This window comes from Agrobacterium sp. 22-221-1 (assembly GCF_053522445.1).
This window is the reverse complement of sequence record NZ_JBNWCL010000001.1, coordinates 505,003-547,764: the sequence shown is the minus strand read 5'-3', so window position 1 is coordinate 547,764 and position 42,762 is coordinate 505,003. Positions and strand designations below refer to the sequence as shown.

The 42,762-nt window shown below is 60.0% G+C and carries 44 protein-coding genes and 2 tRNA genes (1 of these 46 only partly in view); 24 read left to right on the top strand and 22 right to left on the bottom strand.

Features of this window, described 5'->3' with window-relative positions:
* Nucleotides 1-508 precede the first annotated feature (508 nt).
* From ACQZ5N_RS02750 to ACQZ5N_RS02730, 5 genes are all read right to left on the bottom strand, one after another.
* Nucleotides 509-583, bottom strand: a tRNA-Glu gene (locus ACQZ5N_RS02750).
* Nucleotides 584-886: 303 nt separating this feature from the next.
* A complete protein-coding gene (locus tag ACQZ5N_RS02745) occupies nucleotides 887-1,660 on the bottom strand; it encodes an amino acid ABC transporter ATP-binding protein (protein ID WP_003524857.1) in 774 nt (257 codons plus the stop codon).
* Between the two features lie 11 nt (nucleotides 1,661-1,671).
* The gene (locus tag ACQZ5N_RS02740; RefSeq protein ID WP_003524858.1) at nucleotides 1,672-2,829 is read right to left on the bottom strand and encodes an amino acid ABC transporter permease; all 1,158 of its coding nucleotides are present in this window, start codon (nucleotides 2,827-2,829) and stop codon (nucleotides 1,672-1,674) included.
* 2 nt (nucleotides 2,830-2,831) lie between these two features.
* Complete coding sequence (locus ACQZ5N_RS02735; protein WP_003524861.1) at nucleotides 2,832-4,028, bottom strand: amino acid ABC transporter permease; 1,197 nt, start codon at nucleotides 4,026-4,028, stop codon at nucleotides 2,832-2,834.
* 106 nt (nucleotides 4,029-4,134) lie between these two features.
* Nucleotides 4,135-5,157 (bottom strand): amino acid ABC transporter substrate-binding protein, encoded by a 1,023-nt coding sequence (locus tag ACQZ5N_RS02730; protein ID WP_003524863.1) that lies wholly within the window; start codon nucleotides 5,155-5,157, stop codon nucleotides 4,135-4,137.
* Nucleotides 5,158-5,533: 376 nt separating this feature from the next.
* On the opposite strand from ACQZ5N_RS02730, the gene ACQZ5N_RS02725 reads away from it, so the two are divergent.
* Nucleotides 5,534-6,721 (top strand): cystathionine beta-lyase, encoded by a 1,188-nt coding sequence (locus ACQZ5N_RS02725; protein WP_448731991.1) that lies wholly within the window; start codon nucleotides 5,534-5,536, stop codon nucleotides 6,719-6,721.
* Nucleotides 6,722-6,723: 2 nt separating this feature from the next.
* On the opposite strand, the gene ACQZ5N_RS02720 is transcribed toward ACQZ5N_RS02725, so the two are convergent.
* Both ACQZ5N_RS02720 and ACQZ5N_RS02715 read right to left on the bottom strand, forming a co-directional pair.
* Complete coding sequence (locus ACQZ5N_RS02720) at nucleotides 6,724-7,905, bottom strand: FAD-dependent monooxygenase (RefSeq protein ID WP_448731990.1); 1,182 nt, start codon at nucleotides 7,903-7,905, stop codon at nucleotides 6,724-6,726.
* A gap of 30 nt (nucleotides 7,906-7,935) precedes the next feature.
* Nucleotides 7,936-8,181 (bottom strand): zinc-finger domain-containing protein, encoded by a 246-nt coding sequence (locus ACQZ5N_RS02715; protein ID WP_035261222.1) that lies wholly within the window; start codon nucleotides 8,179-8,181, stop codon nucleotides 7,936-7,938.
* A gap of 170 nt (nucleotides 8,182-8,351) precedes the next feature.
* Between ACQZ5N_RS02715 and ACQZ5N_RS02710 the strand changes: the two genes are divergently transcribed.
* The 3 genes from ACQZ5N_RS02710 (at nucleotide 8,352) to ACQZ5N_RS02700 (ending at nucleotide 10,498) form a co-directional block, all read left to right on the top strand.
* The gene (locus ACQZ5N_RS02710) at nucleotides 8,352-9,128 is read left to right on the top strand and encodes an alpha/beta fold hydrolase (protein WP_035261230.1); all 777 of its coding nucleotides are present in this window, start codon (nucleotides 8,352-8,354) and stop codon (nucleotides 9,126-9,128) included.
* Between the two features lie 200 nt (nucleotides 9,129-9,328).
* A complete protein-coding gene (gene cysE, locus ACQZ5N_RS02705; protein ID WP_035261225.1) occupies nucleotides 9,329-10,153 on the top strand; it encodes a serine O-acetyltransferase in 825 nt (274 codons plus the stop codon).
* Nucleotides 10,154-10,294: 141 nt separating this feature from the next.
* Nucleotides 10,295-10,498, top strand: a complete 204-nt coding sequence (locus ACQZ5N_RS02700) for a DUF3126 family protein (RefSeq protein ID WP_003524869.1) — start codon at nucleotides 10,295-10,297, stop codon at nucleotides 10,496-10,498.
* Between the two features lie 55 nt (nucleotides 10,499-10,553).
* On the opposite strand, the gene ACQZ5N_RS02695 is transcribed toward ACQZ5N_RS02700, so the two are convergent.
* Nucleotides 10,554-11,948, bottom strand: coding sequence for a cytochrome P450 (locus tag ACQZ5N_RS02695; protein ID WP_448731989.1), 1,395 nt, complete (start codon nucleotides 11,946-11,948; stop codon nucleotides 10,554-10,556).
* A 109-nt stretch (nucleotides 11,949-12,057) separates the two neighbouring features.
* On the opposite strand from ACQZ5N_RS02695, the gene ACQZ5N_RS02690 reads away from it, so the two are divergent.
* Nucleotides 12,058-12,717, top strand: coding sequence for a TetR/AcrR family transcriptional regulator (locus ACQZ5N_RS02690; RefSeq protein WP_127755985.1), 660 nt, complete (start codon nucleotides 12,058-12,060; stop codon nucleotides 12,715-12,717).
* A gap of 97 nt (nucleotides 12,718-12,814) precedes the next feature.
* Here the strand turns inward: ACQZ5N_RS02690 and fdhA are convergent, their stop codons facing one another.
* Both fdhA and ACQZ5N_RS02680 read right to left on the bottom strand, forming a co-directional pair.
* The gene (fdhA, locus tag ACQZ5N_RS02685; RefSeq protein WP_003524961.1) at nucleotides 12,815-14,005 is read right to left on the bottom strand and encodes a formaldehyde dehydrogenase, glutathione-independent; all 1,191 of its coding nucleotides are present in this window, start codon (nucleotides 14,003-14,005) and stop codon (nucleotides 12,815-12,817) included.
* Between the two features lie 161 nt (nucleotides 14,006-14,166).
* Complete coding sequence (locus ACQZ5N_RS02680; protein WP_448731988.1) at nucleotides 14,167-15,039, bottom strand: ATP-binding protein; 873 nt, start codon at nucleotides 15,037-15,039, stop codon at nucleotides 14,167-14,169.
* A 206-nt stretch (nucleotides 15,040-15,245) separates the two neighbouring features.
* Here ACQZ5N_RS02680 and yajC point away from each other — a divergent pair, with 206 nt between their 5' ends.
* The 5 genes from yajC (at nucleotide 15,246) to ACQZ5N_RS02655 (ending at nucleotide 20,112) form a co-directional block, all read left to right on the top strand.
* Nucleotides 15,246-15,593: a preprotein translocase subunit YajC gene (gene yajC, locus ACQZ5N_RS02675; protein WP_003524964.1), complete on the top strand. Its 348-nt coding sequence runs from the start codon at nucleotides 15,246-15,248 to the stop codon at nucleotides 15,591-15,593.
* A gap of 80 nt (nucleotides 15,594-15,673) precedes the next feature.
* On the top strand, nucleotides 15,674-18,247 hold the full coding sequence (secDF, locus tag ACQZ5N_RS02670) for a protein translocase subunit SecDF (RefSeq protein ID WP_003524965.1): 2,574 nt from the start codon (nucleotides 15,674-15,676) through the stop codon (nucleotides 18,245-18,247).
* Nucleotides 18,247-18,639 carry an Mth938-like domain-containing protein gene (locus ACQZ5N_RS02665; protein ID WP_003524967.1) on the top strand — a complete coding sequence of 131 codons (393 nt, stop codon included), beginning with the start codon at nucleotides 18,247-18,249 and terminating at the stop codon, nucleotides 18,637-18,639. The genes secDF and ACQZ5N_RS02665 overlap by 1 nt, the downstream gene beginning before the upstream one ends.
* A gap of 23 nt (nucleotides 18,640-18,662) precedes the next feature.
* On the top strand, nucleotides 18,663-19,508 hold the full coding sequence (locus ACQZ5N_RS02660; protein WP_448731987.1) for a phytoene/squalene synthase family protein: 846 nt from the start codon (nucleotides 18,663-18,665) through the stop codon (nucleotides 19,506-19,508).
* Nucleotides 19,509-19,653: 145 nt separating this feature from the next.
* Entirely contained in the window at nucleotides 19,654-20,112 is a 459-nt protein-coding gene (locus tag ACQZ5N_RS02655; RefSeq protein ID WP_059753108.1) for a hypothetical protein, read from the top strand.
* Between the two features lie 20 nt (nucleotides 20,113-20,132).
* On the opposite strand, the gene ACQZ5N_RS02650 is transcribed toward ACQZ5N_RS02655, so the two are convergent.
* The 3 genes from ACQZ5N_RS02650 to lipB form a co-directional block, all read right to left on the bottom strand.
* Nucleotides 20,133-21,068, bottom strand: a complete 936-nt coding sequence (locus ACQZ5N_RS02650) for a DMT family transporter (protein ID WP_448732101.1) — start codon at nucleotides 21,066-21,068, stop codon at nucleotides 20,133-20,135.
* 87 nt (nucleotides 21,069-21,155) lie between these two features.
* Nucleotides 21,156-22,223, bottom strand: coding sequence for an NAD(P)-dependent alcohol dehydrogenase (locus tag ACQZ5N_RS02645; protein WP_448731986.1), 1,068 nt, complete (start codon nucleotides 22,221-22,223; stop codon nucleotides 21,156-21,158).
* Nucleotides 22,224-22,289: 66 nt separating this feature from the next.
* Entirely contained in the window at nucleotides 22,290-23,021 is a 732-nt protein-coding gene (gene lipB / locus ACQZ5N_RS02640) for a lipoyl(octanoyl) transferase LipB (protein ID WP_121490406.1), read from the bottom strand.
* A gap of 189 nt (nucleotides 23,022-23,210) precedes the next feature.
* Between lipB and ACQZ5N_RS02635 the strand changes: the two genes are divergently transcribed.
* Nucleotides 23,211-23,295, top strand: a tRNA-Leu gene (locus ACQZ5N_RS02635).
* 197 nt (nucleotides 23,296-23,492) lie between these two features.
* Here ACQZ5N_RS02635 and ACQZ5N_RS02630 read toward each other — a convergent pair.
* Entirely contained in the window at nucleotides 23,493-23,654 is a 162-nt protein-coding gene (locus ACQZ5N_RS02630; protein WP_078053104.1) for a hypothetical protein, read from the bottom strand.
* Nucleotides 23,655-23,955: 301 nt separating this feature from the next.
* Here ACQZ5N_RS02630 and ACQZ5N_RS02625 point away from each other — a divergent pair, with 301 nt between their 5' ends.
* Nucleotides 23,956-24,381, top strand: coding sequence for a PAS domain-containing protein (locus tag ACQZ5N_RS02625; protein ID WP_020813199.1), 426 nt, complete (start codon nucleotides 23,956-23,958; stop codon nucleotides 24,379-24,381).
* A gap of 76 nt (nucleotides 24,382-24,457) precedes the next feature.
* Here ACQZ5N_RS02625 and ACQZ5N_RS02620 read toward each other — a convergent pair whose 3' ends face one another.
* A complete protein-coding gene (locus ACQZ5N_RS02620; protein ID WP_003502827.1) occupies nucleotides 24,458-24,625 on the bottom strand; it encodes a Thivi_2564 family membrane protein in 168 nt (55 codons plus the stop codon).
* Nucleotides 24,626-24,736: 111 nt separating this feature from the next.
* On the opposite strand from ACQZ5N_RS02620, the gene ACQZ5N_RS02615 reads away from it, so the two are divergent.
* The gene (locus ACQZ5N_RS02615; RefSeq protein WP_448731985.1) at nucleotides 24,737-25,162 is read left to right on the top strand and encodes an OsmC family protein; all 426 of its coding nucleotides are present in this window, start codon (nucleotides 24,737-24,739) and stop codon (nucleotides 25,160-25,162) included.
* 3 nt (nucleotides 25,163-25,165) lie between these two features.
* On the opposite strand, the gene ACQZ5N_RS02610 is transcribed toward ACQZ5N_RS02615, so the two are convergent.
* From ACQZ5N_RS02610 to ACQZ5N_RS02600, 3 genes are read right to left on the bottom strand one after another with little or no spacing between them, the layout of a single operon-like run.
* Nucleotides 25,166-25,660: a peptide deformylase gene (locus ACQZ5N_RS02610; RefSeq protein ID WP_448731984.1), complete on the bottom strand. Its 495-nt coding sequence runs from the start codon at nucleotides 25,658-25,660 to the stop codon at nucleotides 25,166-25,168.
* Between the two features lie 17 nt (nucleotides 25,661-25,677).
* On the bottom strand, nucleotides 25,678-25,980 hold the full coding sequence (locus ACQZ5N_RS02605) for a hypothetical protein (RefSeq protein WP_448731983.1): 303 nt from the start codon (nucleotides 25,978-25,980) through the stop codon (nucleotides 25,678-25,680).
* Complete coding sequence (locus ACQZ5N_RS02600) at nucleotides 25,980-28,280, bottom strand: FdhF/YdeP family oxidoreductase (RefSeq protein ID WP_448731982.1); 2,301 nt, start codon at nucleotides 28,278-28,280, stop codon at nucleotides 25,980-25,982. The genes ACQZ5N_RS02605 and ACQZ5N_RS02600 overlap by 1 nt, the downstream gene beginning before the upstream one ends.
* 393 nt (nucleotides 28,281-28,673) lie before the next feature.
* On the opposite strand from ACQZ5N_RS02600, the gene mgtE reads away from it, so the two are divergent.
* Both mgtE and ACQZ5N_RS02590 read left to right on the top strand, forming a co-directional pair.
* On the top strand, nucleotides 28,674-30,101 hold the full coding sequence (gene mgtE, locus ACQZ5N_RS02595) for a magnesium transporter (protein WP_080851985.1): 1,428 nt from the start codon (nucleotides 28,674-28,676) through the stop codon (nucleotides 30,099-30,101).
* 72 nt (nucleotides 30,102-30,173) lie between these two features.
* Nucleotides 30,174-30,560 carry a MerR family transcriptional regulator gene (locus ACQZ5N_RS02590; protein ID WP_003524989.1) on the top strand — a complete coding sequence of 129 codons (387 nt, stop codon included), beginning with the start codon at nucleotides 30,174-30,176 and terminating at the stop codon, nucleotides 30,558-30,560.
* Nucleotides 30,561-30,758: 198 nt separating this feature from the next.
* Here the strand turns inward: ACQZ5N_RS02590 and ACQZ5N_RS02585 are convergent, their stop codons facing one another.
* Together ACQZ5N_RS02585 and ACQZ5N_RS02580 are read right to left on the bottom strand one after the other, a co-directional pair.
* Nucleotides 30,759-31,724 (bottom strand): DUF1624 domain-containing protein, encoded by a 966-nt coding sequence (locus ACQZ5N_RS02585; RefSeq protein WP_448731981.1) that lies wholly within the window; start codon nucleotides 31,722-31,724, stop codon nucleotides 30,759-30,761.
* 69 nt (nucleotides 31,725-31,793) lie between these two features.
* Nucleotides 31,794-32,486: a DUF599 domain-containing protein gene (locus ACQZ5N_RS02580; protein WP_003524993.1), complete on the bottom strand. Its 693-nt coding sequence runs from the start codon at nucleotides 32,484-32,486 to the stop codon at nucleotides 31,794-31,796.
* A 504-nt stretch (nucleotides 32,487-32,990) separates the two neighbouring features.
* Between ACQZ5N_RS02580 and cobU the strand changes: the two genes are divergently transcribed.
* From cobU to ccoP, 5 genes are all read left to right on the top strand, one after another.
* Entirely contained in the window at nucleotides 32,991-33,512 is a 522-nt protein-coding gene (gene cobU, locus ACQZ5N_RS02575; protein ID WP_448731980.1) for a bifunctional adenosylcobinamide kinase/adenosylcobinamide-phosphate guanylyltransferase, read from the top strand.
* A gap of 239 nt (nucleotides 33,513-33,751) precedes the next feature.
* Complete coding sequence (ccoN, locus tag ACQZ5N_RS02570; RefSeq protein WP_142779226.1) at nucleotides 33,752-35,374, top strand: cytochrome-c oxidase, cbb3-type subunit I; 1,623 nt, start codon at nucleotides 33,752-33,754, stop codon at nucleotides 35,372-35,374.
* An 11-nt stretch (nucleotides 35,375-35,385) separates the two neighbouring features.
* Nucleotides 35,386-36,117 carry a cytochrome-c oxidase, cbb3-type subunit II gene (gene ccoO, locus ACQZ5N_RS02565; protein ID WP_080851993.1) on the top strand — a complete coding sequence of 244 codons (732 nt, stop codon included), beginning with the start codon at nucleotides 35,386-35,388 and terminating at the stop codon, nucleotides 36,115-36,117.
* A gap of 13 nt (nucleotides 36,118-36,130) precedes the next feature.
* Nucleotides 36,131-36,283 carry a CcoQ/FixQ family Cbb3-type cytochrome c oxidase assembly chaperone gene (locus tag ACQZ5N_RS02560; RefSeq protein ID WP_003525003.1) on the top strand — a complete coding sequence of 51 codons (153 nt, stop codon included), beginning with the start codon at nucleotides 36,131-36,133 and terminating at the stop codon, nucleotides 36,281-36,283.
* 3 nt (nucleotides 36,284-36,286) lie between these two features.
* Nucleotides 36,287-37,150: a cytochrome-c oxidase, cbb3-type subunit III gene (gene ccoP, locus ACQZ5N_RS02555; RefSeq protein WP_425647339.1), complete on the top strand. Its 864-nt coding sequence runs from the start codon at nucleotides 36,287-36,289 to the stop codon at nucleotides 37,148-37,150.
* Between the two features lie 221 nt (nucleotides 37,151-37,371).
* On the opposite strand, the gene ACQZ5N_RS02550 is transcribed toward ccoP, so the two are convergent.
* Together ACQZ5N_RS02550 and ACQZ5N_RS02545 are read right to left on the bottom strand one after the other, a co-directional pair.
* Nucleotides 37,372-37,728, bottom strand: a complete 357-nt coding sequence (locus tag ACQZ5N_RS02550; RefSeq protein WP_059753069.1) for a VOC family protein — start codon at nucleotides 37,726-37,728, stop codon at nucleotides 37,372-37,374.
* A 10-nt stretch (nucleotides 37,729-37,738) separates the two neighbouring features.
* Complete coding sequence (locus tag ACQZ5N_RS02545; RefSeq protein WP_448731979.1) at nucleotides 37,739-38,143, bottom strand: SRPBCC family protein; 405 nt, start codon at nucleotides 38,141-38,143, stop codon at nucleotides 37,739-37,741.
* Nucleotides 38,144-38,261: 118 nt separating this feature from the next.
* On the opposite strand from ACQZ5N_RS02545, the gene ccoG reads away from it, so the two are divergent.
* The 4 genes in view from ccoG to ccoS are tightly spaced (each overlapping or abutting the next) and all read left to right on the top strand, a layout consistent with a single transcriptional unit that may run on beyond the window.
* Nucleotides 38,262-39,845 (top strand): cytochrome c oxidase accessory protein CcoG, encoded by a 1,584-nt coding sequence (gene ccoG, locus ACQZ5N_RS02540; protein WP_448731978.1) that lies wholly within the window; start codon nucleotides 38,262-38,264, stop codon nucleotides 39,843-39,845.
* Nucleotides 39,842-40,342: a FixH family protein gene (locus tag ACQZ5N_RS02535; protein ID WP_142845515.1), complete on the top strand. Its 501-nt coding sequence runs from the start codon at nucleotides 39,842-39,844 to the stop codon at nucleotides 40,340-40,342. The genes ccoG and ACQZ5N_RS02535 overlap by 4 nt, the downstream gene beginning before the upstream one ends.
* Nucleotides 40,339-42,630 (top strand): cation-translocating P-type ATPase, encoded by a 2,292-nt coding sequence (locus ACQZ5N_RS02530; protein WP_448731977.1) that lies wholly within the window; start codon nucleotides 40,339-40,341, stop codon nucleotides 42,628-42,630. The genes ACQZ5N_RS02535 and ACQZ5N_RS02530 overlap by 4 nt, the downstream gene beginning before the upstream one ends.
* On the top strand, nucleotides 42,627-42,762 hold the 5' portion of the coding sequence (gene ccoS, locus ACQZ5N_RS02525) for a cbb3-type cytochrome oxidase assembly protein CcoS (protein ID WP_448731976.1). 23 nt of this gene lie beyond the right edge of the window; 136 of the gene's 159 nt are visible here — the first part of the coding sequence; it begins with the start codon at nucleotides 42,627-42,629; the stop codon falls past the right edge of the window. The genes ACQZ5N_RS02530 and ccoS overlap by 4 nt, the downstream gene beginning before the upstream one ends.

Below are 42,762 nucleotides of genomic sequence, written 5' to 3'. Positions count from 1 at the left end.
GAGTCGAACCCCTCTTTTCAGAATGAAAATCTGACGTCCTAACCGATAGACGAAGGGCGCGTGCGCTTGTGGTGTGGCGCCCTTATAGTCAGGCTCCCGTTGGTCCGCAAGCGGAAAAATTGATTTTTCTCGCTTCGTGACGAGTTTTTTTATAGAGGCCGGAAGGGCTGTGGAAAACTGCGCCAGAACTGGCCAAGGCCTTGAAATATCGCCCCTATCGCTGCGCGTCAGTAATGCCCCCATGCCTTGCGGGAGGCCGGGGACACAGTTTTCCAACCCTTAGCTGGCATAGGCTGCGGCTGGATGAAACGGATGCTGTGGTCGGCTGAAGGGGAAAGGCAAGCCGGTCGATTTGCCTGTTGGCGTTTCGTCCGGCTTGCCTTCCATCGGGGGGACAGCATTCTAACGTGCCCGGCGGGAATCGGTTCCGGCGCATTGGTCGCGCGTAGCGATTTTGCGAGCTAATGCGATGTGGTCGTATTTTGAAGGGGAAGAACACGAAGGCAAGTGGCACGCCCTAGGGGAGTCGAACCCCTCTTTTCAGAATGAAAATCTGACGTCCTAACCGATAGACGAAGGGCGCGTGCGCTTGTGGTGTGGCGCCCTTATAGTCAGGCTCCCGAAGGTCTGCAAGCGGAAAAATGCATGATTTGACAAAAAAATGACATGGGCCGCCAGAAGCCCTGAAAAACAAGGATTCTTGTTTCGTAACAAATGGTTAAACTGCGACGACACGCCCATTTTTGTGCTCTTTGCGCTTCGAGAGCGGTGGAATCACGGAATCGAAATCGTCGCGCTCGTGCATGGAGAGAAAGATTTCAGCAGGTCTCCAGAAACGAAAACGGGGCCGAAACGGCCCCGCTCGATATATATGTCGATCGCAGTCTCAGTGCAGAATCTGGCTGAGGAACAGCCGGGTGCGCTCGTGCTGCGGATTGTCGAAGAATTCGGCGGGCGAGTTCTGTTCGACGATCTGGCCCTGGTCCATGAAGATGACGCGGTTTGCCACCTGGCGGGCGAAGCCCATTTCGTGGGTGACGCACAGCATCGTCATGCCATCTTCGGCAAGGCTGACCATGGTGTCGAGCACTTCCTTGACCATTTCCGGGTCGAGCGCCGAGGTCGGCTCGTCGAACAGCATGATCTTCGGCTTCATGCAGAGCGAGCGGGCAATCGCCACGCGCTGCTGCTGGCCGCCGGAGAGCTGGCCGGGATACTTGTTCGCCTGCTCGGGGATCTTGACGCGCTTCAGATAGTGCATCGCCACTTCTTCGGCTTCCTTCTTGGGCATCTTGCGAACCCAGATCGGCGCAAGCGTGCAGTTTTCGAGGATCGTCAGATGCGGGAAGAGGTTGAAGTGCTGGAACACCATGCCGACTTCACGACGCACCTCATCAATCTTCTTCAGGTCGTTGGTGAGCTCGATGCCATCGACATTGATCGTGCCCGACTGATGTTCTTCAAGCCGGTTGATGCAGCGGATCATGGTCGATTTGCCCGACCCGGAAGGGCCGGCGATGACGATGCGCTCGCCTTTCATGACCTTCAGGTTGATATCGCGCAGCACGTGGAAGTCGCCATACCACTTGTTCATGCCGATGAGTTCGATCGCCACGTCCGTTGTCGAGACGGTCAGTTTTTTTGCTTGGGTTTCTGCCATTTGAGCGTCCCTTATCGTTTATGCCCGGTGTCGAGGTGCCGTTCCATGAACAGCGAATAACGCGACATGCCGAAGCAGAATATCCAGAATACGAAGCCTGCGAAAATATAGCCAGTCATCGCGGTGACGGGTGTGGCCCAGTTCGCATCCGATTGGTTGAGTGTGACAATGCCGAGCAGGTCGAACATGCCGATGATCGAGACCAGCGACGTGTCCTTGAACAGCCCGATGAAGGTGTTGACGATGCCCGGAATGACGAGCTTCAGCGCCTGCGGCAGCACGATCAGTCTCGTCTTCTGCCAGTAGTTCAGGCCGAGCGAATCCGCACCTTCATATTGTCCCTTCGGAATGGCCTGCAGGCCGCCGCGGATTACCTCCGCCATATAGGCCGAGGAGAACAGCGACACGCCGACGAGCGCGCGCAGGAATTTGTCGAAGGTCCAGCCGTCGGGCAGGAACAGCGGCAGCATGATGCTGGCGAAGAACAGGACGGTGATCAGCGGAATGCCTCTGATGACTTCGATGAATAGCACGCAGAGCATCTTGATCACCGGCAGGTTCGACCGTCGGCCGAGTGCCAGAAGAATGCCGAAGGGGAGCGACACCGTGATCCCGAAGAACGACAGGATGAGGGTCACCATCAGGCCGCCCCAGAGCTGCGTTTCCACCTTCGGCAGGCCGAAGACGCCGCCGATAAGCAGGAAAAACGCAATGAAGGGCAGGATGATGAAAAGCGCCAGCGCATTCAGTCGCTTGAACGGCGCTTTTGGAATCAGCATCGGTATCAGCAGGATGGCGAACGCCACCATCACCAGGATGGGACGCCAGCGTTCGTCGATCGGATAGCGGCCGAAGACGAATTGGCCGAGCTTCGCCGAAACGAAGGCCCAGCACGCACCGGACTGGCCGTCCGGCAGCGCGCCGCCCTGCGAAGCGGTCAGGCAGGCGATACGATCGCTGCCGGTCCATACCGCGTCGATGAACAGCCACTTGATGATCGGCGGCACCAGATAGGCGAGCAGGGCAAGGGCGATAACCGTCAGGACGGTGTCCTTCGGCGTGGCGAAAAGTTTGGTGCGCAGCCAGTGACCGAAGCCGACGGCGCTCGAGGGCGCGGGTTTGGCGTCCTCGATGGTCTGTCGCACGAATGCGTGATTGCTGATCGTCATCGTTATCGCTCCACCAGGGCCATTTTCGCATTGAACCAGTTCATGACCACGGCCGTGAGCAGGGACAGCGAGAGATAGATGACCAGCCAGATTGCAACGACTTCGACCGCCTGTCCCGTCTGGTTCAGGATCGTGCCGCCGACCGAGACGATGTCGGCGAAGCCGACAGCGACCGCAAGCGAGGAGTTCTTGGTCAGGTTGAGATACTGGCTCGTCAGCGGCGGAATGATGATGCGCATCGCCTGCGGAACGACGATCAGGCGCGTCGTGGTGCTGGAGCGAAGTCCCAGTGCATCCGCAGCTTCCGTCTGACCCTTCGCCACAGCCTTGATGCCGCCGCGAACGATTTCGGCGATAAAGGAGGCGGTGTAGAAGGAAAGCGCCAGGAACAGCGACATGAATTCAGGTGCGACGACCGCGCCGCCCGAGAGATTGAACCGCCCGGCAATCGGATAGTCGAATGTCAGCGGCGCCCCGAGCGCCAGAAATGTCGCCAGCGGCAGGCCGATGATGAGAAGCGTCGCCGTAATTCCGGTGCGGAACTGCTGTCCGGTTCTTTCCTGTCTGGCCTTCGCCCAGCGGTAAACGAAGACGCTGAGAACGATGGCGACGAGGAAAGCGAGCGGCACGAGCCAGGTGCCTTCTCCCCACAGCGGCTTGGGAAAGAAAAAGCCGCGATTGTTGAGGTAGGTTCCAAGCGGAAGCTCGAGCGACTCGCGCGCCTGCGGCAGAACCGAGATGACGCCCTTGTACCAGAAAAAGATGACGAGCAGCGGCGGGATGTTGCGGAAGATTTCCACATAGGCCTGCGCGAGTTTCGAAATCAGCCAGTTGTTGGACAGTCGGGCGATGCCGACGATGAAACCGATGATCGAGGCGGCGATGATGCCGAAAAACGCAACCTGGATCGTGTTGAGAATGCCAACGAGCAATGCCCGGCCATAGGTCGCATCGCTGGTATAAGCGATCAGCGACTGGCCGATATCGAAACCGGCTCTTCCGTTGAGGAAGCCGAAGCCGGACGAAATGTTTGACCGTTGAAGATTGGTGATCGTATTCGTCACGATGATCCAGACGAAGGCGGCCAGGACGACGACTGTCAGGACCTGATAAAAAATGCCGCGTATGCGTGGATCGTAGATAAGTGACGACGCGCTTTGCGCGCGCGATCGTTGCGAACTGACCGCGTTGCCTGCCATAGGCACCTTTCCCTTTTATGTGCTCTTTGCGAGCTTATTTATATAATTTGAAGCGGAGGCCGGGCGTTGCCCAGCCTCCTTATGATCTAGCCGGTAATGGGGCCGATCAACGGACCGGCGGTGCGTATTGCAGGCCGCCCTTGGTCCACAGCGCGTTCTGGCCACGCTCGATCTTCAGCGGAGAGCCAGCGCCGACGTTGCGGTCGAAGACTTCGCCGTAGTTACCCACCAGCTTGATGATGTTGTAGGCCCAGTCGTTGGTCACGCCGAGATCGGTACCGATCTTGGTGCCTTCTTCCGTGCCGAGCAGGCGCTTCACGTCCGGATTGGCGCTGTTCTTCTGCTCATCGACATTCTTGGAGGTGACGCCAAGCTCTTCGGCGTTGACCATCGCATAGTGAACCCAGGTCACGATGTCGAACCACTGATCGTCACCCTGGCGAACGGCCGGGCCAAGCGGCTCCTTGGAGATGACTTCCGGCAGAACGACGTTTTCGTCCGGGTTCTTCAGCTTCAGACGGATTGCATAAAGACCCGACTGGTCGGTGGTGTAAACGTCGCAACGGCCCGAATCATAGGCGGAGGTTGCGTCGGATTCCTTTTCGAAAACGACCGGGTTGTACTGCAGATTGTTGGTCTTGAAGTAGTCGGCCAGGTTGAGCTCGGTGGTCGTGCCGGTCTGAACGCAGACGGCGGCGCCGGAGAGCTCGAGAGCCGACTTCACGTTGAGGCTCTTCTTGGCGATGAAGCCCTGGCCGTCATAATAGTTGACGGTGCGGAAGTTGAAGCCGAGCGACGTGTCGCGGCTGATCGTCCAGGTGGTGTTACGGGTCAGAACATCGACTTCACCGGACTGGAGAGCCGGGAAGCGGTCCTTGCTCGAAAGGGCGACGAACTTGGCTTTCGAAGGATCACCGAAAACCGCGGTGGCAATACCACGGCAATAGTCCACGTCGATACCGGACCATTCGCCCTTGTCATCGGGATTGGAAAATCCCGGAATGCCCGCGCTGACGCCGCAGGTGACGAAACCTTTTCCCTTCACATCCTGAAGCGTCGCAGCCGAAGCGACCGAGGCTCCTCCCAAAACTGCTGCGCCGATGGCGGCTGACAGAATTGCCTTTTTCATTTTTCCCAACCTTTGTTTGTTATCGTCACTTGGAAGGGGACCGGCATGTTTGTCTTCCCCAGCTCCCCCTTCAGCGAGATCTTTTTCGATCCGCTTTTTCTATCACAATCACAATTGGCAGCGGGGTCAAGACGTGCGGGCAATAATTGTGCCTATAAAACGGAATTTTCCAAATTTTGGTCGGGAAGTGTGCAAAGGGTGAAAATATAAGCATATTTTTGCGGAAATTTGCACTTGCACAGTATTTGTATACTTATTGTATTCTGGCTGGCGATGGATCAATCCGACCCGCTCGGACGTCCCTGCGGGACTTGACCTTGCGTTGCGCTCTTAGCATTGTCGCACGCGTCAATGTTCCTTCGAAAGCTGATCTGAAATGACCAAGACAAATGACCTGCTTTCCGCCGCAGGTGTGAATACGCGCCTGACCCATGGCGGCAACGATCCCGCGGACTGTTTCGGTTTCGTCAATCCGCCCATCGTGCGCGGTTCGACCGTGCTTTTTCCCGACGCGGAGACGCTTTCGACCGAAAACCAGAAATATACCTATGGCACCCACGGCACGCCGACGACGGATGCCCTGTGCAATCTCGTCAACGAGCTGGAAGGGTCGGTCGGAACCATTCTCGTGCCCTCGGGCCTTGCGGCCATCACCGTGCCGTTCCTTGCCTATCTCGGCGCCGGCGACCATGCGCTGATCGTCGATTCAGTCTATTTTCCGACGCGCCGTTTCTGCAATACGATGCTGAAGAAGCTCGGTGTCGAGGTGGAATATTACGACCCGGCAATCGGGGAGGGCATTGAGGCTCTCATCCGGCCGAACACCAAGCTGGTGCATCTGGAAGCGCCGGGCTCCAACACCTTCGAGATTCAGGATGTAAGGCTGATCACCGATATCGCTCACCGGCATGATTGCGTGGTGACGATGGACAATACCTGGGCGACGCCGCTTTATTTCAAGCCGCTCGATTTCGGCGTCGATGTCTCCATTCACGCCGCCACCAAATATCCTTCGGGTCATTCGGATGTGCTGATGGGTTTCGTCTCGGCCAATGAAAAGCACTGGAAGGCGCTTTATCAGGCCAATACCAATCTCGGCATCTGCGTCACCTCCGACGATGCCTACCAGATCCTGCGCGGCATGCGCACCATGGGAATAAGGCTGGAGCACCACCAGAAAAGCGCGCTCGATATCGCCACATGGCTGGAGAGCCGTGACGACGTCGTCCGTGTGCTGCATCCGGCGCTGCCGAGCTTTGCCGGGCACGAACTCTGGAAACGCGATTTCAAGGGCGCAAGCGGTGTCTTCTCCTTCGTGCTGAAGGCGGAAGAAGGCAAATACAAGCAGGCGGCGGCCGCCTTCCTGAATGCGCTGACCTTCTTCGGGCTCGGCTATTCCTGGGGCGGATACGAATCGCTTGCCGTTTCGGTCTCGCTTGTCGACAGAACCATTGCCAAGGGCCCGTCGGAAGGGCCGGTCATCCGCCTGCAGATCGGGCTCGAGGATATCGCCGATCTCAAGAAGGACCTCGAGGCCGGGTTTGCGGCAGCGGCCGGAGTTTGACCTCAGCCTTTGGCGCGATAGCCGTAGAGCCAGTCGAAGTCCTTCAGGAAGGCGTCGGTGGGGCGCGTGGAAAACACGAAGTCCCGCGCAATACGCACCGGGCCAGTGGCGTGATAGGCAAAACGATTGAGAGAGGCCCGCTTGCGGGCCTTTTCTATGCGCGGCAGGCGCAGGGCCTCAAAGCTGGCAAGGGCCTGCGGCAAGGGCAGGGGCTTTTCGGCATTGCCGCCTGCCGTCGCTCCCGCAAGTTCGAAAGCATCCTCTATCGCCATGGCCGCGCCCTGTGCGGCGAAGGGCATCATGGCATGCGCCGCATCGCCGATCAGCACCGTGTCGCGACCATTGTGCCAGCGGCCCGGGCCGGCCTGATAGAGCGGCCAGAAGGTCGGATTCTCTGACGAATCGAGCAATCGGACGATATCCGGGCTGAAACCGCGAAACTGTTCCAGCAGCATGGCTTTCTGCCGCCCGCTCGATTCCGCCCGCCAGGTTGCGCCGGGATCGGCACCGAGCGCGATGGCGACAATGTTGAAGCCGCCAACTTCCTTCAGCGGATAGGCGACGATATGGCCGCCGGAACCGAGATAGGCGGTCACGGCGCTTTTGTTGATGGCTGACGGCACATCGTTTGCGGCAACGGTGAAGCGCCAGGCAATATTGCCGGAGAAGGTGGCTGTGGGGGCGGAAGGGACCGCGAAGCGGGCCGCCGACCAGACACCATCCGCGCCGACGATCAGATCATGGTCACGGAAGGTGGTTGCGGCAATCACGTCCACCGTCGCGTTTTCGATGCGCTTGCCGAGATGCAGGCGGCAGAGCGGGTTGCGTGTCACCGCCTGGAGAAGCGCATTCTGCAGCGTCGAGCGGTGCAGCACGCCATAGGGTGCGTCCCAGCGTGTGCGCGCCACCGCGCCCATCGGCAGGGAGAGCAGCGTGGCGAGCGATTTTCCGGAAGTGAGTTCGACGCTGACCGGTTCGGTCCAGCGCGCTTCGATTTCCGGCAGCACGCCGAGTTCGGCGAGAATGCGGGCGGCATTGGGCGAGAGTTGCAGGCCTGCGCCCACTTCCGTCAGCTCACCGGCCTGCTCGATGATGTCACAGTCGATACCGTACCGGGCAAAGGAAAGGGCAGCGGTGAGACCGGCGATGCCGGCACCGACAATGGCTACGGATTTGATGGGCATTGGTGCGCCCCGATCAGGAAAAGTGGAAGGTCAGGCGGCCTTCACATGGAAGACGCAGCCCGGAGGATTGGTCTGCTCGGCCTTCAGCGACGGATTGTAGCGGTAAAGGGTGGAGCAGTAGGAACAGACCTTCTCGTTGTCGTCGCCCATATCGATGAAGATATGCGGATGATCGTAAGGAACGGAAGCGCCGGTGCACATGAATTCCTTGACGCCGATCTCGATCATGCGGTGTCCGCCATCGTTCTGGAAGTGGGGAATGGAATGCCCGGCCATGTTCGTCTCCAAATGCAATATCGTTATCGAGCCGCAATCCGTCTTCGCGTGCCGGCTCGTCGTTGCGGATATGTAGCCTCAAACGCATTGCATCTCCATAAAAATCGTCAGCAAAACATGTTCAACATTGCTAATTCCTGCCATATGGTCCGGCAAAAAGGATGTCCTTGATGAATCTCAACACGCCGCAGTTTTCCGATTTTTCCCATGACGGCCTTCGCCTTGCCTATTTCGACGAGGGCGATCCGGCGGGCGAACCGGTTCTGCTGATCCACGGCTTCGCCTCCAGCGCCAATGTCAACTGGGTGCATCCCGGCTGGTTGAAGACGCTGGGCGAAGCGGGCTACCGGGTGATCGCCATCGACAATCGCGGCCACGGCGCAAGCGACAAGCCGCACGATTCCGAAGCCTATTATCCGCCCGTCATGGCCGGGGATGCGGTGGCGCTGCTCAACCATCTCGGCATCGCCGAAGCGCATGTGATGGGCTATTCCATGGGCGCGCGCATTTCCGCCTTCCTTGCCATGGCGCATCCGGAGCGCGTGCGTTCGCTGGTCTTCGGCGGGCTCGGCATCGGCATGGTCGAAGGCGTCGGCGACTGGGATCCGATTGCCGAGGCGCTTCTCGCACCTTCGCTCGATGTCGTCACCCATGAGCGCGGCCGCATGTTCCGCGCCTTCGCCGACCAGACGAAAAGCGACCGGCTGGCGCTGGCCGCCTGTATCGAGACGTCGCGGGTTCTTGTCACGCGTGAACAGGCTGAGAAAATCGATGCGCCGACGCTGATCGCGGTCGGAACGAAGGACGATATCGCCGGTTCCGGCGCGGAGCTTGCCGCGATCATGCCGCATGCGCGGGCCATCGACATTCCCGGCCGGGACCACATGCTGGCCGTCGGCGACCGGGTGTTCAAGGCGGCGGTGCTGGAATTTTACCGCTCGCTTTGACCCGGAGCATTTCCGGGAAAAGCGGAGCCCGGTTTTCCGTCCGGAAATGCGGCAACGCTGAGGACGGCAAGAAACGGTTTTTCATGCTGCATGAAGAAAAACTGAAGCCTTGCCGCCTTTAAAGTCGTCATTCGAATCCCATTTCTAATGCACGTCTTTTTCTGTATAAAGAACGACCACTGCAAACGAGGAGACCATTCATGGTCGCACGTACCGAGGCCCGTCAGCCCGAACAGCTGGCGATCGTCGATCCCATCTGGGGCAGCCTGCTCAATGAAGCCCGTAGCGCCGCGGCGCAGGACCCGCTGCTTTCGGCCTTCCTTTATTCGACGATCCTCAATCACCGGTCTCTCGAAGAATGTGTGATCTACCGCATCTGCGAACTCCTCGATCATCCCGACATGCAGGCCGTGCTTCTGCGCCAGACCTTCCAGGACATGCTGGATGACTGGCCGGAATGGGGAAGCGTGCTGCGCGTCGACATTCAGGCCGTTTACGACCGCGATCCCGCCTGCACGCGCTTTATGGAGCCGCTCCTCTATTTCAAGGGGTTCCAGGCCATCCAGACCCACAGGCTCGCCCACTGGCTGCTGCAGAAGGGCCGCAAGGACTTCGCGTTTTATCTGCAGAGCCGCTCCTCGAGCATCTTCCAGACGGATATCAATCCGGCCGCGCGCATCGGTAAGGGCATCTTCCTCGATCATGCCACCGGGCTTGTCGTCGGTGAAACGGCGGTGATCGGCGACAACGTCTCCATCCTTCACGGCGTCACGCTCGGCGGCACCGGCAAGGAAGGGGCGGACCGCCATCCGAAGATCGGAAACGGCGTGATGATCGGGGCCGGCGCGAAAATCCTCGGCAATATCGAGATCGGCAGCTGCTCGCGCATCGCCGCCGGTTCGGTGGTGCTGAAGCCGGTTCCGCCCAAGACGACCGTTGCCGGCGTGCCGGCGCGTGTGGTGGGAGAAGCAGGGTGTTCCGAACCCTCGCGCCTGATGGACCAGCTTATCGGGGCCGATATCTGACCGGCCCTATCGCGCTCCGATGGGGCCGGCATTTTCACGGTCGTCCGTGTGGAAGACACGGATGACTTGCCGCTTTCACTTTACTTTGGCCTTTGTCCCATGCCAAAAGCGGGCCAACGCGAACCGCACAGGAGAATAGTGGTGAAAGCCGACGAAATCAAAAAACTCGACGCCTATTTCAAGCGCACCTTCAACCCGACGATGGTGGTCAAGGCGCGTCCGCGCAAGGACGATTCCGCCGAAGTGTATCTTGGCGAAGAGTTTCTCGGCGTCGTTTATATCGATGACGAAGACGGCGACCGCTCCTACAACTTCTCCATGGCGATCCTCGACGTCGATCTGTGATCGTCACCATCCGGTGACGGATGGAGTTTCGCACTGAACCAGTCGCCCGTGGCGGTTACGCCTCGGGCGATTTGTTTTTTCGGCTGCTGACCTGCATCATCAGGCGGTTTTCCGGCCGCAAGGTGACCCGCATCAGCGGCTCGGTATTTGCCGGGCTTTTGTTCCTGAGGTGGTCGTTCTGCAAAAGCACGGCAAGGATTGCGACAGCCTCCATCATGGCAAAGGCATTGCCGATGCAGACGCGCGGGCCAGCGCCGAAGGGCATATAGGCATAGCGGTGGCGCGCCTTGACCCTTTCGGGCTCGAAGCGTGACGGGTCGAAGCGGTCGGGTTCTTCCCATAGTGCTGTGTGCCGATGGACGGCGTAGATCGGCACATAAAGAACGGTGCCGGCCGGGATATCGTGTTCGCCGAGCCTGAAGTCCTGCAATGCCGTGCGTGTCACGACAGGGGCGGGCGGGTAAAGCCGCATCGCTTCCGAAAATACCTGTCTGGTATAGGTCAGGCGGGCGATATGTTCAGCCACCACCGGTTCACCGGCGGTAACGGTTTCGATCTCGTCGATGACCTTGCGCTCCACGTCGCTGTTTTGCGAGAGCAGATGGAAGGTCCAGGCAAGGCCGAGGGCCGTGGTTTCATGCCCGGCGGTAATGAAGGTCAGGAGATTGTCGATGATTTCCGTGTCGCTCATCATGCGTCCGGTTTCCGGATCTTTCGCTTCGAGCAGCATGGAAACCAGATCGTTCCTCTCGATCGGATTTTGTCGCCTTTCGGAAATGACGGTTGCAAGGCTGGAGCGAAGATAATCCACCGCCACGCGCGCCTTGCGCCTGCCCGGATGCGGAAGCCATTCCGGTGCGCCCAGCATGGCGAGTGCGAAGGTCCAGCCCGTGGGTTTCAGATAATCGGTGATGCTTTGCTCGACGCGGGCTATATCGATCCCATGGCCGCCGGACATCATGGTTTCGACGATGATGTCGAAGGTCGTCCGCATCATCTCATGGCCAATATCGATGTCGCCGGCAGGCGATGCGTGCCAGCGCTCTTGCGTGCGGCGCGCGGCGTCGATCATGACCGGCAGCAGTTCCAGCAGCTTCTCGTGCCGGAACGCTGCGGCGACGGATTGTCTTTGCCACTTCCAGTGATCGCCATCGGCCGTCAGAAGCCCCTGGCCGAGCGCGGGGCCGAGGGCGCGGCGCACATCTTCGCCCTTGCCGAGCAGATGGGCGTTCTTGACCAGCGCCTCATGGATAAGCGCGGGATCGGCAAGATGAACCCGCATGACGCCGCCGAGACGGGTAAAGACCGCCGGCTCGCTGAAAATCTCCGGTGGCAGAGCCTTCAGCGGATTGCGGATGAGCGACAGCGCGACGCGGGCTGTTGCGAATTTGGAGACGGGTGCGATTCCGGGCGTATCCGGGGAGGCGGTGCGAAGGTCGGTTCCGGTCATTTACAGGTCCTTTGTCCGCGTTGACACTTACATTTCCTGTTAAGGTGTATACCTTATTGTGAGTATTTAAGGTGCGTACCTTAGATTTCAATGGTCGGGTTCGAAATCAATGAAGAAAAGCAGTACCGGGCGGACGGCGGCACGCCCCACGCGCCAGAGAATTCTCGACGCCGCACTCACTCTGTTTAACGAGCGCGGGCCCGACCACGTGACGACCGCCGAAATCGCAAGGGCGGTAGAGATCAATGAGGGCAATCTCTATTATCACTTCCGCACCAAGGAAGCGCTGGTTCTGGCGCTGTTTGCCCGGTTCGAAGCCGATGCGCTGGCAATTGTCGGAAAGATTGACGGGGCCGATGAGGGAGCGGCGGCAACCTATGCCGGTTTTCTGCGGCTCTGGTTTTCGCTGGTGTGGGACTATCGTTTCCTGTTTCGCGATCTGGTCGGTCTTGTCTCTTCCGCCCCGGCGCTGGTGGAGCCCGTGCGAACCATAAGCGCCGCGATGCGCCTTGCCGTCGGCGATATCGTCGCGCGCATGGAGAAAGCGGGCCTCGCCGCGATACCCGAGGAAGAGCGGCCTGCCGTTCTGACGAACCTCTGGATCGTCTCCACCTATTGGGCGTCCTATCTCAACCTTCAGGAAGGCATCACCGAGTTCGGTCCGCCGCAGCTGGACTGGGGATTGAAGCAGGTCTCAAGCCTGTTCAGACCCTATCTCTCCCCGGAAGCAAAAGCCGAGCTGGAAGCGCTGCTGGTAGGGGAGCCGTAAGTTTCACCGGACGGTGACAGGGCCGGAAAACAGGGACGCCCGCGACGATATCCGTCGCGGGCGCTTTTACGATTATCAGCCATATGCCGCTGAAGTATCAGGCAGCCTTCAGCAGATCGCCATGCGGATCGAGGACGAACTTGGTGGCCGCGCCCTGATCGAAGCTTTCATAGCCCTGCACCGCATCGTCGAGCGCGATGATCTTGGCGTTGACGATATCGGCAATCGGCAGGCGGTCGTGCAGGATCGCCTGCATGAGCTGGCGGTTATATTTCAGCACCGGCGTCTGGCCGGTGTGGAAGGATTGCGCCTTGGCCCAGCCAAGGCCGAAGCGTAGCGACAGGCTGCCCTGTTTCGCCGCCGCATCGACTGCGCCGGGGTCTTCGGTGACATAGAGGCCCGGAATGCCGATGGAGCCGGCGGCGCGGGTGATTTCCATCATCTGGTTGAGAACGATGGCCGGCTGTTCGCCGCCCGCATGGCCGCGCGCTTCGAAGCCGACGGCGTCGATGGCGCTATCCACCTCGTTGGTGCCGACGATTTCGGCGATCATGTCGCCCAGCCGGTCGCCCTTGGAGAGATCGACGGGTTCAAAACCGACTTTTGCCGCGTGCGCAAGGCGATCCTTGTTGAAATCGCCGATCATGACGACCGCAGCACCCAGAATGCGGGCGGATGCGGCGGCGGCGAGGCCTACCGGGCCGGCGCCCGCAACATAGACCGTGGAGCCGACGCCGACGCCCGCCTTGACGGCGCCGTGGAAGCCGGTCGGCAGAATGTCGGACAGCATGGTGAGGTCGCGGATTTTCGACATCGCCTTGTCGCGGTCCGGGAACTTCAGCAGGTTGAAATCGGCATAGGGGATGGTGACATAACGGGCCTGTCCACCGATCCAGCCGCCCATATCGACATAACCATAAGCGCCGCCGGCGCGGGACGGGTTCACCGTCAGGCAGACACCGGTATCCTGCGACTTGCAGCAGCGGCAGCGGCCGCAGGCGACGTTGAAGGGCACCGAGACGATATCGCCGATTTCGAGCATCTCGACATCGACGCCTTTTTCGATGACTTCACCGGTGATTTCATGGCCGAGGACGAGGCCCGGCATCGCCGTCGTGCGGCCGCGCACCATATGCTGGTCGGAGCCGCAGATATTGGTGGAAATCACCTTGAGAATGACGCCGTGCTCAATGCGGCGACCATCCGGCGCCTCAAGCTTCGGGTCATCGATATCGCGAACCTCGACCTGACCCGGCCGCATGTAAACGACGCCTCTGTTCCTGCTCATATCCATCTCCTCCATGGTTTGAACACCGTACCTGCCCGCTCCTCCGGAAACAGGTGACTCCATGGGTGCAGCAAACCATGTGAGGGGAGATGTGGCGTTCGGGAATACGACACGCGGTGTGGTCGTAACGACACCACGTTTCGCCCGATGTCACGGTGACGTTATCTGTCGAGCGGTTTTCTGAGGCGGCCGGCGGCGTCCTGAATATATTGCCAGGCGACACGGCCCGAGCGGCCGCCGCGCGTGGTCGCCCATTCCAGCGCTTCGTGATGCAGCGTTTCGCGGTCCAGGCCCAGATCGAAATGCGCCGCATAGCTGTCGATCATCGTCAGATAATCGTCCTGGCCGCATTTGTGGAAGCCGAGCCACAGGCCGAAACGGTCCGAAAGCGAGACCTTTTCCTCTACCGCTTCCGAAGGGTTGATGGCGGTGGACTGCTCGTTTTCCATCATGTGGCGCGGCAGAAGATGGCGGCGGTTGGACGTTGCATAAAACAGCACATTGTCCGGCCGTCCCTCGATGCCACCGTCGAGCGCCGCCTTCAGCGATTTATAGGCCGTATCGTCATGGTCGAAGGAGAGGTCGTCGCAGAAGACGATGACGCGATGGCCGGAGGCTTTCAATATATCGAGCAAAGCGGGCAGGGTGTGGATGTCCTCGCGGTGCACTTCCACCAGTTTCAGCGAAACGCCGCTTGCCGTGCGCACATCTTCGTGAACGGCCTTGACCAGCGAGGATTTGCCCATGCCGCGCGCGCCCCACAACAGCACGTTATTGGCGGCAAAACCCTCCGCGAAACGCAGCGTGTTTTCGTGGAGAATGTCGCGGACATGGTCGACGCCACGGATGAGCTTCAGCGCGATGCGGTTGGGGCGGGGAACCGGCTGGATAAAGGAGTTGACTGGCGCCCAGACGAAACAATCGGCCGCATTCCAGTCGTTTACGGCGGGCGCCGGCCCGGCCAGACGTTCCACGGCGATGGTGAGCCGGCGCAGTTCTGAAAGAAGCAGGGAGGCCGTTTCTTCTCGAATCATGGTGTTTCTTCCGCTTGTCTGGTGTTCAAAACTCTGTTTTGCGCCCGGCCTAGCATGGCGTTTCAGGCCCATAAAGGTTAAGAGGTCCGGAATCGGTACGGCGTGGGCCCTGCATCTGTTGCAATCCCGGCGTTCCCCACTATATTCCGGCGGCTTGAAAGCTGGGGCGGCATCCAAGGTCGTGCCGTAATTCTGAGGAGTTTTATATGTTCATTAGTCAAGCTTTTGCCCAGGACGCAGCGGGCGGCGCATCGGCCTTCGGTTCCGGCCTTGAAATGCTTTTCCTGTTTGCGCCGCTTATGGTGGTCTGGTACTTTTTCCTTATCCGCCCGCAGCGCGCGCAGATGAAGAAGCGCCAGGAAACGCTGACCAATATTCGCCGTGGCGATCAGGTCGTTCTCGGCGGCGGCATCGTCGGCAAGGTGACCAAGGTCATCGATGACAATGAACTCGAAGTCGAAATCGCCGAAGGCGTGAAAATCCGTGCCGCCCGTGCCTACATTGCCGAAGTGCGTGTGAAGGGCGAAGTGGTCAAGACGGAAGCCGCTTCCTGATCCTGCCGGATTATCGAATGCCCGATTGCGAATTTTGACGGGTTGCGCGTAGCGCGACCCCAACCCTGACCGAGATCGAAATGCTTCATTTTTCCCGTTGGAAAACAGTCTTCATCTGGCTGCTTGTGCTGGCAAGCGTCTTCATCGCCTCTCCCAACCTGTTTACGGACAAACAGCTGGAGGGCATGCCTGCCTGGTACAAGGACAACAAGGTAACGCTCGGTCTCGACCTTCAGGGCGGTTCGCACATCATGCTCAAGATCGAGCGTTCCGACATCGTCAAGGAACGGCTTGAAACGATCGTGGGCGATGTGCGCACACAGCTTCGCGACGCCAACATCCGCTATTCGGGGCTCACCGGCAACGGCCAGCAGATTCAGGTCCGCATCAGCGATCCCGCTCAGGTGGAAGCCGCCAAGAACGCGCTTCGCGACCTGACGCAGCCGGTGTCCGCCGGCACGCTGGTCGGCGGTTCCATCACTGAAGTGACGATGAATGACGGCGGCGACAATCTGCTCAGGCTCAACCTGACGGATGAAGGCATCGACTACCGCCTGTCATCCGCCGTTTCGCAATCCATCGAAGTCGTGCGCCGTCGCGTTGACGAAGTCGGCACCACCGAGCCGCTCATCCAGCGTCAGGGGTCGGACCGCATCATCGTGCAGGTGCCCGGCCTTCAGGATCCGCAGCGCCTGAAATCGCTTCTGAACCAGACGGCAAAGCTCTCCTTCCGCATGGTCGATACGACGATGCCGGTACAGGAAGCCATGAACGGCCGTCCGCCCGCGACCTCCGAGGTTCTCTATTCGCAGGACGATCCGCCGGTTCCCTATCTGGTGGAACGCCGCGCGCTCGTTTCCGGCGATAATCTCGTCGACGCGCAGGCAAGCTTCAACCAGCAAACCAACGAGCCGGTCGTCACCTTCCGCTTCGACAGCCGCGGCGCGCAGCGCTTCGCGCAGGCGACGCAACAGAATGTCGGCAAGCCTTTCGCCATCGTGCTCGATAACCAGGTCATCTCCGCACCTGTCATCCGTGAGCCGATCATTGGCGGTTCGGGGCAGATTTCCGGTAATTTCTCGGTACAGGGCGCGAACGACCTTGCGGTTCTGCTGCGCGCCGGCGCGCTGCCGGCCACGCTGACCGTGGTTGAAGAACGCACCGTCGGCCCGAGCCTCGGTAACGACTCCATCACCGCCGGCCTGACAGCCAGCGCCATCGGCGCGGTCGGCGTCCTCATCTTCATGTTCGTCTTTTATGGCTTCTTCGGCCTGCTGGCGAATATCGCCCTTATCGTCAACGTCATCATGCTGCTCGCTGTGTTGAGTGTGATCGGATCGACGCTCACCTTGCCGGGTATTGCCGGTATCGTCTTGACCATCGGCATGGCTGTGGATTCGAACGTTCTGATCTATGAGCGCATACGCGAGGAGGTGAAGAGCGGTAAACCGCTGATCCAGTCATTGGATAACGGCTTCACCCGCGCCTTTGCGACCATTATCGACGCCAACCTGACGACGCTGATCGTGGCAAGTGTGCTGTTCTACATGGGCACAGGCCCGGTGAAGGGCTTCGCAGTCACGCTGGCCGTCGGTATCATCACCACCGTCTTCACGGCCTATACGCTTACGGCGTGGATGTTCGGCTACTGGGTTCGCCGCAGCCGCCCGAAACACCTGCCGAAGGGTGTCCGCACCGCCATGTTCGACGGTCGCGACATTCCCTTCATGCGTTATCGCCGCGTGGTATTCATGATCACCGGCGCCATCATGCTCGCCTGCGTCGGCGGTTTCGTGGCCAAGGGTCTGAACCTCGGCATCGATTTCCAGGGCGGTTCGGTCATCGAAGTGCGCGCCAAGCAGGGTGAAGCCGATCTCGCCGATATTCGCGATCGTCTGAACCAACTCAATCTCGGTGAAATCCAGGCGCAGAATTTCGGTACGCCGCAGGATGTTCTCATCCGCATCCAGGCGCAGGACGGCGGCGAAAATGCCGAACAGTCAGCCATCACCATGGTACGCGGCGAGCTTGAGGACAAATACGACTTCCGCCGCGTGGAAGTCGTGGGTCCTGCCGTTTCCGGCGACCTTACCGTTACCTCCACCATCGGCGTTATGCTCGCCATGGCGGCGATCATGGTCTACATCTGGGTTCGCTTCGAATGGCAGTTTGCACTCGGCGCGGTCATCTCCATGGTGCACGACGTGGTCTTCACTATCGGCCTGTTCGTCTTCCTTGGGATAGAGTTCAATCTGACCAGTATCGCGGCGATCCTTACGATCATCGGATATTCGCTGAACGATACCGTGGTCATCTACGACCGTGTCCGTGAAAACCTCAGGCGATACAAGAAGATGCCGCTTTCCATGATCATCGACGTGTCGCTGAACCAGACTCTGTCGCGTACGATCCTTACCGGTCTGACCGTACTTCTGGCACTGCTGGCACTGTATCTCTTCGGCGGCGAGGTCATCCGTTCCTTCACCTTCGCCATGCTGTTCGGTGTCGGTATCGGCGTGTTCTCCTCGGTCTACATCGCCGCTCCGGTGCTGATCGCCTTCAAGCTGCGTCCTGACAGCAAGGATGCGGAAGACGAGAAGGACGACAAGAAAGAAAACAACACCGGCGCCATTGGCGGCAAGCCTGCCGTCTGATGGCCGGCGGGATTGAAATACGCCCGGCCCATTTTCCCGGCCGGGCGCCCATCGATGCCTATGGCAATGGCGGTTTCCGTTTTGCCGACATGTCGCATCGCGGTTCGCTTCTGCTCCTGCCTTCGGGCATCTATGGGTGGGAGCCTGTCGATGCGAAAGAACTGACGGTCGGACATTTCGAAAAGGTTCTGGCGGAAGCACAGGATATCGAAGTGCTGCTGATCGGGACGGGCGACGGCATGCGGGTTCTGCCGAAGGAATTGCGCGCCGCCTTCAAGGAGGCGGGCATTTCGGTGGATCCGATGAGCACGGGCGCCGCCGTGCGCACCTATAATATCATGCTGTCGGAATCGCGCGCCGTGGCCGCGGCGCTGATTGCCGTCGAAGGCTGACAGGACGTTTCGCGCGGGGAACCATGGCACCCACAGAAAATCTCGACGTCTGCCTCGCGACGCTGCGCGATACCGATCGCGACCGCTATCTCGCCTGTCTTCTGTCGCCTGCCGACAGGCGTAATGCGCTTGCCGCGCTATACGCCTTCAATGCCGAAATCGCCCGCATCCGCGATTCCGTGCGCGAAGCGCTGCCCGGCGAGGTGCGCATGCAATGGTGGCGCGATCTTCTCGACGGCAATCCGCACGGCGATAGCCAGTCCCACCCGGTGGCTGCAGCGCTTTTGACGACTATCGAGCGCTATCGCCTGCCGCACCCGGTTCTCGCCAACATGATCGAGGCGCGCATCTTCGATCTCTATGACGACCTGTTCGAGGATCGCAATGCGCTGGAAGGCTATGCCGGAGAGACCGCATCCGCATTGATCCAGCTTGCAAGCCTCGTGCTTTCCACTGAAGACGCCGCATCCAGCGCGGAGGCGGCAGGGCACGCGGGCGTGGCGCAGGCCATGGCCGGCATGCTGCTGCTCATGCCGCTGCACCGGCGTCGCGGGCAGGTCTATATTCCCGCCGATATGCTGGCTGCGGCCGGGCTCGACCGCGAGACCTTTCTTGAAGGGCAGGACAGGCAGCGCATCGGCATCGCCATCGAAATTTTCGCGGCCCATGCGCTGGATCATATCGAGAAGGCGAGACGCGCGAAGATTTCGAAAAATGTCTTTGCCGCCTATCTTCCCGTCGCCCTGTCGGGCCCGGTCATCGCTGCCGCCAGAAAGGCGGGGAGCGGCGTATTCGACGGCGACCTGCAACTGTCACAGCTTCGCCGGCAATGGCTGCTGGCAAAGGCTTCCTTCCTCAAGCGTTTCTGATGGCGCGGATCGCGCCAGGCGGTGAAACGACGTCGATCCCGCAAAGCCACACTTCACACAAGCCTCGGTCTATATGAAGCTGAGCCGGGTTCGCATCGTTTCGATTCGCGAATCTTGATGTTTCGATGCTGAGGGAGCGTCCCGGATGAGTATTGCGATCTGGATTATCGTTTTCGTGCTGCTTTCGGTCTTCGCTGTTTATGCCTGGCGCATGTCGCGGGCGACGGATGAGGATAACAGTCATGATGTGGGGCAGGCGATCATGGATTTCGCCCGCGCCTTTCCCAACGAGGCGATCAGAAGTCTGCATATGACGGCGGATGGCGGCGCAGCCTTCGTGCGGCTGCACGACAACAAGGCCGGCTTCATGCGCAATATGGGATCGCATTATGTGTGCGTGATGATCGATCCCGAGCGCATCCGGGTCGAAAGTCTTGAGAGCGGCGACGGTTTCGTCGTCACCTTTTTCGACATGCCGAAATATAGCGGCTCATACCGGTTCAAATCGGCCGGAGAGGCGGCCGAGGTTTCCCTTTGGCTGCTCGGCAGTCTCGTGGAGGCGCAGGACCATCACGACGAAGGGCCGCTGCCCTCGAACGGTTGAGGCGCGTCTGGTGTCGGCTGTCACTGTCCGTCAAGCGGCGGGTTCGCACCGGCCTGCTGGCGTTCGCGCCAGATGATGAACAGGCCGGATGCGACGATGATGAGGATGCCGAGCCATTTCGACGGCGTCGGGAAATCCGAAAACAGCGCATAACCGAGGATCGTCGCCGAGATGATCTCGAAATATTGGAACGGCGCCAGCAGAGAGAGCGGCGCCAGCCGGAAGGCCCTGACAATCAACAGGTGCATGTAGCCGGATATCGATCCCAACAATACGAGCAGGGCAAGTGCGAAGCCGGATTGCGGCAGCGAGACGGCAAAATCCTTGTCGCCGAGTGCATGGCCGGCGAAAAGTGCGGCCCCCATGAACACGGTCCCCGCAATGCCGGACATTGTCTGCATGACCAGCGGGCTGTCGGCATCGCCGATGGCGCGGTTCAGGAAGAGGTAGAGCGTATAAAGAAAGGCGCATGCGACCGGCAGGAGCGATGTCCAGCCGAAGATTTCGAAACTCGGCTGAATGACGATCAGCGCGCCGCCGAAGCCGACCGCAATCGCCGTCCAGCGCTTCCAGCCCACCTTGTCGCCAAGGAAGAGGGCCGACATCATCGTCAGCATGAAAGGCTCGACGAAATAGATCGCGAAGACATCGGCGAGCGGCATGTATTTGACGGCGGCGAAGAACATCAGGCTGGCCGAGGCGTGCAGGACGCCGCGCAGGCAGTTCATCCACGGTCGTTTGGCGCTGAACAGCGCCCTGGGCGACACCACGAGCAGCAGCGGCAGGGTGCAGAGCACCTGGAAAAAGAAGCGGTAGAAGGTCACCTGTGCCGGCGACATGCCGCCGCTCACCGCCATGTATTTGGCAATCGCATCCATGACCGGCAGCACCAGCATGCAACCCGCCATGATGGTCATGCCCTTGGCGATATCGTTGAAACCGGTCTGGCTGGTCATGGATCGGGGAGTCATGGGTCAGGCTGCGCTTTCGACCAAAAGGTCCAACGGGAGAGGGGACGCCCGCAAGGTCGCCCCCTTCCGGGGTCAGGCAGCCTTCTGGCGCGGCAGGCTCTTCATATCAATGACGAAACGATAACGCACATCGCTTTTTATCATGCGTTCATAAGCGTCGTTGATCCGATCGATATCGATCATCTCGATTTCGGCGGCGATGCCTTTTTCGGCGCAGAAATCCAGCATTTCTTGCGTCTCGGGAATGCCGCCGATCATCGAACCGGCAAAGGTCTTGCGTCCGGGAATGAGGCTGAAGGCCATAACCGAGAGCGGCTTTTCCGGCGCGCCCACCTGCACCAGCGCGCCGTCACGTTTCAGCAGCGCCAGATAGGCGTTGATGTCATGGTCGGCGGCGACGGCGTCGATGATGAGATCGAGGCTCGAGGCGGCCTTCTTCATCTGCTCGGCATCGCGCGAGACGATCACCTCGTGGGCGCCGAGCTTTTTCGCGTCCTCCGCTTTGGCGGGCGAGGTGGTGATCATCACCACGGTTGCGCCCATGGCATTGGCGAGCTTGACCGCCATATGGCCAAGACCGCCAAGACCGACGACGCCGACACGCTTGCCGGGTCCGGCGTTCCAGTGACGCAGCGGCGAATACGTGGTGATACCCGCGCAGAGCAGGGGTGCCGCCGCCGCCGGATCGAGGCCTTCGGGAATGTTGAGGACGTAACGATCATCGACGACGACGTGGGCGGAATAACCGCCGAGCGTATGCGCGCCGCCGCCCATCGCTTTGTCGGGCGAATTATAGGTGCCGGTCATGCCGTTTTCGCAATATTGCTCCAGCCCCTCGGCGCAGCTTGCGCATTCCCGGCAGCTATCGACGATACAGCCGACGCCGACGCGGTCGCCCGCCTTGAACCGGGTGACCTGCGCGCCGACACGGCCGACGCGGCCGATGATTTCGTGGCCGGGAACGCAGGGATAGAGGGAACCCGGCCATTCGCTGCGGGCAGTGTGGATATCGGAGTGGCAGACGCCACAGAATTCGATCTCGATTTCGACATCGCGCGGACCTGGATCGCGACGCTTGATGGTCGCGAGCTTCATCGGCGAAGAACCGTCATCGCAGGCATAGGCGGACGTAGTGAACATGATCGTTCCTCCTCTTGTGGTGATCGATGCTGGAAACACCGGCCTGCGGCAAAGGTTGCGGTGGGATCAGCCGCTTGCGCCGGTTTCGGGCACTGCCTCGCCAAACACCTCCTCAAAGGCCTCGCGCAGCAGAACGTCGACGTCGCCGATCATAACCGGCAATCCAAGATCGACAAGGCTGGTGACGCCATAGGCGCTGATGCCGCAGGGAACGATGCCGGAAAAATGCGAGAGGTCTGGATCGACGTTGATCGAGAGCCCGTGGAAGCTCACCCATTTGCGCAGCCTGATGCCAAGTGCCGCGATCTTGTCTTCGGCCATGCCGCCATCGGGAAGCAGCGGTTTTTCCGGACGCCTGACCCAGACGCCGACGCGATCCTCGCGCCGCTCGCCACGCACATTCATCTTGTCGAGCGTGCGGATGATGACATCCTCCAGCGCCGCCACATAGGCGCGGACATCCTGCCGCCGCCGCTTCAGGTCGAGCATGACATAGACGACCCGCTGTCCCGGCCCGTGATAGGTATATTCGCCGCCACGACCCGTGGCGAAGACGGGGAAACGCTCCGGCTCTATAAGATCGGCGGCGTCGGCGCTGGTGCCGGCGGTATAGAGCGGCGGGTGTTCCAGAAGCCAGACGAGTTCGTCGGCCTCGCCGCTGGCGATGGCGGCGACTTCACGCTCCATTTCCTCAATCGCCTGTTCATAGGGGACGAGGCCTTCCGAGATTCGCCAGCGTACGGGCGGTGATCCGGCGGCGGGCAGCATGTTTGTCTCGATATCGGTGCGTGTGAGCATGAAAAAGTCCTTTCCACAGCCTTCTCGCAAAATGGCGACAAGGCCGCAACCCCAGCATTTCCGGGCTTCCTGCATATAGGATGGTGCGGTGCGATTTTTAATTTCAAAAAACTGTCACGACGCTCTTGTGCACCGAAAATCCTTTTGCTACATGCACCCCCGTCGGCGCAAGTCGACGCCTACCACGATGCGGTCGTGGCGGAATTGGTAGACGCGCAGCGTTGAGGTCGCTGTGGGGCAACCCGTGGAAGTTCGAGTCTTCTCGACCGCACCAAAGAAACCCGCTTCGGCGGGTTTTTCTTTTTTAGCCAGTCGTTTAGCTTGCCTTCTGTTTCCCGTCCCCGGTTCGTTGGACCGTATCGGATGTGTCCCAAGCCACACCAATCTGCTTTATCCCGCAGCCAGAGCGCCATGAATTAAGGGCGGCAAATTATCGACCTGCCGCCGTTCGAATTGAATGGACGAGTTGGATCAGCGCCGGTTGCGCTGGCCGTCACCGACACGGTAGGGGTCACCATCCATGACCTGATCCATGCGCCACTCGTTTCCACGATATGGACTATGCCACGTCTGGCACCCGGCCAGAAAGACGGTTGCGGTCAGCAATCCGAAAGTGAGGGCGGCTCGCACCATATTGAACTCCTTCGACATCTCATCAAAGGCCATGTAGGCGCAGGCAGGTGATTTTGCGATGCCTCTTCGAAATTTATCGTCCATTTCGGAAGCCTGGAGCACATCCGGTCAAAACGGAATCGTCGGACGTGCTCTATCGCTTTGTTTTTTCGCATTTCCGGACGTAAAACCGCTACGCACTTTTACTGGAAATGCTCTAGCTGGATTCGGCCATCGTCAAATTTCGGTGGATATCGATGCACGCTGCAGTAGTCGTGCGGTTCCCCCCTACAAAAACGAGGGGTGGAATATTAGAGGTCCGATGTTAGCTTTTGTCAGGAAAATATGTCTGGGGGTTTTCGTGCTGGGGGACAAAACGGATTCAGACAATGCGCTTGGCTATTACATGTGGAGCATTTCCGACAACAGGCTGATCATGGATGCGGTCACTGCGGAATGCCACGGGTTTTCGGAGCCGGTTGCGTCGCGCGGGGTGACGATCGAGGAGATTCTCGAAAGAATCGATGTCGAGATGCGCGATCAGGTGGCGCAGGCCATTTTTGAGAGCATCACTACCGGTGTGTTTTTCGACCAGCGCTACAAGGTCAATCTGCCGGATGGGTCGGACCGGTGGATCGTGGCGAAGGGCAGGGCGATTTTTGATGCCGACAATACGCCGTTTCTGGGCATTGGCAGTGTTCGGGATATTACCCTGAAAAAAACCTATCAGTTCGAGCCTCGGCAATAGCGACCGGCCGGGTGAAAGCCGCGCATAAAAAGAGGCGGCTTTCGCCGCCTTTTTTCGTCTGCACTGTGCCGGGACATCAGAAGACGGCGAGATATTTCAGCAGCGAAATAATGCCGATGATGATGACGATCACCTGTGCGATCTGTTTCGCACCGCCGCCGACCGGCAGTCGCGCGATAAGCCACAAGACGAGCACAATCACCAGGAAGGTGATCAGAATGCTGACGAGCGTAGATGTAACCATATGTCCCAGCTCCCTTTTCAATCAATACTCAACGGTCGTTCACCGTTGCGTGAGTAAAAGCGCGAGGCTAATTTTGGTTCCATCGGGTGAAATCGCGGTGTGAGGTCGGGCATGAATCAGTTCAGGGTTAAAAAGCGGCCGACGGGCGCTGTCGTCACTCTTGGCCGTCTCGGGCATCCCGATGTCGTCACGGCCACCGGAGGCGCCCTGACGGTGGTAATGGCGGCCTCGGAGCCGGGTTTCAATCCGCTCGATCTTCTTTATTCGTCGCTGTCGGCCTGTCTGGCGCTCAGCGCCCGGATTGCGGCGAGCCGCATGGGCGTGCTCGACCGGTTCGAAAAGGTCACGGTGCATGTATCCGGCGAAAAGGCTGAGGAGGAGCCGTCGCGGATCGTGCGTTTCGATGTCCGGATCGAGATAAAGGGGGATTTCGATGAGGCGACGCGCAGCGACATCGCTCATATGGCGGAGGATATCTGCACCGTCAGCAACACGCTGAAGGGCGATGCGGAATTTGCTCTGTCGATTACCGGCTGACCATCAGGATTTCCGGGATTTTTCCCATTTTTTCACCAGCCGGTCGCGCTTGAGCTTCGAGAGGCGCTTCAGCCAGAAAATGCCGTCCAGCTGGTCGATCTCGTGCTGGATGCAGATGGCGTGAAATCCCTCGGCGGTCTGTCGGTGTTCGCCGCCGGCTATGTCCTGAAATCTCACCTCGATTTCGCAGGGCCGCTCCACCTCGTCGGTAAATCCCGGCATGGAGACGCTGCCCTCCATATGGCGCATGGTCTGCGTGGATTGGCTGACGACTTCAGGATTGATGTAGGTAAGCACGGTTCCCGGTGTCAGCTCCAGCACGAAAACTCGCTGCTTGACGCCGATATGGGCGGCGGTGATGCCGACTCCGGGTGCGGCGCGCATCGTGTCGATCAGGTCCGTCACCAGCTCCTGCAATTGCCCGTCGAAAGCCGTGACCGGCGGACAGATTTCGGACAAACCGGGATGGGGGTAGGGCAGGATCGGCCTGATTGCCAAGGAATGCTCCGTTCGTTTCAAATCCGCAGGGACGCCGCCGCAAGGGCCTGTCCTTCTTCGGTTGCCTCTAGAAAGCTGCGCTGGGTGCGGGCATCGCGTTTTGTCACCCGCACGAAACGTGGCGACAGGGCAGTGATTTCGCGCAGAATGAGGGCGTGTGCAAGCCCCAGCCGGTTGGCGATGCTGCGGCTGTCAGCGGCGATGTTCAGATAAACCGAAAGAAGGATCGCTGCGCCCGTGGCTGTCAGCGCCCGTGAGGAGCTTTCATGAACCCGCTCCACCGCCGCCATGAACGCGGCAGTGGATTGCTCCTCTTCCATCAGGAGGCATCCCGGCGCAGGCGAACGGAGACGAGCACCGATTTCGATGTCGGCGTGAAACTGCCTTCGCCATAGCTCGACAGCGGCACCAGCACGTTAAGTTCGGGATAATAACCGCCGACGCTGCCCTGCGGGATATTATAGGGCACCAGCCGGAAATTCTTTGCGATGCGCTCCACGCCGTCGCCATATTCGCCGATGACATCGACGCGCTGGCGGGAATGGGCGCCGAGCGCTTCCATGTCCTTCGGATTCATGAAGATGACGTGGCGCTCGCCATAGACACCGCGATATCGGTCATCCATGCCGTAGATCGTGGTGTTGTATTGATCGTGGCTGCGGAAGGTCTGCAATACGAACAGGTCGTCGCGCGTGAGCGCCTGCTGGTGTTCGGTTTGTTCGGGCAGCGGACCGCTATAGAAGGTGGCCTTTTTCGCCGGTGTGTTCCATTCCCGTTCGGCTGCTGCGTTGCGCAGATGAAAACCGCGCGGCACGCGGACACGCTCGTTGAAATTATCGAAACCGGGAATGACCCGCTCGATCATGTCGCGGATGAGATCGTAGTCATCGGCAAGCGCCTTCCAGTCGACTTGGGCATTGCCAAGCGTCGCCTCGGCGATGCCGGCGACGATGGCGACTTCCGAACGCAGCTCATCCGAGGCCGGCGGATTGATGCCGCCGGAACCGTGCACCATGCTCATGGAATCCTCCACCGTGACGATCTGCGAGCGGCCGGCCGAATTGCGGTCGATTTCCGTTCGGCCGAGACAGGGCAGCACGAATGAAGTTTCGCCCGGCACCAGATGCGAATGGTTGAGCTTGGTGGCGATGTTGACGGTCAGCTTCTGCTTTTCGAAGGCCTTGACGATCAGCGGGCTGTCGGGCGTCGCACGCATGAAATTGCCGCCGAGCGCGATGAAAGTATCCGCCTCGCCGTCCAGCATGGCGGCGACGGCTTCGACGGTGTTGTGGCCGGGCTTGCGCGGCATGGGGACGCCGAGTTCCTTTTCCAGCGCGTCGAGAAGTGCGGGCGGGGCTTTTTCATCGATGCCGACGGTGCGGTCGCCCTGCACGTTGGAGTGGCCGCGCACCGGGCAAAGGCCGGCGCCGGGCCGGCCGATATTGCCGCGCAGCAGCATGAAATTGGTGATCTCGCGAACGATGATGACCGAATGCTTGTGCTGGGTGACGCCCATGGCCCAGGTGGCGATGACGGAACCGGCATTCATGTAGATACGGGCGGCTTCCTCGATTTCCGCGCGGGTGAGGCCGGATTGGTCGAGAATGCTTTCCCAGCTCGTCGCATCGACGGCAGCGCGATAGGCCTCGAACTCCGCTGCATGTTCGGCGATGAAGTCGTAATCGATGATGGCGGGTTCGCCCGCCGCCCTTGCGGCATCGTCAGCGGCGAAGACCGCCTTGCTCATGCCGCGCACGGCCGCCATGTCGCCGCCCTGGCGCGGTTGGTAATAATTGGTGGCGATGCGGGTGCTGCTGCCGGTAATCATCTCCACCTTGTCCTGCGGGTCGGCAAAGCGCTCCAGACCCTTTTCGCGGATGGGGTTGAAAACGGCGATGCGGGCGCCGCGAAGGGCGGCGCGGCGCAGGTCTCCCAACATGCGGGGATGGTTGGTGCCGGGATTTTGCCCGATGACGAAAATGGCGTCCGTCTGCTCGAAATCCTCAAGTAGCACGGTGCCTTTGCCGACGCCGATCGAAGCCTTCAGGCCGACGCCGCTCGCTTCGTGGCACATGTTGGAACAGTCGGGGAAATTGTTGGTGCCGTAAAGCCGGACCATCAACTGATAGAGGAAGGCCGCCTCGTTGGAGGCGCGGCCGGAGGTGTAGAACTCCGCCCGGTCCGGGCTGTCGAGACTGTTGAGGATACGGCCGATTTCGGCGAAGGCATCGTCCCAGGAGACGGGCAGATATCTGTCGCTCGTCCGGTCATAACGCATGGGGTGGGTGAGGCGGCCCTGTTTTTCCAGATCGTAGTCGGACCAGCCGCGCAGTTCCGAGACGGTGCGGCTGGCGAAGAAGTCCGGCGGCACGCGGGCTTCCGTCGCCTCCCATGACACCGCCTTGACGCCGTTTTCGCAGAACTCGAAAGAGGAGCCGTGTTCCGGGTCGCCCCAGGCGCAGCCCGGGCAGTCGAATCCGTCCGGCTGGTTGGTCTTCAAAAGTGTGCGGGCGCCGGAAATCGGGGCACCGGATTCAAGAAGACGTTTGCCGACGCTTTTGAGTGCGCCCCAGCCGCCTGCGGCGGTCGATGCCTTGCCAATGAAGTCCGTCTTGCTCATGGTCCTGATTCCCGGAATCTGTCTTCTCGTGCCCGCCTGTCGGCGTTTGCCGTTTGTCAAATGCTTATCCAGAAGCGCCGTTCCACGCTGCCTGTCAATGTCTTAATTGTGCATTGCGGCGAAACCTTTGTTCGCCCGTTCGACATTTAAAACGGGAACGGCGTAAAGGGGGTGGGCGTTGTCGCAAAACAAGCTGCAAAGCTTGGCTAAACATGCCTATAGCCGCTGGCCGTGGCTAAGCCTGCGAACCGGAAGAGGAATGTTGAATGGATTTTTCGCCGCAGCCGGAGAGCTTGTTTATTTGCCGCTATCCGGTTGTTGACAATAAACCTTTTAACGCCATTCTGCCTGCGCATCCGTGCACTGCGGCATTTGAATACAAGGGGACGCCAGATGACAGACCGTGACGACGATCCTGTCGCGCCCGAGGACATGAAGCCTGCGGAAGCGCCCTCCGATATTTACGCAGAAGACGGGTCCGTCCGCTCGGATTTTCTGACGATGGTGGGTGCCGCGATCGCTGACCGCGATCTGCTTTTCCTGCGCAAGAACGTGGCGCGGCTGCACGAATCCGAACTCGGCGACCTGTTGGAATCCATCCTGCCTGAACAGCGCCATGCGCTGGTGCGCCTTCTCGGTTCCGACTTCGACATGACGGCGCTGACCGAGGTGGATGAGGGCATCCGTCTCGATATCGTCGATCAGATGTCGAACGAGCAGATCGCCGCCGGTATCGGCGAGCTGGATTCGGACGACGCCGTCTATATTCTCGAGGATCTCGACGACGAGGACCGCGAGGATATTCTCTCGCAACTGCCGTTCACCGAACGTGTGAGGCTGATGCGGGCTCTGGATTATCCGGAAAGCTCGGCCGGCCGCCGCATGCAGACGGAATTCGTGGCCGTGCCGCCGTTCTGGACCGTGGGGCAGACCATCGATTATCTGCGCGAGGAAGAAGAGCTGCCGGATTCCTTCACGCAGATATTCGTCATCGACCCTACCTTCAAGCTGGTCGGCGCGCTCGATCTCGACAAGGTGCTGCGCGCCAAGCGTCAGGTGAAGATCGAAACGATCATGCACGAGACCAACCACTCCATTCCGGCGGAAATGGACCAGGAAGAGGCCGCGCAGCTTTTCGAGCAATATGACCTTCTCTCCGCCGCCGTGGTCGACGACAACGGCCGACTGGTGGGCGTGTTGACCATCGATGACGTGGTGGACGTCATTCAGGAAGAGGCCGAAGAGGATCTGCTGCGCCTTGGCGGCGTCGGTGACGAAGAACTGTCGGACTCGATTGCCAGCACGTCCCGTTCACGCGTGCCCTGGCTTGCGGTCAATCTCATCACAGCCTTTCTCTCCGCCTCCGTCATCAGCCTGTTCGATGCGACGATCCAGCAGATCGTCGCGCTGGCGATCCTGATGCCGGCGGTGGCCGGCATGGGCGGCAACGCCGGATCGCAGACTATGACGGTGTCGGTGCGCGCACTCGCCACCAAAAGCCTCGATATTCACAACGCCGCCCGCATCATCCGGCGAGAGGCGGGTGTGGGTATTCTGAACGGCATGCTGTTCGGCTGCGCCATCGGTGTTGTCGCCGGTATCTGGTTTCAGGATATCCATATCGGCGGCATCATCGCCACGGCCATGTGTCTCAACATGCTGGCGGCGGCGCTGGCGGGCATTCTCATTCCGCTGGTGCTCGACAAGTTCGGAGCGGACCCCGCGGTCTCTTCGGCGGTCTTCGTCACGGCGGTCACCGATATTGTCGGCTTTTTCGCCTTTCTGGGGATCGCGACCTGGTGGTACGGTATTTCCGGGTAGCGCCACGCGGGCGAAAATTGACTTTTACGTGAAGGTCAAATAATATTATCCGGTTATGAATCGGATAGGCCCTTGGACAAGTATTATAGCATAACCGAACTGACACGCGAATTCGGTGTTTCCACCCGTACCTTGAGATTTTACGAGGACGAGGGGCTGATTCACCCTGAGCGTCGCGGGCGCACACGGCTTTTCAGGGCTGCGGACCGCCGCCTCATTCAGGAAATCCTGCGCGGCCGCCGTATCGGTTTCACGATCTCCGAAATTCGCGAAATCATCCACGTCTACAAGGAACCGCCGGGCGAATCGGGCCAATTGGTGCTTCTGATGAAGAAGGTCGATGAAAAGCGCGCGGAGCTTCGGCAAAAACGCAAGGACATCGAAGAGACGCTGGCGGAACTCGACAATGTCGAAGAAGCCTGTCTGACGCGGCTTGCCGAAATCGGCGTGGGGACGTGAACGAAATTTCGGGCGATATTCGCGCTGGGTCATCGTTTAAGAATTAATATGTCTCCTCCGTCATCCTCGGGCTTGTCCCGAGGATCTGCTACGGTTCAATTTTGGAAACGGGGATAGATCCTCGGGACAAGCCCGAGGATGACGCCGAGTGCGGATGGGAACGCTCGAAAACGTCGGCTCGATTTGGCCCACTCGTACCTACTGCGCCTCAACCGTGCACTGTTGCGCCACCTCGCTGACCTTCGTCTGCTGATCGGCGCTGAGCTTGCCTTCCATCATCGTGTCGAACAGGTTTTCCGCCTGCAGCTTCTCCAGCGTGCAGCCGCAGAAACGCTGGCACAGTTCCAGCCCATTCGCCTGCTCGACGCAGCTCTTTTCACAGCTCGATTTGTAAAGCTCGACCTGATCGACAGGCGGGGGCGGGGCGATGAGCGACAGCGTGTAGACGAGGCCGATCAGCACCGGCTGGTGAATGAGGTAAAAGGCAAGGCTGTGACGGCCGGCGCCTGCGATCAGGTTGCGAGGTGAACTCGGGCTTCGAAAGCGGTCGAGCCAGTTGCGCGGCGTGACGAATTGCGAGACCGCAAGTCCGGCAAGGAAGGGCGCAAGCCAGGGCAGCAGCGGCACATAATCGTTCGAGCGGGGCGGCATGGTGGAAAAACCGATCCAGGCCAGCCATTTTGCGTTGAACAGTTCGGATTGCAGATAGTGCGGCAGGATGAAAGCGATCGCTGCAAAAAGCAGCGTCACGGCCGCGGGTGCTCGCAGGAACAACAGTCCGACAAGGCTTGCGGCGGCGATATTGTGCAATATGCCGAAGAAGATGAAGCTGTCCGGAAAGGCGAAATAGGTGGCGACGGTAATGAGCAGCGCCGAGCCGGCCACCATGGCAAAACGCTTGCCGAAGGACGGCCAGTTCATGCCCTTGCCATGGGCGAGAAACAGGCTGAAGCCGGCCAGAAACAGGAACGAGCTGGCGATGCCGCGCGCATAGAGCTTCCACAGGCCGGTCGTCGCCGTGCCGGGTTCGAGATAGCCGAAATATTCCAGATTCCACGTGAAGTGGTAGGACGCCATGGCGATGAGGGCCAGCCCGCGCAGGGTGTCGAGACCGCCTATGCGGCCTTTGCGGCGGTTTTCGTTTGCGGCTGCGTTCGTGTCCATGGTTTCCGTTTTTCAAGCTTTCGGGGAGGCCGGTATCACGCTGGGCTTGGCCCTTGAAGTGCGGCTATTTCAAGGCCTGTTTTCTTCCATGATGGCGCGTCGTGCTTCGGAAAAGAACTGGCGGCGTAACAGCGCCACGATGATGATGACCGTGCTGGCGATGAAGACATAAGGGCTGATGAACCAGCCGAGATAACCGATGGACAGAAAGATGGTCCGCAGGCCGTCATTGAAGTTCTTAGCAGCGATGATGTTCATCTTTATGACGTTTTCGGCCGCCCGCTCCGCCGCCTCGCGATCGGCGCCGACGTCGTGGACCATGGGAATGGCGCCGAACAGGATCGTGCAATAGTTGAACAGGCGGTAGGACCAGCCGAACTTGAAGAAGGAGTAACCGAAAAGACAGGTGAGCCCTATGACCTTCAGTTCGAAAGCCGTGCGCCCGGCATAATGCACGAAAGGCATGTCGCGAAACACCGATTCGACCTGTTCTGTCGCGCCCAGAAGGGCGAAACATCCGCCGATGGCGAAGATGGAGGTGGAAGCGAAAAAGGCGGTGCCGTTCTGCAGGCCGGCCATGATCTGCGTGTCGATCATCTTCAGGTCGCGCTTCAGCGAATTCATGATCCAGTCGCGGCGGCGCTCGGCCATGGCCTGATTGAGGCTGGCTCTCGAAAACAGCCTCGTTCCCGTCGTGACATGGGTATAGACGGCCCATAACAGGATGAAAACGACGATCGAGATATAGTCCATGACGGTCATCACGGGCAGGTCACCTTGCTGTTTGCGAATCTTCGAAAGCATATTGATTTGAAGGCCATGGCAAGGCAATGGCGGTGGCTGCCGTCACTCCATATTCTCCTTTGGCGTTGCGGTTTCATCATTCGGTTTTTCGCTAACTTTCCGGTAACCAAGTCGCTTTATCAATCCTGCCGCGGACGACAGGTCTGCCGGTTCCGGATTAAGGTTTTGCGTTCCGGTTCCGCCTGATTTTTGGCTAACGGCAGGGACCCGATTGACAGGATGGCCGTTCGCACCTAGCCTTTCATCAGGACCGGTGTTTCCGGTATCCGGAGCAGCCAAGGCTGATATGCCCCGCATCCTGCAGGCAGGTCTTGTTTTCTCCGGCCCGGTATCAGCGGCAGTCCGGCATGAGCAACCGGGGGACGCCTTTTTCTACGAATCGTTCCCTTCATGTCTGCCTGTCCCTGGCTTGCGACACGGCGAAGATGCCGGTCCGCTTCATTCTTTTCCTTCAGGTTTTAGATGACAGATAAAAACCGCTCCGTTTTCATTCTTGGCGGCGCGCGCTCCGGCAAGTCCCGTTTTGCGGAAGAGCTTGCGGGCAAGTCCGGTGGAAGCCTGCATTATCTGGCCACCGGCCGGGCATGGGATGACGAGATGCGCGACCGCATCGTCCATCATCAGGCGCGGCGCGGTGGCGAATGGACCACCCATGAAGCGCCCGTCGATATTGCCGCCGTGCTGGAGCAGCTCGACGCGCCGGAAAATGTCGTTCTCATCGATTGCCTCACCCTGTGGCTCACCAATCTGATGATGGAGAATGCCGATATCGAGGCTGCCTTTGCGGCGCTTGAGGCGGCGATTGTATCGGCTCGGGCGAAGCTGATTTTCGTCTCCAACGAAGTCGGTCTCGGCATCGTGCCGGAAAACCACATGGCGCGGGAATTTCGCGATTACGCCGGCCGCCTGCATCAGCGAATCGCCGCCATTGTCGCTGAGGTCTATTTTGTCGCCGCCGGTCTGCCCCTGAAGATGAAGGGCTGAAACGGCACCAGCGAAAGCGGGGCCGACATCGCCGCGCATTTTTGCTCTTACGCAAATTCCTCTCGTAAAGCCGCGCCCCATTTTGCCGGGGCTGCGACAGCTTTGCTTTCTTGATCTGGATCAAGGTGGCGTTCCCCTGCCGGTGGCAATGCTCCAACCGACGCAAAGGCGCGTTTCCGCTCTCCCAGGCGCGTGCCGTGCCTTTCGTCGGTCGGCTTGCACGTTGGGGGAAACCAACAATGAATTACACGTTAGAAACCGCGATCGTGGCGCTCGGCGCCTTTCTCGCGTTGCTCGGGGCAGCCTTTGCCCATGACAGTCTTTTCGCCGCCCATATGTGGGTGCTGTTCTTTACGCTTCTGGTCAGCACGGTGCTTCTGCTGCGCCGTGTCTCCTTCGCGCCTGTCGATTCAGCCGCGCGTGCCCGCCTCAAGTCGGAATATTTCGATGAGGTGGTGAAATACGGCGTCATCGCCACCGTGTTCTGGGGTGTCGTCGGTTTTCTGGTCGGCGTCGTGGTGGCGCTTCAGCTCGCCTTTCCCGATCTCAACATCGCTCCCTATTTCAATTTCGGCCGGATGCGGCCGCTGCACACATCGGCGGTGATCTTCGCTTTCGGTGGAAATGCGCTGATCGCCACCTCCTTTTACGTGGTGCAGAGAACCTGTCGGGCGCGCCTGTTCGGCGGCAATCTCGGCTGGTTCGTGTTCTGGGGCTACAACCTCTTCATCGTCATGGCCGCCACCGGCTATCTGCTCGGCATCACGCAGGGCCGCGAATATGCGGAGCCGGAATGGTATGTGGACATCTGGCTGACCATCGTATGGGTCGCCTATCTGCTTGTGTTCCTCGGCACGATCCTCACGCGCAAGGAGCCGCATATCTATGTGGCGAACTGGTTCTATCTGAGTTTTATCGTCACTATCGCCATGCTGCATATCGTCAATAATCTGGCGGTGCCGGTGTCCTTCCTCGGGATCAAGAGCTATTCGGCCTTCTCTGGCGTGCAGGACGCGCTGACGCAATGGTGGTACGGCCATAACGCCGTCGGCTTCTTCCTGACGGCCGGCTTCCTCGGCATGATGTACTACTTCATCCCGAAGCAGGTGAACCGCCCGGTCTATTCCTACCGCCTGTCGATCATCCACTTCTGGGCGCTGATCTTCATGTATATCTGGGCCGGTCCGCACCACCTGCACTATACCGCGCTGCCGGACTGGGCGCAGACGCTCGGCATGGTGTTCTCGGTGATGCTGTGGATGCCTTCGTGGGGCGGGATGATCAACGGTCTGATGACGCTTTCGGGCGCATGGGACAAGATTCGTACCGATCCCGTCGTGCGCATGATGGTAATGGCGGTGGCCTTCTACGGCATGGCGACCTTCGAAGGCCCGATGATGTCGATCAAGGCCGTCAACTCGCTCAGCCACTACACAGACTGGACCATCGGCCATGTTCATTCCGGCGCACTCGGCTGGAACGGCATGATCACCTTCGGCGCGATCTATTACCTGACGCCGAAACTGTGGGGCAGGGAGCGCCTCTATAGTCTGCAGCTGGTCAACTGGCACTTCTGGCTCGCCACGCTCGGCATCGTCGTCTACGCCGCCGTCATGTGGGTGGCCGGCATCCAGCAGGCGCTGATGTGGCGCGAATACGATGCCCAAGGCTTCCTCGTCTATTCCTTCGCGGAATCGGTCGCAGCGCTGTTCCCCTACTACGTGATGCGTGCATTGGGCGGCCTGATGTTCCTCAGCGGCGCGCTGATCATGGCCTACAACGTCACGATGACCATCCTCGGTCATCAACGCGAGGAGGGCGCCAGCAAAGGCGCGGCACCCTCGCTGCAGCCTGCTGAATAAGGAGGGGGCCCATGTCCATTCTTGACAAACACGCCGTCATCGAACGCAACGCGACGCTGCTTCTGGTCGGTTCCCTGTTGGTCGTTTCCATCGGCGGCATCGTTGAAATCGCACCGCTCTTCTATCTCGAAAACACCATCGAGAAGGTGGAGGGCATGCGACCCTACACGCCGCTGGAGCTGGCCGGGCGCAACATCTACATCCGCGAGGGATGTTATGTCTGCCACAGCCAGATGATCCGGCCGTTCCGCGACGAGGTGGAGCGTTACGGGCATTACAGCCTGGCGGCGGAATCCATGTACGACCACCCGTTCCAGTGGGGTTCCAAGCGCACGGGGCCTGACCTTGCGCGCGTCGGCGATCGTTATTCGAACGAGTGGCACGTGCAGCATCTGGCCGATCCGCGTTCGGTGGTGCCGGAATCGATCATGCCCTCCTATGCGTTCCTGAAGACCACGACGCTGAAGATCACCGACGTTTCCATGGAGCTGAAGGCCAACCGCGCCGTCGGCGTTCCCTATAGCGACGAGATGATCGAGAAATCCGCTGCCGATCTTGCCGCCCAGGCCGACCCGAATGCGGATTCGTCGGAACTTCTGGCGCGTTATCCGAAGGCGAAGGTGGGCGATTTCGACGGCGATCCGGCCAGGCTTACCGAAATGGATGCGCTGGTCGCCTATCTGCAGATGCTCGGCACGCTGGTCGATTTCTCGACCTATGACGATGCCGCCGGATACCGGTGAGGAGGTTTAAGCCATGGAAACCTACACGGCCATGCGCCACTTCGCCGATAGCTGGGGCCTGCTTGCCATGACCCTGTTCTTTGCCGGCGTCGTCGTTTTCACCCTTCGCCCCGGCTCCAGACAAGCCGCGGACGATGCCGCCAGCATTCCGCTCAAGGAGGACTAGGATATGTCCGAAAAACACATTGATGACATCAGCGGCGTCGAAACCACCGGCCATGAATGGGACGGTATCCGCGAGCTGAACAATCCCATGCCGCGGTGGTGGGTCTGGACCTTCTATTTCACGATCCTCTGGGCCATCGGCTACACCATCGCCTATCCGGCATGGCCGCTGATCAATGGGGCGACGCAAGGGTTGCTCGGCTGGAACAGCCGTGGTGATATTGCCGCCGAAATTGCCGATGCAAAACAGTCGCAGAGCGTCTTTGTCGACAGGATCGCCAATTCGTCGCTTGCCGAAATTCAGGCCGACCCAACCCTGATGCAATTTGCCCTTTCCGGCGGCGCTGCCGCTTTCAAGGTCAATTGCATTCAGTGTCACGGTTCGGGCGCGGAAGGCGGGCAGGGTTATCCCAACCTCAACGATGACGACTGGATGTGGGGCGGCAGCGTCGACGACATCTATACGACGGTGAAGCACGGCATTCGTTTTGCCGACGATGCGGATACGCGCGCTTCGGAAATGCCGGCCTTTAGCGATATCCTCCAGTCGAATGAAATCCGCGAGGTTGCCGCCTATGTCGTCAGTCTCACCGGCACCCCCTCCAACCCGGCGCTGGTGGAGCCCGGCAAGCAGCTCTTTGCCGACAATTGCGCCTCCTGCCACGGGGAAGACGCCAAGGGCAATCGCGAATTCGGCGCGCCCAATCTTGCCGATGCGATCTGGCTGAAGTCCCAGGGCGAAGAGGGGATTGTCTCGCAGATACGTTCGCCCAAGCACGGGGTCATGCCCGCCTGGGGTGAGCGTCTCGGCGATACGACGGTCAAGCAGCTGGCGATTTTCGTGCATTCGCTTGGCGGCGGTGAGTGATAGCAAAGACAGGAAATGGAAAGGGCTGTGTCATGCGGCCCCCGGATAGATGATAGCGGCCTGAAAGCTCTCTTCCGTCATGCTCGGGCCTGTCCCGAGCATCTGCAACGTCTCGATTGAATTGGACGTGATTAGATCCTTGGGACAAGCCCAAGGATGACGTCGAGTGTAAAGAAGCTCTGCCATCACACTCAAAGGGCCGCTATGCGGCCCTTTTTTCTTTATCGGTCCGACCAGACGGCCAGTTCGTATCCATCCGGATCGGCGAAATGAAAACGCCGGCCGCCGGGAAAGGCGAAGATTGCGACGCTGATCTGCCCGCCGGCGGCTTCGACGCGTCGCTGCACGTCCTCGATATCGGCGGCGTAAAGAATGACGAGCGGTCCGCCCTTGGCCGAGACCGGCGCCGTGGTGGTGAAACCGCCGGTCAGCCGGCCATCGGAAAACTCGCAATATTGCGGACCGTAATCCTTGAAGGACCAGCCGAAGGCGCCGCCGTAAAATTCCTTGCTGCGCTCGATATCGGCGACGTTGAATTCGACATAGTCGATCCGCCGGTCGTTCGTATTCGTGGTCATGCTTCCTCCATCAATCCGTTTCGAGCAGCGCCTTCAGCGTTTCGAGATCGGCCGTGACAGCTTTTGCGTCCTGCTCGAAATCCTCGTTCGTCATGCCCTGAAGGCGAAGCAGGGTGAAACTCACCTCCGTACCGCTGCCATTCGGCGTTACCCGTAGCGCGTTATAAACCTTCACGCCATCCGGCAATGTCACGACATGGTCGATGACGCCGAACTCGTTTGCGGGCGCGAAATTGACGCGCACTTCGCCAAGCGGCCCGCCCTCGGCGATCCAGTCCTCGCCGTCCGGTGTGAGGCCGCCCGCAAGGCCTGCGGCCCAGCGGGGCATGTTCTGCGGGTTGGAGGCGAAGTCATAGACGTGGCTCCAGGGTTTTTCGACCGACAGATGAATGATTCTCGACTGCATGACAGGCATTTCATCCTCCCTTGGCGGCGCGTTCCCATCTGCGCCACTTTGTCGTCACTTGATGTAAGTCAAGGATGTTTCACCGGGGAGATGGGAGAAAGCAAGGAGATAAAAACGGACTCCTATCATGAACATCTATCGCGCCGGACAGGATCGCCCGCAACAGCCTGTCGAGAGGCTGGAGGCGGAAGCCGTCAATTCCGCAAAAACGCGCAAACCGCTCTACGAAGCACGCAGGAAGATTTTTCCCAAGCGCGCGGAAGGGCGGTTCCGGCGGTTCAAATGGCTGGTGATGCTGGTCACGCTCGGCATTTATTATCTGACGCCGTTTCTGCGCTGGGATCGCGGTCCCTATGCGCCGGATCAGGCGGTGCTGATCGATATCGCCAACCGGCGCTTTTATTTCTTCTTCATCGAAATCTGGCCGCAGGAGTTCTTCTTCGTTGCCGGATTGCTGGTCATGGCCGGGCTTGGGCTGTTTCTCGTCACTTCCGCTGTCGGGCGTGCATGGTGCGGTTACACCTGTCCGCAGACCGTCTGGGTCGACCTGTTTCTGGTGGTCGAACGGGCGATAGAGGGCGACAGGAATGCGCGCATGAAACTGGATGCCGCGCCCTTCACATTCGGGAAACTGCGCAAGCGGGTGCTGAAACACGCGACCTGGCTGGTGATCGGCGTTCTGACCGGCGGCGCATGGATTTTCTATTTTGCCGATGCGCCGACGCTGGCGATGCAGTTCATGACAGGGCAGGCGCCGATGATCGCCTATTCCACCGTCGCCATCCTCACTGCCACCACCTATGTCTTCGGCGGGCTAATGCGGGAACAGGTCTGCACGTATATGTGTCCCTGGCCGCGCATTCAGGCGGCGATGCTGGATGAGAATTCGCTTGTCGTCACCTATAATGACTGGCGCGGCGAACCGCGCTCGCGGCACGCCAAGAAGGCTGCGGCGGCGGGGGAGAGCATCGGCGATTGCGTCGATTGCAATGCCTGCGTCGCGGTCTGTCCCATGGGCATCGACATCAGGGACGGGCAGCAGCTGGAATGCATCACCTGCGCGCTCTGCATCGATGCCTGCGACGGGGTGATGGACAAGATCGGCAAGCCGCGCGGGCTGATCGCCTATGCGACCCTTTCCGAATACCAGTCCAACATGGCGCTCGCGACCGGCAATGGTGAGCATGCCATCCGCCCCGCCAATGTGCGTGAGGAGGACGGCAGCTTCAGGAAGAATATCCGCCACTTCAACTGGCGCATCGTTTTCCGGCCGCGCACGCTGCTTTACACGGCCATCTGGTCGGCGGTCGGCATCGGCATGCTGTTTGCGCTGGTGACGCGCGAGCGGCTGGCGCTGAATGTGCTGCATGACCGCAATCCGCAATATGTGCTGGAATCGAACGGTTCCATTCGCAACGGCTATACGGTGCGCATTCTCAACATGGTACCGCAGCCACGCACAATGAGCCTGACCATTGAGGGCATTCCGAATGCGGTGATGAAGATCAACGGCATGCCGGACACGGCCGCGCGGACCTTCGAGGTTACGGTGGAGCCGGACGAGGCGACGACGCTGAAGGTCTTCGTCACCCTGCCGGGCAAAGATGTCGCGCGGGCGGCGGAAAATTTCGAATTCATCGTCAGCGATACGGGCGGCCATGAGACGGCCCGCTACGATGCTGTCTTCAACGCTCCGGGAGTGAAAAAATGACCGTGAACAATCGTCAGACGTCCGGTTTCACGTTCACCGGCTGGCATATGCTCGGTGTCATGCTGCTGTTTTTCGGCACCGTCATCACCGTCAACATGGTGATGGCCTGGAACGCGGTCAACAGCTGGAGCGGGCTTGTCGTGCCCAATACCTATGTGGCCAGCCAGCAGTTCAATGCCAAGGCGGAAGCCGCCAAGGCAAGGGCCGCGACCGGTATCAAGGGCAAGCTCATCGTGGATGAAAAGACGGTGCGTTACGAGGTGTTTCATCCCGACACCGGCCCGGTCGACACCGATAAGGTGACGGCGCATTTTCGCCGACCTGTCGGGGAACGCCAGAATTTCGACATGGAACTGACCCCGGTTTCCACCGGTGTCTTTACCGGCCCGCATGACATGTTGCCGGGCCAATGGATCGTCGAGGTCACTGCCGTCAAGGATGGCAGGATCATCGTGCATGAGGGCACGCGGATTGCCGTCATCAGGGGGCGCAAATGAGCTGCTGCGCACCGGGAACGGAAGGTTCGCTGCAACTCGGCGAGCCGGTCAATCCGCCATCGTCAGAGGAGTTGCTGCTGGCGAGCCGCGATCTGGGGCAGGGGTTGCGCCAGACCGATCTCAGCGTGCCGGATGTGTATTGCGGCGCCTGCATCGCCACCATCGAGACCGCGCTCGGCCGTCTTCGCCAAGTGGAGCGGGCGCGGGTGAACCTGTCGTCGAAGCGTGTTGCGGTCGTCTGGAGAGAAGAAGTCGACGGCGACAGGACCGATCCCGCCGATCTTGCCCGCGCCATTCTTGCGACGGGATACCGCACACATCTTTTCGCCAGCGGGCAGGATGCCTCGGACGCCTTGCGTTCGCAGCTGATAAGGGCGGTGGCGCTGTGCGGCTTTGCTTCCGCCAATATCATGCTTCTGTCCGTCTCCGTCTGGTCGGGCGCGGATGCGGCGACGCGCGACATGTTCCACTGGATTTCGGCGATGATCGCCGCGCCGGCGCTGATTTATGGCGGGCGTTTCTTTTACCAGTCCGCCTGGAATGCGCTGAAACATGGCCGCACCAATATGGACGTGCCGATCGCACTCGCTATCACGCTCTCTTATGCCGTCTCGCTGTGGGAGACGATCCATCACGGCGAACATGCCTGGTTCGATGCGACCGTGTCGCTGCTGTTCTTCCTGCTGATCGGCCGAACGCTGGACCATATCATGCGCGACAAGGCGCGTTCGGCCATTGCCGGGCTTGCCCGTCTTTCGCCGCGCGGGGCAACGGTGATCGGTGAGAATGGAACGCGGGAGTATCGACCGCTTGCCGATATCCAGTCCGGAATGTCGATTGCGATTGCGGCCGGGGACCGCGTGGCTGTGGACGCCCTGGTCGTCTCCGGCAGCAGCGATCTCGACATGTCCATCGTCAACGGTGAAAGCGCGCCGCGCCGCGTTGCGGCAGGCGACAGCCTTCAGGCCGGTACGCTCAATCTCACCGGTTCGCTGACTGCACGGGTGACTGCATCGGCGAAGGATTCCTTCCTCTCGGAAGTGATCGGGCTGATGGAAGCGGCCGAAGGCGGGCGGGCGCGTTACCGCCGTATCGCAGATCGTGCCGCAAGCTATTATTCTCCCGTGGTGCATCTTCTTGCGCTGGTGACGTTTCTCGGCTGGGGCATTATCGGCGGTGACTGGAAACAGGCGATGCTGATCGCCATTGCAGTTCTCATCATCACCTGCCCCTGCGCGCTTGGCCTTGCCGTTCCCGTCGTGCAGGTGGTGGCCGCCGGAAGGCTTTTCCGGCACGGCATCATGGTCAAGGAAGGCTCGGCCATGGAGCGGCTGGCCGAAATCGATACCGTGCTGTTCGACAAGACCGGCACCCTGACCGTCGGAAAACCGAGATTGGTCGAGACTGGCGATGTGAAGCCCGCCACCATGGCGATTGCAGCGGGGCTTGCCGCCCATTCGCGGCATCCCCTGTCGAAAGCCCTGCATGCCGCCTATAGCGGCGCTGTGCCAACCTATGAGGCGGTGCGGGAAATTCCGGGGTCCGGCGTCGAGGCGGAGACGGAAGCCGGAACCTACCGGCTGGGCAATCGCCGTTTCGCGTGCCCGAATGAGCCGAGCGTCGATAATGGCGATGCGCGGTCGGAAGTGATGCTGTCCCTCGATGGCCGGCATCTGGCGAGCTTCGGTTTCGAGGACAATCCGCGCGCGGGTGCGGTTGCGGCATTGCGCAGCCTGTCGGTGCGGGGCCTGATGCAGGAAATCGTGTCTGGTGACCGGGGAGCAGCCGTCAGCGCCATGGCGCAGCGGCTGGGGATCGGCAACTGGCGTGCCGATCTGTCGCCGAAGGACAAGGCGGCGCGCTGCGCCGAACTTGCCGGCGAGGGGCGCAGGGTGCTGATGGTGGGAGACGGTATCAACGACGCGCCGGCGCTTGCTGCCGCGCATGTGTCCATGGCGCCCGCCACCGCCGCCGATATCGGCCGGCAGGCCGCCGATTTCGTATTCATGCAGGAGGATCTCGATGCCGTGCCTTTCGCAATCGAGACATCGCAGCGGGCCGGAAGGCTGATCCGGCAGAACTTCGCGCTTGCCATCGGCTATAACGTCATTGCCGTGCCGATTGCGATTGCCGGTTATGCGACGCCGATGATTGCGGCCATCGCCATGTCGACATCGTCCCTGATCGTCGTGGCCAATGCATTGCGTCTTGCCGGTACGGCTGAAACCGTCCGTCCTCAGAACCAAGCGAAGACCGGATTTGCAGGCGAGGGGGCGCAACTGGCATGAATATGCTGATCTATCTCATTCCCGTCGCTCTGTTTTTAGGGGCGCTTGGCCTTTTCGCCTTTCTCTGGTCGGTGCGCTCGGGCCAATATGAGGATATGGACGGGGCCGCCTGGCGGGCGCTGGATGATGGTG

Excerpts from the sequence above, each read along its gene's own strand:
- ccoG (WP_448731978.1), top strand. The coding sequence starts at position 38,262 with ATGAACATCTATCGCGCCGGACAGGATCGCCCGCAACAGCCTGTCGAG.
- ACQZ5N_RS02740 (WP_003524858.1), bottom strand. The coding sequence starts at position 2,829 with ATGACGATCAGCAATCACGCATTCGTGCGACAGACCATCGAGGACGCC.
- ACQZ5N_RS02615 (WP_448731985.1), top strand. The coding sequence starts at position 24,737 with ATGAATCAGTTCAGGGTTAAAAAGCGGCCGACGGGCGCTGTCGTCACT.
- ACQZ5N_RS02735 (WP_003524861.1), bottom strand. The coding sequence starts at position 4,028 with ATGGCAGGCAACGCGGTCAGTTCGCAACGATCGCGCGCGCAAAGCGCG.
- ACQZ5N_RS02710 (WP_035261230.1), top strand. The coding sequence starts at position 8,352 with ATGAATCTCAACACGCCGCAGTTTTCCGATTTTTCCCATGACGGCCTT.
- ACQZ5N_RS02560 (WP_003525003.1), top strand. The coding sequence starts at position 36,131 with ATGGAAACCTACACGGCCATGCGCCACTTCGCCGATAGCTGGGGCCTG.
- ACQZ5N_RS02550 (WP_059753069.1), bottom strand. The coding sequence starts at position 37,728 with ATGACCACGAATACGAACGACCGGCGGATCGACTATGTCGAATTCAAC.
- ACQZ5N_RS02730 (WP_003524863.1), bottom strand. The coding sequence starts at position 5,157 with ATGAAAAAGGCAATTCTGTCAGCCGCCATCGGCGCAGCAGTTTTGGGA.
- ACQZ5N_RS02545 (WP_448731979.1), bottom strand. The coding sequence starts at position 38,143 with ATGCCTGTCATGCAGTCGAGAATCATTCATCTGTCGGTCGAAAAACCC.
- ACQZ5N_RS02690 (WP_127755985.1), top strand. The coding sequence starts at position 12,058 with ATGAAGAAAAGCAGTACCGGGCGGACGGCGGCACGCCCCACGCGCCAG.
- yajC (WP_003524964.1), top strand. The coding sequence starts at position 15,246 with ATGTTCATTAGTCAAGCTTTTGCCCAGGACGCAGCGGGCGGCGCATCG.
- ACQZ5N_RS02660 (WP_448731987.1), top strand. The coding sequence starts at position 18,663 with ATGGCACCCACAGAAAATCTCGACGTCTGCCTCGCGACGCTGCGCGAT.
- ccoP (WP_425647339.1), top strand. The coding sequence starts at position 36,287 with ATGTCCGAAAAACACATTGATGACATCAGCGGCGTCGAAACCACCGGC.
- ACQZ5N_RS02625 (WP_020813199.1), top strand. The coding sequence starts at position 23,956 with ATGTTAGCTTTTGTCAGGAAAATATGTCTGGGGGTTTTCGTGCTGGGG.
- ccoO (WP_080851993.1), top strand. The coding sequence starts at position 35,386 with ATGTCCATTCTTGACAAACACGCCGTCATCGAACGCAACGCGACGCTG.
- ACQZ5N_RS02600 (WP_448731982.1), bottom strand. The coding sequence starts at position 28,280 with ATGAGCAAGACGGACTTCATTGGCAAGGCATCGACCGCCGCAGGCGGC.
- ACQZ5N_RS02535 (WP_142845515.1), top strand. The coding sequence starts at position 39,842 with ATGACCGTGAACAATCGTCAGACGTCCGGTTTCACGTTCACCGGCTGG.
- ccoN (WP_142779226.1), top strand. The coding sequence starts at position 33,752 with ATGAATTACACGTTAGAAACCGCGATCGTGGCGCTCGGCGCCTTTCTC.
- ACQZ5N_RS02580 (WP_003524993.1), bottom strand. The coding sequence starts at position 32,486 with ATGACCGTCATGGACTATATCTCGATCGTCGTTTTCATCCTGTTATGG.
- mgtE (WP_080851985.1), top strand. The coding sequence starts at position 28,674 with ATGACAGACCGTGACGACGATCCTGTCGCGCCCGAGGACATGAAGCCT.
- ACQZ5N_RS02605 (WP_448731983.1), bottom strand. The coding sequence starts at position 25,980 with ATGGAAGAGGAGCAATCCACTGCCGCGTTCATGGCGGCGGTGGAGCGG.
- ACQZ5N_RS02715 (WP_035261222.1), bottom strand. The coding sequence starts at position 8,181 with ATGGCCGGGCATTCCATTCCCCACTTCCAGAACGATGGCGGACACCGC.
- lipB (WP_121490406.1), bottom strand. The coding sequence starts at position 23,021 with ATGCTCACACGCACCGATATCGAGACAAACATGCTGCCCGCCGCCGGA.
- ACQZ5N_RS02665 (WP_003524967.1), top strand. The coding sequence starts at position 18,247 with ATGGCCGGCGGGATTGAAATACGCCCGGCCCATTTTCCCGGCCGGGCG.
- ACQZ5N_RS02680 (WP_448731988.1), bottom strand. The coding sequence starts at position 15,039 with ATGATTCGAGAAGAAACGGCCTCCCTGCTTCTTTCAGAACTGCGCCGG.
- ACQZ5N_RS02725 (WP_448731991.1), top strand. The coding sequence starts at position 5,534 with ATGACCAAGACAAATGACCTGCTTTCCGCCGCAGGTGTGAATACGCGC.
- secDF (WP_003524965.1), top strand. The coding sequence starts at position 15,674 with ATGCTTCATTTTTCCCGTTGGAAAACAGTCTTCATCTGGCTGCTTGTG.
- ACQZ5N_RS02745 (WP_003524857.1), bottom strand. The coding sequence starts at position 1,660 with ATGGCAGAAACCCAAGCAAAAAAACTGACCGTCTCGACAACGGACGTG.
- ACQZ5N_RS02650 (WP_448732101.1), bottom strand. The coding sequence starts at position 21,068 with ATGACCAGCCAGACCGGTTTCAACGATATCGCCAAGGGCATGACCATC.
- ACQZ5N_RS02645 (WP_448731986.1), bottom strand. The coding sequence starts at position 22,223 with ATGTTCACTACGTCCGCCTATGCCTGCGATGACGGTTCTTCGCCGATG.
- cysE (WP_035261225.1), top strand. The coding sequence starts at position 9,329 with ATGGTCGCACGTACCGAGGCCCGTCAGCCCGAACAGCTGGCGATCGTC.
- ACQZ5N_RS02630 (WP_078053104.1), bottom strand. The coding sequence starts at position 23,654 with ATGGTGCGAGCCGCCCTCACTTTCGGATTGCTGACCGCAACCGTCTTT.
- ACQZ5N_RS02585 (WP_448731981.1), bottom strand. The coding sequence starts at position 31,724 with ATGGACACGAACGCAGCCGCAAACGAAAACCGCCGCAAAGGCCGCATA.
- ACQZ5N_RS02530 (WP_448731977.1), top strand. The coding sequence starts at position 40,339 with ATGAGCTGCTGCGCACCGGGAACGGAAGGTTCGCTGCAACTCGGCGAG.
- ACQZ5N_RS02655 (WP_059753108.1), top strand. The coding sequence starts at position 19,654 with ATGAGTATTGCGATCTGGATTATCGTTTTCGTGCTGCTTTCGGTCTTC.
- fdhA (WP_003524961.1), bottom strand. The coding sequence starts at position 14,005 with ATGAGCAGGAACAGAGGCGTCGTTTACATGCGGCCGGGTCAGGTCGAG.
- cobU (WP_448731980.1), top strand. The coding sequence starts at position 32,991 with ATGACAGATAAAAACCGCTCCGTTTTCATTCTTGGCGGCGCGCGCTCC.
- ACQZ5N_RS02720 (WP_448731990.1), bottom strand. The coding sequence starts at position 7,905 with ATGCCCATCAAATCCGTAGCCATTGTCGGTGCCGGCATCGCCGGTCTC.
- ACQZ5N_RS02695 (WP_448731989.1), bottom strand. The coding sequence starts at position 11,948 with ATGACCGGAACCGACCTTCGCACCGCCTCCCCGGATACGCCCGGAATC.
- ACQZ5N_RS02620 (WP_003502827.1), bottom strand. The coding sequence starts at position 24,625 with ATGGTTACATCTACGCTCGTCAGCATTCTGATCACCTTCCTGGTGATT.